51 protein-coding genes and 1 tRNA gene (2 of these 52 cut by a window edge) are annotated in these 56,171 nt (G+C 64.5%); 32 read left to right on the top strand and 20 right to left on the bottom strand.

Features of this window, described 5'->3' with window-relative positions; genetic code table 11:
- The 8 genes from AC1RMG_RS30750 to AC1RMG_RS30715 all read left to right on the top strand — a co-directional run.
- Positions 1–298, top strand: the final stretch of a protein-coding gene (locus AC1RMG_RS30750) for an ABC transporter ATP-binding protein (RefSeq protein WP_183000654.1). It extends 794 nt beyond the left edge of the window; only the last 298 of its 1,092 coding nucleotides appear in the window; its start codon lies beyond the left edge, outside the window; the stop codon is at positions 296–298.
- Positions 299–383: 85 nt separating this feature from the next.
- Positions 384–1,496 (top strand): ABC transporter substrate-binding protein, encoded by a 1,113-nt coding sequence (locus tag AC1RMG_RS30745; RefSeq protein ID WP_493170946.1) that lies wholly within the window; start codon positions 384–386, stop codon positions 1,494–1,496.
- Positions 1,497–1,506: 10 nt separating this feature from the next.
- Complete coding sequence (locus tag AC1RMG_RS30740; protein WP_047283525.1) at positions 1,507–2,343, top strand: ABC transporter permease; 837 nt, start codon at positions 1,507–1,509, stop codon at positions 2,341–2,343.
- Positions 2,344–2,350: 7 nt separating this feature from the next.
- Complete coding sequence (locus AC1RMG_RS30735; RefSeq protein ID WP_019093897.1) at positions 2,351–3,166, top strand: ABC transporter permease; 816 nt, start codon at positions 2,351–2,353, stop codon at positions 3,164–3,166.
- A 404-nt stretch (positions 3,167–3,570) separates the two neighbouring features.
- Positions 3,571–4,047: a formate dehydrogenase subunit gamma gene (locus tag AC1RMG_RS30730; protein ID WP_011058708.1), complete on the top strand. Its 477-nt coding sequence runs from the start codon at positions 3,571–3,573 to the stop codon at positions 4,045–4,047.
- Complete coding sequence (locus AC1RMG_RS30725) at positions 4,047–5,606, top strand: formate dehydrogenase beta subunit (protein ID WP_258718104.1); 1,560 nt, start codon at positions 4,047–4,049, stop codon at positions 5,604–5,606. Before AC1RMG_RS30730 ends, AC1RMG_RS30725 begins: the two co-directional genes overlap by 1 nt.
- Complete coding sequence (fdhF, locus tag AC1RMG_RS30720; RefSeq protein WP_093407183.1) at positions 5,603–8,500, top strand: formate dehydrogenase subunit alpha; 2,898 nt, start codon at positions 5,603–5,605, stop codon at positions 8,498–8,500. The genes AC1RMG_RS30725 and fdhF overlap by 4 nt, the downstream gene beginning before the upstream one ends.
- A complete protein-coding gene (locus AC1RMG_RS30715) occupies positions 8,497–8,718 on the top strand; it encodes a formate dehydrogenase subunit delta (protein ID WP_011058705.1) in 222 nt (73 codons plus the stop codon). The genes fdhF and AC1RMG_RS30715 overlap by 4 nt, the downstream gene beginning before the upstream one ends.
- Before the next feature lie 53 nt (positions 8,719–8,771).
- Here AC1RMG_RS30715 and AC1RMG_RS30710 read toward each other — a convergent pair whose 3' ends face one another.
- Positions 8,772–9,416, bottom strand: coding sequence for a hypothetical protein (locus tag AC1RMG_RS30710; protein WP_011058704.1), 645 nt, complete (start codon positions 9,414–9,416; stop codon positions 8,772–8,774).
- Positions 9,417–9,614: 198 nt separating this feature from the next.
- On the opposite strand from AC1RMG_RS30710, the gene AC1RMG_RS30705 reads away from it, so the two are divergent.
- From AC1RMG_RS30705 to AC1RMG_RS30660, 10 genes are all read left to right on the top strand, one after another.
- On the top strand, positions 9,615–11,000 hold the full coding sequence (locus AC1RMG_RS30705) for a sodium:solute symporter family protein (protein WP_493170944.1): 1,386 nt from the start codon (positions 9,615–9,617) through the stop codon (positions 10,998–11,000).
- 29 nt (positions 11,001–11,029) lie between these two features.
- The gene (gene speB, locus AC1RMG_RS30700; protein WP_019093902.1) at positions 11,030–11,986 is read left to right on the top strand and encodes an agmatinase; all 957 of its coding nucleotides are present in this window, start codon (positions 11,030–11,032) and stop codon (positions 11,984–11,986) included.
- 113 nt (positions 11,987–12,099) lie between these two features.
- Positions 12,100–12,175: transfer RNA gene (locus AC1RMG_RS30695), tRNA-Thr, on the top strand.
- Between the two features lie 265 nt (positions 12,176–12,440).
- Positions 12,441–13,424 carry a helix-turn-helix domain-containing protein gene (locus tag AC1RMG_RS30690; protein ID WP_125062530.1) on the top strand — a complete coding sequence of 328 codons (984 nt, stop codon included), beginning with the start codon at positions 12,441–12,443 and terminating at the stop codon, positions 13,422–13,424.
- Between the two features lie 161 nt (positions 13,425–13,585).
- On the top strand, positions 13,586–14,620 hold the full coding sequence (locus AC1RMG_RS30685) for a DUF1254 domain-containing protein (protein ID WP_125062531.1): 1,035 nt from the start codon (positions 13,586–13,588) through the stop codon (positions 14,618–14,620).
- Between the two features lie 213 nt (positions 14,621–14,833).
- Positions 14,834–15,685 (top strand): MipA/OmpV family protein, encoded by an 852-nt coding sequence (locus tag AC1RMG_RS30680; RefSeq protein WP_493170942.1) that lies wholly within the window; start codon positions 14,834–14,836, stop codon positions 15,683–15,685.
- 35 nt (positions 15,686–15,720) lie between these two features.
- On the top strand, positions 15,721–16,548 hold the full coding sequence (locus AC1RMG_RS30675) for an acid phosphatase (RefSeq protein WP_220223558.1): 828 nt from the start codon (positions 15,721–15,723) through the stop codon (positions 16,546–16,548).
- Positions 16,549–16,561: 13 nt separating this feature from the next.
- Entirely contained in the window at positions 16,562–17,356 is a 795-nt protein-coding gene (locus AC1RMG_RS30670) for a hypothetical protein (protein ID WP_011058697.1), read from the top strand.
- A gap of 79 nt (positions 17,357–17,435) precedes the next feature.
- A complete protein-coding gene (locus AC1RMG_RS30665) occupies positions 17,436–17,822 on the top strand; it encodes a c-type cytochrome (protein ID WP_011058696.1) in 387 nt (128 codons plus the stop codon).
- Between the two features lie 24 nt (positions 17,823–17,846).
- Complete coding sequence (locus AC1RMG_RS30660; RefSeq protein ID WP_053148553.1) at positions 17,847–18,977, top strand: lysozyme inhibitor LprI family protein; 1,131 nt, start codon at positions 17,847–17,849, stop codon at positions 18,975–18,977.
- 72 nt (positions 18,978–19,049) lie between these two features.
- Here the strand turns inward: AC1RMG_RS30660 and AC1RMG_RS30655 are convergent, their stop codons facing one another.
- The 5 genes from AC1RMG_RS30655 to AC1RMG_RS30635 form a co-directional block, all read right to left on the bottom strand.
- The gene (locus AC1RMG_RS30655) at positions 19,050–19,694 is read right to left on the bottom strand and encodes a tetratricopeptide repeat protein (RefSeq protein ID WP_239692976.1); all 645 of its coding nucleotides are present in this window, start codon (positions 19,692–19,694) and stop codon (positions 19,050–19,052) included.
- A 56-nt stretch (positions 19,695–19,750) separates the two neighbouring features.
- Entirely contained in the window at positions 19,751–20,416 is a 666-nt protein-coding gene (locus tag AC1RMG_RS30650; RefSeq protein ID WP_230493583.1) for a hypothetical protein, read from the bottom strand.
- Between the two features lie 206 nt (positions 20,417–20,622).
- On the bottom strand, positions 20,623–21,909 hold the full coding sequence (locus tag AC1RMG_RS30645; RefSeq protein WP_015633793.1) for an OprD family porin: 1,287 nt from the start codon (positions 21,907–21,909) through the stop codon (positions 20,623–20,625).
- Positions 21,910–22,147: 238 nt separating this feature from the next.
- On the bottom strand, positions 22,148–22,537 hold the full coding sequence (locus tag AC1RMG_RS30640) for a nuclear transport factor 2 family protein (RefSeq protein WP_015633792.1): 390 nt from the start codon (positions 22,535–22,537) through the stop codon (positions 22,148–22,150).
- Positions 22,538–22,564: 27 nt separating this feature from the next.
- A complete protein-coding gene (locus tag AC1RMG_RS30635) occupies positions 22,565–23,260 on the bottom strand; it encodes a DsbA family protein (protein WP_493170939.1) in 696 nt (231 codons plus the stop codon).
- A gap of 262 nt (positions 23,261–23,522) precedes the next feature.
- Between AC1RMG_RS30635 and AC1RMG_RS30630 the strand changes: the two genes are divergently transcribed.
- The gene (locus AC1RMG_RS30630; protein WP_493170937.1) at positions 23,523–25,622 is read left to right on the top strand and encodes a TonB-dependent receptor; all 2,100 of its coding nucleotides are present in this window, start codon (positions 23,523–23,525) and stop codon (positions 25,620–25,622) included.
- A gap of 81 nt (positions 25,623–25,703) precedes the next feature.
- On the opposite strand, the gene AC1RMG_RS30625 is transcribed toward AC1RMG_RS30630, so the two are convergent.
- The 4 genes from AC1RMG_RS30625 to AC1RMG_RS30610 form a co-directional block, all read right to left on the bottom strand.
- Entirely contained in the window at positions 25,704–25,904 is a 201-nt protein-coding gene (locus AC1RMG_RS30625) for a hypothetical protein (protein ID WP_011058687.1), read from the bottom strand.
- A gap of 244 nt (positions 25,905–26,148) precedes the next feature.
- The gene (gene aguA / locus AC1RMG_RS30620; protein WP_011058686.1) at positions 26,149–27,255 is read right to left on the bottom strand and encodes an agmatine deiminase; all 1,107 of its coding nucleotides are present in this window, start codon (positions 27,253–27,255) and stop codon (positions 26,149–26,151) included.
- A gap of 5 nt (positions 27,256–27,260) precedes the next feature.
- Positions 27,261–28,139, bottom strand: coding sequence for an N-carbamoylputrescine amidase (gene aguB / locus AC1RMG_RS30615; RefSeq protein ID WP_493170936.1), 879 nt, complete (start codon positions 28,137–28,139; stop codon positions 27,261–27,263).
- A gap of 269 nt (positions 28,140–28,408) precedes the next feature.
- On the bottom strand, positions 28,409–31,327 hold the full coding sequence (locus AC1RMG_RS30610) for an aminotransferase (RefSeq protein WP_169892906.1): 2,919 nt from the start codon (positions 31,325–31,327) through the stop codon (positions 28,409–28,411).
- Between the two features lie 231 nt (positions 31,328–31,558).
- On the opposite strand from AC1RMG_RS30610, the gene rfbB reads away from it, so the two are divergent.
- From rfbB to AC1RMG_RS30575, 7 genes are all read left to right on the top strand, one after another.
- Positions 31,559–32,641, top strand: coding sequence for a dTDP-glucose 4,6-dehydratase (gene rfbB, locus AC1RMG_RS30605; RefSeq protein WP_072452130.1), 1,083 nt, complete (start codon positions 31,559–31,561; stop codon positions 32,639–32,641).
- The gene (rfbA, locus tag AC1RMG_RS30600) at positions 32,638–33,513 is read left to right on the top strand and encodes a glucose-1-phosphate thymidylyltransferase RfbA (RefSeq protein ID WP_072452131.1); all 876 of its coding nucleotides are present in this window, start codon (positions 32,638–32,640) and stop codon (positions 33,511–33,513) included. The genes rfbB and rfbA overlap by 4 nt, the downstream gene beginning before the upstream one ends.
- Complete coding sequence (gene rfbC, locus AC1RMG_RS30595; RefSeq protein ID WP_072443790.1) at positions 33,510–34,055, top strand: dTDP-4-dehydrorhamnose 3,5-epimerase; 546 nt, start codon at positions 33,510–33,512, stop codon at positions 34,053–34,055. Before rfbA ends, rfbC begins: the two co-directional genes overlap by 4 nt.
- Positions 34,052–34,933 (top strand): dTDP-4-dehydrorhamnose reductase, encoded by an 882-nt coding sequence (gene rfbD / locus AC1RMG_RS30590; RefSeq protein ID WP_072443789.1) that lies wholly within the window; start codon positions 34,052–34,054, stop codon positions 34,931–34,933. The genes rfbC and rfbD overlap by 4 nt, the downstream gene beginning before the upstream one ends.
- A gap of 34 nt (positions 34,934–34,967) precedes the next feature.
- Positions 34,968–36,776 (top strand): sensor histidine kinase, encoded by a 1,809-nt coding sequence (locus tag AC1RMG_RS30585; RefSeq protein ID WP_011058679.1) that lies wholly within the window; start codon positions 34,968–34,970, stop codon positions 36,774–36,776.
- A gap of 74 nt (positions 36,777–36,850) precedes the next feature.
- Positions 36,851–38,257: a sigma-54-dependent transcriptional regulator gene (locus tag AC1RMG_RS30580; protein WP_493170933.1), complete on the top strand. Its 1,407-nt coding sequence runs from the start codon at positions 36,851–36,853 to the stop codon at positions 38,255–38,257.
- 37 nt (positions 38,258–38,294) lie between these two features.
- On the top strand, positions 38,295–38,750 hold the full coding sequence (locus AC1RMG_RS30575; RefSeq protein ID WP_011058677.1) for a YiiD C-terminal domain-containing protein: 456 nt from the start codon (positions 38,295–38,297) through the stop codon (positions 38,748–38,750).
- Between the two features lie 141 nt (positions 38,751–38,891).
- On the opposite strand, the gene cysQ is transcribed toward AC1RMG_RS30575, so the two are convergent.
- Both cysQ and nudE read right to left on the bottom strand, forming a co-directional pair.
- A complete protein-coding gene (cysQ, locus tag AC1RMG_RS30570; RefSeq protein WP_011058676.1) occupies positions 38,892–39,719 on the bottom strand; it encodes a 3'(2'),5'-bisphosphate nucleotidase CysQ in 828 nt (275 codons plus the stop codon).
- An 11-nt stretch (positions 39,720–39,730) separates the two neighbouring features.
- Positions 39,731–40,297, bottom strand: a complete 567-nt coding sequence (nudE, locus tag AC1RMG_RS30565) for an ADP compounds hydrolase NudE (protein WP_011058675.1) — start codon at positions 40,295–40,297, stop codon at positions 39,731–39,733.
- Positions 40,298–40,521: 224 nt separating this feature from the next.
- On the opposite strand from nudE, the gene yrfG reads away from it, so the two are divergent.
- Positions 40,522–41,184 (top strand): GMP/IMP nucleotidase, encoded by a 663-nt coding sequence (gene yrfG, locus AC1RMG_RS30560; RefSeq protein WP_011058674.1) that lies wholly within the window; start codon positions 40,522–40,524, stop codon positions 41,182–41,184.
- A 68-nt stretch (positions 41,185–41,252) separates the two neighbouring features.
- On the opposite strand, the gene lysM is transcribed toward yrfG, so the two are convergent.
- On the bottom strand, positions 41,253–41,693 hold the full coding sequence (lysM, locus tag AC1RMG_RS30555) for a peptidoglycan-binding protein LysM (RefSeq protein ID WP_011058673.1): 441 nt from the start codon (positions 41,691–41,693) through the stop codon (positions 41,253–41,255).
- Between the two features lie 136 nt (positions 41,694–41,829).
- Here lysM and AC1RMG_RS30550 point away from each other — a divergent pair, with 136 nt between their 5' ends.
- From AC1RMG_RS30550 to AC1RMG_RS30540, 3 genes are all read left to right on the top strand, one after another.
- The gene (locus AC1RMG_RS30550; RefSeq protein WP_011058672.1) at positions 41,830–42,717 is read left to right on the top strand and encodes a LysR family transcriptional regulator; all 888 of its coding nucleotides are present in this window, start codon (positions 41,830–41,832) and stop codon (positions 42,715–42,717) included.
- Between the two features lie 281 nt (positions 42,718–42,998).
- On the top strand, positions 42,999–45,347 hold the full coding sequence (locus AC1RMG_RS30545; RefSeq protein ID WP_125062541.1) for an FdhF/YdeP family oxidoreductase: 2,349 nt from the start codon (positions 42,999–43,001) through the stop codon (positions 45,345–45,347).
- A gap of 291 nt (positions 45,348–45,638) precedes the next feature.
- Positions 45,639–46,112, top strand: coding sequence for a glycine zipper domain-containing protein (locus AC1RMG_RS30540; protein WP_493170931.1), 474 nt, complete (start codon positions 45,639–45,641; stop codon positions 46,110–46,112).
- Positions 46,113–46,307: 195 nt separating this feature from the next.
- On the opposite strand, the gene AC1RMG_RS30535 is transcribed toward AC1RMG_RS30540, so the two are convergent.
- The 5 genes from AC1RMG_RS30535 to AC1RMG_RS30515 all read right to left on the bottom strand — a co-directional run bounded on the left by AC1RMG_RS30535 (position 46,308) and on the right by AC1RMG_RS30515 (position 52,599).
- Entirely contained in the window at positions 46,308–46,742 is a 435-nt protein-coding gene (locus AC1RMG_RS30535; protein WP_011058669.1) for an acyl-CoA thioesterase, read from the bottom strand.
- Positions 46,743–46,809: 67 nt separating this feature from the next.
- A complete protein-coding gene (locus AC1RMG_RS30530; RefSeq protein WP_493170929.1) occupies positions 46,810–48,036 on the bottom strand; it encodes a 3-hydroxyacyl-CoA dehydrogenase in 1,227 nt (408 codons plus the stop codon).
- A 104-nt stretch (positions 48,037–48,140) separates the two neighbouring features.
- Complete coding sequence (locus tag AC1RMG_RS30525; RefSeq protein WP_493170927.1) at positions 48,141–50,075, bottom strand: RecQ family ATP-dependent DNA helicase; 1,935 nt, start codon at positions 50,073–50,075, stop codon at positions 48,141–48,143.
- 168 nt (positions 50,076–50,243) lie between these two features.
- Positions 50,244–51,374: a polysaccharide deacetylase family protein gene (locus AC1RMG_RS30520; RefSeq protein WP_493170925.1), complete on the bottom strand. Its 1,131-nt coding sequence runs from the start codon at positions 51,372–51,374 to the stop codon at positions 50,244–50,246.
- 67 nt (positions 51,375–51,441) lie between these two features.
- Positions 51,442–52,599 (bottom strand): YfaP family protein, encoded by a 1,158-nt coding sequence (locus tag AC1RMG_RS30515; protein WP_053148509.1) that lies wholly within the window; start codon positions 52,597–52,599, stop codon positions 51,442–51,444.
- A 233-nt stretch (positions 52,600–52,832) separates the two neighbouring features.
- Between AC1RMG_RS30515 and AC1RMG_RS30510 the strand changes: the two genes are divergently transcribed.
- Both AC1RMG_RS30510 and AC1RMG_RS30505 read left to right on the top strand, forming a co-directional pair.
- Entirely contained in the window at positions 52,833–53,186 is a 354-nt protein-coding gene (locus AC1RMG_RS30510) for a DUF1493 family protein (RefSeq protein ID WP_011058664.1), read from the top strand.
- A 40-nt stretch (positions 53,187–53,226) separates the two neighbouring features.
- The gene (locus AC1RMG_RS30505) at positions 53,227–54,081 is read left to right on the top strand and encodes an EamA family transporter (protein WP_181000791.1); all 855 of its coding nucleotides are present in this window, start codon (positions 53,227–53,229) and stop codon (positions 54,079–54,081) included.
- Between the two features lie 115 nt (positions 54,082–54,196).
- Here AC1RMG_RS30505 and AC1RMG_RS30500 read toward each other — a convergent pair whose 3' ends face one another.
- Positions 54,197–55,741 carry a phosphoenolpyruvate carboxykinase gene (locus AC1RMG_RS30500; RefSeq protein WP_011058662.1) on the bottom strand — a complete coding sequence of 515 codons (1,545 nt, stop codon included), beginning with the start codon at positions 55,739–55,741 and terminating at the stop codon, positions 54,197–54,199.
- Positions 55,742–55,920: 179 nt separating this feature from the next.
- On the bottom strand, positions 55,921–56,171 hold the final stretch of the coding sequence (gene hslO, locus AC1RMG_RS30495; protein WP_011058661.1) for an Hsp33 family molecular chaperone HslO. The gene runs 652 nt beyond the window's last position; only the last 251 of its 903 coding nucleotides appear in the window; its start codon lies beyond the right edge, outside the window — the gene reads right to left on this strand; its stop codon occupies positions 55,921–55,923.

The following is a 56,171-nucleotide window of genomic DNA, read 5'->3' as shown; positions in this document are numbered from 1 at the left end:
GCTGCAGGCCACCACAAACGGGGAAATCAGCAACCAGCCGCAGTTGCTGGCGGTACGCCCGGAACACATGACCCTGCACACCGAGCGCCCGCAAGCCGGCGAACACAATGTGCTGCCCGCCTGCCTCGGCGAGCGGGTGTACCAGGGCTCCAGCACCCACCTGGCGCTGAACATCAGCCCGGAACTGGCACCGGTAAACCTCTCGGTGCCCGGCGACCACCCCGGCGCCCGATTGCCCAGCGGCACCCCGGTGTGGCTGAGCTGGCCGGTACGCCACAGCTTCCTGCTGGAAGCCTGAGCCGGCCGCTCCCCCATCGCGCACAGCTCTCCCATAACAATAATCGGCCGGCGCGCCCTGCACCGGCCTCGCGAGGACTTGCCCCATGAGCCAGCACCATCAACGCGACTGCATTGAAATCCTCATCGAAAAAGCCCGCGGCGGGCAGGTCAGCCGCCGCACCTTCCTCCAGGCCATGGGCCTGCTGGCGGCGGTGTCCCTGGCATTGCGCAGCGGTATCAGCTGGGCCGCCGACAAGCCCCTGGTGGTGGTCAACTGGGGCGGCGACGCACTCAATGCCTTTCGCAGCGCCTGGACCGACAGCTTCACCAAGAGCACCGGCATCCCGGTGCGCATCGACGGCGCCGGCCCCACCGAAGGGGCCATCCGTTCGCAGCTGGCCAGCGGCCGGCCGAGCTGGGACGTGGTCGACGTGGACAGCTACAGCGCCATGACCCTGGGCCGCGACAAGGTCCTGCAACCCCTGGACTACAGCGTGGTGCAGCGGGACCTGGTGGCGCCGTCGCTGTCCCACGAGCACGGCATCGCCGGCTACCTGTTCAGCTACGTGATCGCCTGGGACAGCCAGAAGTTCGGCGACAACGGCCCCAAGGACTGGGCGGATTTCTGGAACGTGGAGAAATTCCCCGGCAAGCGCACCCTCTACAAGTGGATGAACGGCATGCTCGAAGCCGCGCTGCTGGCCGATGGCGTGGCCGCCGAGCAGTTGTACCCGCTGGACGTGCCCCGCGCCTTGCGCAAGATCGATGAGCTCAAGCCCCATGTCCTGTCGTTCTGGGGCTCGGGTGCGGAAAGCCAGCAGTTGATGATCGAAGGCGAAGCCTCCATGGGCGCCATCTGGCACACCCGCGCCACCCTGCTCCACGAAGACAGCGGCGGCCGCATCAAGTGGGGCTTCGACCATGCCTTCCTCAACGCCAGCAGCTGGGGCGTGCTCAAGGACAACCCCGCGGGCACCGCGCCGGCCATGCAGTTCATCCAGCACGCCTTGCAGCCGGCCGGGCAACTGAAGCTGTTCGAGGCCCTGGGCAACGGCCCATCCAACGCCGCCACCCAGCAACTGATGAGCGCCGAACAGCGGGAGATCAACTGCGCCTCCGAAGCCAACATGAAGAAGCAGATCTTCCTCGACACCCAGTGGTACGCCGACCACTACTCCAGCACCCTGGAGCAGTACCTGACCCACCTGTCCAAATGAGCCGCCGACCATGAGTGCAACCCGAACCGCACGCCTGGAACGCAGCCTGCTGCTGTTCCCGCTGCCGCTGCTACTGGTGGTGTTCTACCTGTTGCCGTTCTTCGGCGTGGTGAGCTGGAGCTTCACCCTGCCGGAGACGGGCTTGGGGCAGTACCAGCGCATCGCAACCGATCCGGCGATCCACGACATGCTCCTGCGCACCCTGCGCCTGTGCCTGACCGTGAGCCTCTTGGCCCTGGTGATCGGCTACCTGCTGGCCTACTGCTGGGTGTTCAGCCCGCCGTTCTGGCAGCGCATGGTGGAGATCTGCGTGTTCATCCCGTTCTGGATCTCGGTGCTGGTGCGGGCCTTCGGCTGGCTGATCGCCCTGCGCAGCAACGGCGTGGTCAACGACAGCCTGCTGTCCCTGGGCTGGATCGATCACCCCTTGCAACTGACCCGCAACGAACTGGGGGTGGTGATCGGCATGCTGCACTTCATGATCCCCTATGCCCTGTTCCCGCTGCTGTCGAGCATGCGCCAGCTGGATCAACGGGTGCTGCTGGCCTCACGCGGCCTGGGGGCCGGCGCCCTGCGCACCTTCTGGCAGGTGCTGCTGCCGCAGACCCTGCCGGGGCTGCTGGGGGCCTTCATCATGGTCTTCGTGTTCTGCCTGGGCTTCTTCATCACCCCCGTGCTGCTAGGCGGTGGGCAGACGGTGATGATTGCCGAATACGTGTTCCTGCAGATGTTCCAGACCAGCAACTGGGGCCTGGGCGCGGCCCTGAGCCTGGTGCTGCTGACCCTGGTCAGCGCGCTGATCTGGCTGCTGATGCGCATCACCCGTGTCAATCGACTGGTGGGTTGAGGTCACTATGAATACACATCGCACTGCCCTGAGTACCCGGCTGATCGCCGTGGTCGCCATGGCCTTCATGCTGTTCCCGCTGCTGACGGTGATCCCGGTTTCCTTCACCGCCAAACGCTACCTGTCGATGCCCGACGGCCACTGGTCGCTGCGCCACTACGAGGCGCTGCTGAGCAACCCCGACTGGCTGTCGAGCATCGGCCAGAGCCTGGCCATCGCCAGCGCCACCAGCCTGATCGCCACCCTGCTGGCGGTGAGTTTCAGCCTCGGCATCTGGTACCTGCGTTCGCGCCTGGCAACCCTGCTGATCGGCCTGGTGCTGCTGCCCATGGCCATTCCGCCGGTGATCTCGGCGCTGGTGCTGTACTTCATGGAAACCAACCTCGGGCGCATCGCCCCGGGCTGGGGCTACGACACCCTGCCCGGGGTGGTGATCGCCCATGTGGTGATGGTGGTGCCCTACGGCGTGGTGACCATGCTGGTGGCGCTGAGCCAGGTGGACCGGCGCATCGAACTGGCCTCGCGCAACCTGGGGGCGAGCCTGATGCAGACCACCTTCCTGGTGATGTTGCCGAACCTCAAGCTGGGGATCTTCTCCACCGCGCTGCTGAGCTTTGCCCTGTCCTGGGAGGAAGTGGCGGTGACCCTGTTCATCACCAGTGTCGACGTCAACACCCTGCCGCGGCGGATCTGGAGCGGCCTGCGCGATAACGTCGACCCCAGCGTGGCGGCGATCTCGGTGCTGCTGATCGGCCTGACCCTGCTGGTACTCATGGGCCGCCTGGCCTTGCAGTACGCCGCCCAGCGCCGCGCCCGCTCCTAGCGCCTGTGGCGAGGGAGCTTGCTCCCTCGCCACGGGGCCCACCTTACTCCCTGGCTATTCGCTTCCGAGCTGACCGAAGTCATCCCTCACTCCCCGCGTTTTATCCGATAGTGCCCCGCTCGCCCACCCGGTTGCCCAGGCTCTTCTAGACTCAATGGGTGGTCGTAGATGGAACCGAACAAGTCGCTTTCGTGCAGATGAACCAGAAGCAGCGTGTCAAGCTGCCCTTTATGCCCTGAACAGGTGCGGCAACGACCGCGCCGGGTACAACAAGATGCCCATTCAGGGTGCATGGCCAACGGCCTGAAACGCCGCGCTACCGTGACGCGGCAACCAGCGCCGCAGCCGACACTTTCGGACAGCCGACAACCACCAGGTGTGTCCGTGACCGTGAGGAATGCTGTATGCCTGATGAAACACTGCACCTGCCTCTGATCCACCGCCTGTTGGAGCGCCACAAAGACTCCCCGGGCGCGCTGCTGCCGATCCTCCACCAGATCCAGGAAGAGCTCGGCTACATCCCCGATCCCGCCATCCCGGAAATAGCCCACAGCCTCAACCTGAGCCAGGCCGAAGTTCGCGGGGTAATCAGCTTCTACCATGACTTTCGCAGCGCACCGCCGGCGCGGCATATCCTGCGCCTGTGCCGCGCCGAATCCTGCCAGAGCCGCGGCGCCGAGCAACTGGCGGCGCAACTGCGCGAGCGCCTGCAACTGGACGACCACGGCAGCAGCGCCGATGGCAACATCAGCCTGCGGCCGGTGTATTGCCTGGGGGCCTGCGCCTGCTCGCCCGCCCTGGAGCTGGATGGCCAGTTGCATGCACGCCTGAGCGCCGAGCGCCTGGACGCACTGCTCGACAGCTGCCGGGAGGACGCGTGATGCCCAGCCTCTACCTGCCCTGTGATTCCCTGGCCCGCGCCGTGGGCGCCGATGAAGTGGCCAAGGCCATCGCCACCCAGGCCGAACAGCGCCAGCTACCGCTGCAACTGCAACGCACCAGCTCCCGTGGCCTGTACTGGCTGGAGCCGCTACTGGAAGTCGACACCCCGGACGGGCGCCTGGGCTTCGGCCCGGTGGGCGCCGCCGACGTACCGGCGCTGCTGGACGCCCTGCAAGGCGATGCCGCAAGTCATCCCCTGGCCCTGGGCCGGGTCGAAGACCTGCCCTACCTAAAGAACCAGCAACGCCTGCTGTTCGCCCGCGCCGGCATTACCCGGCCGCTGTCCCTGGCCGACTACCGGGCCCACGGCGGCTTCGAGGGCCTGACCCGCTCCATCGCCCTGGGCGGCGAGCAGACCGTGGCCGCGGTGCTCGATTCCGGCCTGCGCGGCCGTGGCGGCGCGGCCTTCCCCGCCGGGATCAAATGGCGCACCGTGCGCGACACGCCGCAGCAGCAGAAGTACGTGGTGTGCAACGCCGACGAAGGCGACTCCGGCACCTTCGCCGACCGCATGCTGATGGAAGGCGACCCGTTCCTGCTGATCGAAGGCATGGCCATTGCCGGCATCGCAGTCGGCGCCAGCTACGGCTACATCTACGTGCGCTCGGAATATCCCCAGGCGGTGGCCACCCTGCGCGAAGCCCTGGACATCGCCCGAGATGCCGGTTATCTCGGGGCCAATGCCGGCGGTAGCGGCCAGGCCTTCGACATGGAGGTGCGGGTCGGTGCCGGGGCCTATATCTGCGGCGAGGAAACCGCCCTGCTGGACTCCCTGGAAGGCAAGCGCGGCATCGTCCGCGCCAAGCCGCCGATCCCGGCGCTGCAAGGCCTGTTCGGCCAGCCGACCCTGGTGCACAACGTGCTGACCCTGGCCTCGGTGCCGCTGATCCTGGCCAAGGGCGCGCCGTTCTATCGTGACTACGGCATGGGCCGGTCCCTGGGCACCATGCCCTTCCAACTGGCGGGCAACGTGCGCCACGGCGGCCTGGTGGAGCGGGCCTTCGGCCTGACCCTGCGCGAGCTGGTGGAAGGCTATGGCGGCGGCACGGCCAGCGGCCGGCCACTGAAGGCGGCGCAAGTGGGGGGCCCCCTGGGCGCCTGGGTACCGCCTTCGCAGTTCGATACGCCGCTGGATTACGAAGCCTTCGCCGCCATGGGCGCGATGCTCGGCCACGGTGGCGTAGTGGTGGCCGACGACAGCCTGGACCTGGCCCGCATGGCGCGCTTCGCCCTGCAGTTCTGCGCCGAGGAATCCTGCGGCAAATGCACCCCGTGCCGCATCGGCTCGACCCGCGGCGTGGAGGTCATCGATCGCCTGCTGGCCGCTCCCGATCAAGGCCGCCGCGATGAGCAGGCGCTGATCCTCAAGGACCTGTGCGACACCCTGCAATACGGCTCGCTGTGCGCCCTGGGCGGGATGACCTCCTACCCGGTGGCCAGCGCCCTGAAGCACTTCCCCGCCGACTTCGGTCTGGCGCCCTCGGAGGCCGAGCAATGATCACTCTTTTCGACCCAGCCACAGACATCGATCTCAATGCCGTGGACTTCGGCACCCCGGCCCGCGACAGCCAGGTGCAGGTCAGCCTGAACATCGACGGGCGCAGCATCAGCGTGCCCCAGGGCACCTCGGTGATGCGCGCCGCGGCCCTGATGGGCACCACCATTCCCAAACTCTGCGCCACCGACAGCCTGGAAGCCTTCGGTTCGTGCCGCATGTGCCTGGTGGAGATCGACGGCATGCGCGGCTACCCGGCCTCCTGCACCACCCCGGTCAGCGAAGGCATGGTGGTGCATACGCAAACGCCGAAACTGGCGACCCTGCGCCGCAACGTGATGGAGCTGTACATCTCCGACCACCCTCTGGACTGCCTGACCTGCTCGGCCAACGGCAACTGCGAACTGCAGACCGTCGCCGGCCAGGTGGGCCTGCGGGAAGTGCGCTACGGCTATGACGGCGCCAACCACCTGCAGGATCAGAAAGACACCTCCAACCCCTACTTCGACTACGACCCGAGCAAGTGCATCGTCTGCAACCGCTGCGTGCGCGCCTGCGAGGAAACCCAGGGCACCTTCGCCCTGACCATCAGCGGCCGCGGCTTCGAATCCCGGGTTGCGGCGGCCGGTGGCGACAACTTCCTGGACTCCGAATGCGTGTCCTGCGGCGCCTGCGTGCAGGCCTGCCCCACCGCCACCCTGATGGAAAAGAGCGTGGTGCAGATGGGCCAGCCGGAGCGGGCGGTGATCACCACCTGCGCCTACTGCGGGGTGGGTTGCTCGTTCCGCGCCGAGATGAAGGGCGACCAGCTGGTGCGCATGGTTCCGGACAAGAACGGCCAGGCCAACCACGGCCACTCCTGCGTCAAGGGCCGCTTCGCCTGGGGCTACGCCACCCACCCGGATCGCATCACCAAGCCGATGATTCGCAAGCACATCAGCGACCCGTGGCAGGAAGTCAGCTGGGACGAAGCAGTGACCTACGCCGCCAGCGAGCTGCGGCGCATCCAGTTCAAATATGGCCGCGATTCCATCGGCGGCATCACCTCCAGCCGGTGCACCAACGAGGAAACCTACCTGGTGCAGAAGCTGGTGCGGGCGGCCTTCGGCAACAACAACGTCGATACCTGCGCCCGGGTCTGCCACTCGCCCACCGGCTACGGCCTCAAGCAGACCCTGGGGGAATCCGCCGGGACCCAGAGCTTCGACTCGGTGATGCAGGCCGACGTAATCCTGGTGATGGGCGCCAACCCCAGCGACGCCCACCCGGTGTTCGGTTCCCAGCTCAAACGGCGCCTGCGTGAAGGGGCCAAGCTGATCGTCATCGACCCGCGGCGCATCGACCTGGTGGACTCGGTGCACGCCCGCGCCGAGCTGCACCTGGCCCTGCGCCCCGGCACCAACGTGGCCATGCTCAATGCCCTGGCGCATGTGATAGTCACTGAGGGGCTGGTCGACCAGGAGTTCGTCAGCGCCCGCTGCGAGCCCGAGGCCTTCGCCCTGTGGAGCGCTTTCGTCAGCCGCGCGGACAACTCGCCGGAAGTGCTCGGCGCCATCTGCGGCGTGCCCGCCGCCGACATTCGCGCCGCCGCCCGCCTCTACGCCACCGGCGGCAACGCGGCGATCTACTACGGCCTGGGGGTCACTGAGCACAGCCAGGGCAGCACCTCGGTCATGGGCATCGCCAACCTGGCCATGGCCACCGGCAACATCGGCCGCGAAGGGGTGGGCGTGAACCCGCTGCGAGGGCAGAACAACGTCCAGGGTTCCTGCGACATGGGCTCCTTCCCCCACGAGCTGCCGGGCTATCGGCACATCTCCAACCAGGCGGTGCGCCAGCAGTTCGAGCAGGCCTGGAACGTCACCCTGCAGGCCGATCCCGGGCTGCGCATTCCCAACATGTTCGAAGCAGCCCTGGGCGGCAGCTTCAAGGGCCTGTACTGCCAGGGCGAGGACATCGCCCAGAGCGACCCCAACACCCAGCACGTGACCGCGGCCCTGTCGGCCATGGAATGCGTAGTGGTGCAGGACATCTTCCTCAACGAAACCGCCAAGTTCGCCCACGTGTTCCTGCCGGGCAGCTCGTTCCTGGAAAAGGACGGCACTTTCACCAACGCCGAACGGCGCATCTCCCGGGTGCGCAAGGTCATGGAACCGCTGGGCGGCAAGGCCGACTGGGAAGGCACCCTGGCCCTGGCCGCGGCCCTGGGCTACCCGATGCACTACAGCCATCCCTCGGAAATCATGGATGAGATCGCCCGCCTGACCCCGACCTTCACCGGCGTCAGCTACGCCAGCCTGGACCGCCACGGCAGCCTGCAATGGCCGTGCAACGACGCCGCGCCGGACGGCACGCCGACCATGCACATCGACGAGTTCGTGCGTGGCAAGGGGCGCTTCATGCTCACCGGCTACGTGCCCACCGACGAGAAGGTCAATGGCCGCTACCCGCTGCTGCTGACCACCGGCCGCATCCTCAGCCAGTACAACGTCGGCGCCCAGACCCGGCGTACCGACAACGTCGCCTGGCACGCCGAGGACCGCCTGGAAATCCACCCCACCGATGCCGAGAGCCGGGGCATCAACGAAGGCGATTGGGTGGGCATCGGCAGCCGCGCCGGGCAGACCGTGCTGCGGGCCCGGGTCACCGAGCGGGTGGCACCGGGGGTGGTCTACACCACCTTCCACTTCCCCGAGTCGGGGGCCAACGTGATCACCACCGACAACTCCGACTGGGCCACCAACTGTCCGGAATACAAGGTCACCGCGGTGGAAGTCAGCCGCGTCTACCACCCTTCCGAATGGCAGAAGCGCTACCAGGCATTCAGCGAAGAGCAGCATCGCCTGCTGGACAAGCGTGGCCGCTCCCGGGGCGGCAAGGCGGAGGTGCGCCGATGAGCACCGCCAACCTGATCAAGATGGCCAACCAGATCGCCTCGTACTTCGCCAATGAGCCGGACCAGGTACAGGCCGTGCTCAGCGTGCGCAACCACATGCAGATGTTCTGGACCCCAGGCATGCGCAAGGAACTGCTGGCCTGGCAGACCGAGCAGCAAGGGGCCGAACTGCATCCACTCGTGCAGCAGGCGGTGCGCGACGCGGGCTGGGAGGCCTAGACCAGCCCTCACCCCCGGCCTGCTACCCCAGGCCGGGGCTACCCTCCAACGGCTCAGCTACCCGGGCACTTGCTGTCCACCGGCGGCTTGGCCTGGACCGCCATCGGCATGACCGCTCCCGGCTTGCCCAGGGGCAACAACTGGTACACCGCAAAGGCACACATGGCTGCGGTTTCGCCGTTCGCCTGGGGGATGTAGTTCAGGCCGACATAGGCCTCGTAGCTCTTGCCCGGCTCGAACAGCACCACCTTCCTCACCTCAGGGCAGGTGCTGTAGGTGCTGCCATAGCCACCCGCCGCCACGCCCCCGCCTTCCAGCAGGAAAGGCCGGCCCGCCGGTACCCGGTACTCGGTGGCGATCTCGTTGTAGGCGCCCTCGCCCCTGCGGATCGCCCCTGCGTAGGCCGGCAGTTTCGGCGCGAACCTGGGCAGCATGTCGATCTGCCGGGGCTGCACCGGGAACTGCGGGTAGTTGATGTTGGCCTGTTGATCGCTGCCGAAACGCCCGGCCTTGGCCAGGCGCTTGCTGTCCCCCAGGCACCCGGCATAGGCGTCCCCGCGCACCTCGCCGTTGGTGATCACCCGCAACTGCGCGGTCGGCACGCTCAGGGGCGGTTCCGAATAGGGCTGTACCGGTTTGACACTGCAAGCGCCGAGCAACGCCAACGCGGCCAGCAGGGTGGGAGTTGCGAGATTCATCACTGAAGTTTCCTTTGACTGAGGCGGCCACCGGGCCCGCACAGGCTATCGGCCGAGTGCCCGCAGCCTTCACTGCCACCCAGGCACTTTCCACAAAACACAAGCCAGCTTGTGCCCGCCGGGATGTACCCGGCAACCCCTGCCACCTACGCTGCGCCGACCTGCCTTCAACAACAAAAACAAAAGGAAGCGACGGTTATGGCACTCGATTATCTGGTAATGGCGATCTACGTCCTGCTGATGGCCGGCCTCGGCTGGTGGGGCATGCGCAAAGTGAAAAACCAGGATGACTTTCTGGTGGCCGGGCGCCGCCTGGGCCCGGCCCTGTACCTGGGCACGCTGTCGGCGGTGATGCTCGGCGGCGCTTCCACCATAGGCTCGGTGCGCCTGGGCTACAGCTACGGCATTTCCGGGCTGTGGCTGGTGTTCATGCTGGGCCTGGGGATCATCGTGCTGAGCCTGGTGTTCTCCCGGCAGATCGCCCAGTTGCGGGTCTTTACCGTGACCCAGATCCTGGAGCAGCGCTATCAGGCGTCCTCGCGGCTGATCGGTGGCTGCGTGATGGTGGCCTACGACCTGATGGTGGCGGTGACCGCCACCATCGCCATCGGCTCGATCACCGAAGTGGTGTTCGAGATCCCGCGGATCACAGCGATCCTCTGCGGCGGCGGCCTGGTGATCTTCTACTCGGTGATCGGCGGCATGTGGTCGCTGACCCTCACCGACATCATCCAGTTCGTGATCATGACCCTGGGGATCTTCGGCGTCCTGCTGCCCATGAGCCTGGGCCAGGCCGGCGGCCTGGAAGCCTTGCAGGCCAACCTGCCGGCGGGCTTCTTCGAGCTGGGCAATATCGGCCTGGACACCATCCTCACCTACTTCCTGCTGTACTTCTTCGGCGCCCTGATCGGCCAGGACATCTGGCAGCGGCTGTTCACCGCCCGCAGTGAAAGCGTGGTGCGCTACGCCGGGCTCGGCGCCGGGATCTACTGCATGTTCTATGGCGCCGCCTGCGCCCTGGTGGGAGCCGCCGCCAAGCTGCTGCTGCCGGACCTGGCGGTGGCGGAAAACGCCTTCGCCGAAGTCACCCGCAGCGTGTTGCCCGCCGGCCTGCGCGGCTTGGTGGTGGCCGCTGCCCTGGCCGCCATCATGTCCACCGCCAGCGCCTGCCTGCTGGCGTCGGCCACGGTGCTCAAGGAAGACATCTACAGCCGCTTCCTTACCCGGGGCGGGGAAAACCACTTGGCCAGCAGCCGCTGGATCACCCTCGGGCTGGGGGCGGCGATGCTGTTGATGGCGTGCCTGGTGAACGACGTGATCGCCGGGCTGAGCATCGCCTACAACCTGCTGGTGGGCGGCCTGCTGGTGCCGATCATGGGCGCGCTGCTGTGGCGCCGCGCCTCGGCCAGGGGCGCCATCGCCTGCATGCTCACCGGCAGCCTGACGGTGATCGCGTTCATGGTCCGCGACGGCATTCTCGCCAACACCCCGATCTACTACGGGCTCGGGGTCAGCCTGCTGACCTTTGTCGGCGTCAGCCTGACAAGCCGGGCGGCACCGGCACTGCGCAGCGCCACCGAATAAATCCTTCACAGCGAACAAGGAACACCGCCATGTCCAAGCCCTTTCCCCAACCCGTGGATGCCGCCCTGGTCCCACGCTTCGCCGGCATTCCAAGCTTCATGCGCCTGCCGCTGTTCGACGACCCGGCCCAGGTGCAGATCGCCCTGGTGGGCGTGCCCTGGGACGGCGGCACCACCAACCGTGCCGGTGCCCGCCACGGCCCGCGGGAGGTGCGCAACCAGTCGAGCCTGATGCGCAAGGTGCACCATGTCAGCCGCATCGCCCCCTATGACCTGGTCCGGGTCGGTGACCTGGGTGATGCACCGGTGAACCCCATCGACCTGCTGGATTCGCTGAAACAGATCGAAGGTTTCTTCAGCCAATTGCACCAGGCCGGCGCCGTGCCCCTGGCGGTGGGTGGCGACCACCTGGTGACCCTGCCGATCTTCCGCGCCCTGGCCCGCCACCGGCCCATCGGCATGGTGCACTTCGATGCCCACTCCGACACCAACGACCGCTACTTCGGCGACAACCTCTACACCCACGGCACGCCCTTTCGCCGCGCCATCGAAGAAGGCCTGCTGGACCCCAAGCGCACGGTGCAGATCGGCATTCGCGGTTCGATCTACAGCGCCGACGACGAGGCTTTCGCCCGGGACTGCGGGATTCGCGTGATCCACATGGAAGAGTTCGCCGACATCGGCGTCGAAGCCACCCTGGCCGAAGCCCGGCGCGTGGTGGGCGACGGCCCGACCTACATCAGCTTCGACGTCGACGTGCTCGACCCGGCCTTCGCCCCCGGCACCGGCACCCCGGAGATCGGCGGCATGACCACCCTCCAGGCCCAGCAGATGATCCGCGGCCTGCGCGGCCTGAACCTGGTCGGCGCCGACGTGGTGGAAGTCTCGCCGCCCTTCGACGTCGGCGGCGCCACCGCCCTGGTGGGCGCGACCCTGATGTTCGAGTTGCTGTGCATCCTCGCCGAATCGATAGCGCAAGGCTCCTGAGGAGGGCCAGCCAATCGTTTGCCAGCGGACACGGCCCTGAGCGCTTCGCAAAAATAGTCAGATTTCAGGGGTTTACAGAAGCCCGCCAATCGCTATAATCGTCGCCCTGACACGCCGGTATAGCTCAGTTGGTAGAGCAACTGACTTGTAATCAGTAGGTCCCGGGTTCGACTCCTGGTGCCGGCACCATACAAAACAAAGCCCTCGCAGCGATGCGAGGGCTTTGTTGTTTCCAGGGTCAAACAATCCTCTCCCGATGCCTTCAGCACCTTGCTGGACCCGGCATCACTGCGCTTCAGCCCCCCTTACCCTTCTTCGCAAGTCCCACAAGCACAACGTCCTTCGTGTTTAATGCACATCGCCAGCACGACTCCGGCAGGTGTTTTGCGCTAGTGTTTCCTGCGGACTCGGACGTTCTTCACGTGCACGGCCTTTGAACCAGGTGCAACCGCTCATGACCCATGCAACGCCCTCCATCAAACTCAGCACGCTTCAGCAAATAGCGCCCTACCTGAGCATGCGCGGGGTGTCGCCGCTGGAGTTCTTCCGGCGTTACGGGATTTCCCCGCAGGTTTTTCAATACCCGGATGCCTGGGTGCCGCGAGCGACCTGTTTTCACATCGCCAATGAAATGGCCGCGGTCGCACAGGACCCCTTCGCGGGTGCAACGGTGGGGCATCTGATCGAAGTACGCTCACTCGGCGCCTGGGGCGGGTTGATCCTGGGTTCGACCAACCTTGCCCAGGCGTGCGCAGTGGCAGCGATCCATACGGACTTACTGCATCAAGGAAGTGACGTAAGAATCGTTACCGAAGGCCGTACGACGAAGCTGATCCAGCAATTCACCGGGCAGCACGGGGCTGATCCGAAACAGGTCATTCTCGGCACTCTGGCGCTGCTGAGGAAAGTGCCGCTCATGTCCGGCGAGCCTTGCGCCATACGGGTACATCTGCAAAACCCGCGGGAGCGAGGAGATGAGGCGCTGGAGGAGTACCTGGGGCCGAATCTGCACATGAACGCGAAGCACAACATGATCGAATTCGACCGTGAGCTGCTCGACACCCCACTGCAACCTGCCCGGGATGACGCCTGGAAAGTCACCGAGGCCTTGAAGTCGACCGCGCAAGCCGCCGGTGTGCTGATCGAAAGGATCGCGGATCAGGATCGATCCAAACTTACCGCTATTTCAAGAAACATCGGCTTGTCTTCCCGAACGCTACAGCGTCGCCTCAAGTACTGCGGCATCGACTTCGAAGACCTGCGTGACGAGACCCGTCGCAGCGAAGCACTGCAATTGATTGCCAGCGGCAAATACACCGCGACCGAGATTGCCTACATGGTGGGCTACAGTGATCAGGCGCACTTTACCCGAGCCTTCAAGCGCTGGACCGGAAGTTCGCCGTCGCGCTACCGCTCGCTCTTGAAAGATGATTGTTAACCTCTTCGCCTGACCCTCCCGCCCCACTATCGGGCGCCTTCAAATAACCCACTTCGCGGTACTTGCCTGGTGTGCTTTTGGCACCAAATGGCAAGTTTCCAGCAGGGTGTTCTTATAAAGTCTGAAAAGGTAATGCCCACTTATAAGAGCTAGAGGTTTACATGCCCGATTCATCCACGGCCTGCATCGTCGCCCTGACGCTGGCCACTTTTGCCAGTGCACACGCTCAGTCATCCGCTGATGCGACGGTGCGGGTAAATGTCGATAACTTTGCTCGCGCCGAGTCCGACCTCTACATGGGCAAGAGTGTGAAGAGTGGAGGCTTGGGGCGGTTTGTTCACAGCCGCGAAGCGGTTGCCATCGACGCTCAGGATGTCATCCGCATGAACCGGGACACGCTTTACTCGTCAGCGGTGTTCGATCTCGATGCCGGCCCGGTGACTGTCACCTTGCCTGAAGCCGGTGAGAGGTTCATGTCGATGCAAGTGGTCAACGAAGATCACTACGTGCCGGCAGTCATTTATGGGCCCGGTCCCCATACGCTGGCGAAAGAGGACATCGGCACACGCTATGTATTTGTCGCTATCCGCCTGTTCTTCGACCCCACGGATCGCAAAGACCTCGAGCAGGTGCATGCGCTGCAGGACGCCATCCAGGTCAGCCAGGCCAGGCACGGGGAGTTCGTGGTTCCGAAGTGGGATCAGGCGAGCCAGAAAAAAGTGCGTGATGCCCTGGCTGTTCTGGGTTCGACCCTTCCCGACTACAACCAGTCCTTTGGCCCGAAAGGCAGGGTCGATCCGGTGCGCCACCTGATCGGAACCGCAACGGGCTGGGGCGGCAACCCGAGCAGGGACGCCATCTACCTCGGAGCAGTATTGCCGTACAACGATGGAAAAACCGTCTACCGGCTCAAGGTCGAACAGGTACCGGTCAAGAGTTTCTGGTCTGTGAGTGTTTACAACGCCGACGGGTACTTTCAGAAAAACCCCTATGACGCCTATTCGCTGAACAACCTCACTGCCAAGAAAAGTGCCGATGGTTCAATTGTCATCCAGTTCGGGGGTTGCGAGGCCAAGGTCGTCAATTGCCTGGTTACGACACCCGGCTGGAACTACACCGTCAGGCTCTATCGACCGAGTAACGAAATACTCAGTGGCCAATGGCGTTTTCCAACGCCCGAGCCCGTCGATTTGTAAATTAGATTATTCGAGCAAGTGCAAGTTTGTCGAAACGACGGACTCCTGCCATCGGTACTTGTAAACGCACTGGGGCGATCCATGAGGCCAGCGCTTGCGCCGGGGGTTTACCGGCCTGCACTCGCCTCGGATACCAGCACCTGCAAGTTGAATATTGGTGATCAACTCAGCAATGGCTCTGCACTACAGAGTTCACCCCCAAGGAAATGAACAATGACACTCAAGGATCATTCACATTCTTTCAGGTCTCCCGTGGTGTTCTCCCTAGGTGCAGCCCTTGCATTGATGCTGGCGCCGCCTGCCCAGGCTGCCCCGGCCGATTCAGGCGGCACGCCAGCGGTGACGGTAGGCGGCGGCTTGGCTGTTGGCCCGTTGTACCAGGGCGCTTCCCACTACGCCGCCTTCCCGTCACTGAAGCTCAAGGCGGTCATGCCGACCCAGGACTGGGGCACCTTTACCGCAGCCTTTCCGGAAGGGCTGCGATGGGATCTGCCGGGGCTGGCGCCTTTCGGCGTGGCCCTGCTGGTGGGTTATGACCCGGGGCGCAAGGAACGCATTCACACCCTGGACGGCCGTGATGACTACCTGCGGGGCATGGGCAACCTGGACAGCACCGCCCTGGTGGGGGCGGAAGCATACTGGGTCCTGCCCGCCGGCCGCTTGTTCGTACGCGGCCTGCAATCGAGCCAGAGGCGCAATTACGGTGGCGAAAGCCTGGGCCGTACGACGTACCTGGAAGCCGGGGTCGCCACCACCTACCCGCTGTCTTCGACCTTGACCCTGGACTCGACGCTGTACGGCACCTGGAGCAACGAGAACGACATGATGGCCCGCTTTGGCGTCACCGCCCAGCAAGCCGCACGCACCCGGTTCGATGAATACCACCCCGGTGGCGGGATGCGCGACGTGACCTTGAAGCTGGGCCTGACCTGGCAATGGCAGCCACAGCTGGCGCTGGAAGGTGGCATCAAGACCTACGCCCTGGTCTCCGACGCCCGTGACAGCCCGCTGACGGGGGAAAAGGTCGGTGCCGGAGCCTATCTGGACGCCTTGTACCGGTTCTGATCAGCCGTGGTCATGGATAGAAAAGAGAACGCACGATGAAAAAAATACCTGAACCCTTCGCGGTGACACTGTCCCTGGCCGGCCTGCTCTGGTCGGCATGGGCGCCGGCCGAGGACGCCGCCACGAAGGTCACCGACCCGCACTTCAAGCTGGCGCCAGGCTACCTTGAACCGGCTGACTTGCCTGTACGCCTGGCATTGCTCGGGGCCCCGCCAAAACCGGGCTCCGCGGCCCTCGCGCGGGATGAAGAAGCACGGCGTGCGGCGCTGGCGCTGCGTGGCTCGAGCCGGGAGAAACTCGCGGCAACCGATGCAGAACTGTCATTCCCCGGCCCGGCGAAAACCTTCTCTTGCGCGCTGGGCACGCAGATCAGCGAAAAGAGCACCCCCCATCTCTATACCTTGATGCAGCGCACCCTGACCGATGCGGGGGGCTCCACCTACGCCGGAAAGAATGCCTACAACCGTACTCGCCCCTTCGTGGTGCATGACGAAGGCACGTGCCGCAAGGACATGGAGCCACTGCTGCGCACGGATGGCTCCTGGCCCTCCGGCCACTCCGCAGCGGGCTGGGCCTGGGGCCTGGTCCTGGCCGAGATCAGCCCGGCCCGCGCCACCGAACTGATGACCCGTGGCCTGGCATACGGCCAGAGCCGGGTCATCTGCGATGCCCACTGGCAGAGCGACGTGGACGCTGGCCGCATCATGGGGGCCGCGACGGTCGCCAGCCTGCATGGCAATCCGGCATTCCTCGCCGATCTGGCGGCCGCGAAGGAGGAGGTCAAGGCGGCGCAGCAGGCCGGCCTGAAGCCTGCCGAGGACTGCGCAGCCGAAGGCGTGGCCCTGGGGCTGACCCAGCACTGATCGGAGAAACAGCATGATCCACCGTGACCATCCGCACTCACCGTTGCTGCACCGGCGTACCCGCCTGGCGCTGCTGCTGGGCGCCTTGACGACCGCCGGAACCAGCCTGCCGCCCGTGGCCATGGCGGCAGACGACGATGGCTGGCGGTTCAACGGCGGCCCGTACGTGTGGGGCGCCGGGATCCGCGGGCACGTAGGCCACCGCAGCACAGGGACCCAGTTCATCAAGTCCGACTTCTCGGACATCGCGCGCAGTGTCGACATGTCGGTGATGCTGATGGGCGAAGCGCGGCGCGGCCCCTACAGCGTGCTCGCCGACCTGATGTACATCGACACCGACACCCGCAACCGGCTGCCAGCCGGAGCGCTGGCGTCCAAGCTTGAGGTGCAGAGCAAGACCGCCTCGGGTTTCCTGGGGGGCGGCTACCAGGTGCTGGGGGATGACGATCATCGCCTGGACATCGCCGGCGGCGTGCGCGTCTGGTACAGCAGCACCAGCATCACCCTGCACGGTGGTCCGGCCGGGGGCCTGTCGGGCTCGGACAAGGCCACCTGGGCCGACGCGATGGCGGGGTTGCGCGGGCACTACGCCGTGAACGAGCGATTCTGGCTCTCCGCCTGGGGCATGGCGGGCGCCGGGCAGTCCCGGGAAGACTGGGACCTGGCCGCACTGGCGGGCTGGGAGTTCCTGCCGGGCTTTTCGGCGGTGGCCGGCTACCGGGCCATGGGGGTCGATTATCGCCATGACGGGTTTGTCTACGACATCGTCCAGAAGGGCCCGCTGCTGGGTATCAGTGGGCGCTTCTGAGCCTTGTATCGCAAGGCTCCCCCCAGGCATGCGCTTCATGCTCCAATAGCCGCCGATTCCAGCTGCACGCAGGCCGCCCATGAAGCCCATCGCCGTATCGATCCTGACCCTGTTGCTCCACTCCCTGCTATTCAGCGCCCCGGCCCTGGCCGGTGATGCCGAAGCCGGCGCCAAGCTGTTCAAGCGCCTGTGCAGCGGCTGCCATAACATCGGGCCTTCGGTGCGCAGTTCCTTCGGGCCGCAGCTCAATGGCATCATCGACCGCCCCGCCGGCAGCGCCGCGGACTACCAGTACTCGACGGCCATGAAGTCCTCGGGCATTGTCTGGAGCCGGGACAAGCTCATCCAGTACCTGGAAGACCCCAAGGCCGTGGTGCCCGGTACCCGGATGATTTTCTGGGGGCTGAGCGATGAGGAAAAAATCGATAATCTGCTGGCCTATCTGCAGACGTTCCAGACCCCCTGACCCGTTTTCGACAAGGATGTGTTGATGAAGCTCCCTTTGCTCTCGCTGGCGGCCATGAGCCTCGCCCTGGGCGCGCTGACGCCCGATCTGCAGGCCGCCGGCTTCGACTGCGCCAAGGCCTCGACCCAAGTGGAAAAGACTGTCTGCGCCACGCCGACGCTGTCCGCCAAGGACGAGGAGATGACCCGCCGCTACCAGGCGCTGAAGCACTTGCAGGTGTTCCGCCTGCTGCAAGGCCATTGGTTGAAGAACACCCGCAATACCTGCCCCGACACCGATTGCCTGGAGTCGGTCTACCGGGCCCAGGTGAAAATGCTCACGTCGCTGCCGATTCCTCCCGAGCCCGCCCCGGACGCACTGCGCCCACTGGCTCCCGGCGAGGCGTACCTGGTCTATGACCCGGACGACTGGCAGAACTTCACCCTGGCCACCTTCAACAGCACCCTGCCCCAGGGCGACCAGCAGATCGTCGATGCCCAGGTGATAGCCGGGGTGCTGCATGTGGTGCTGTTTGTCGGGCGCTATCAGCAGGGCAAGCCGGTGTATGTCGGCACCCTGTATGAATACGCCGATGACCAGCCGGGGCTGCATCCCATCGCCCAGGACATCGCCTTCGCCGGCTGGGCCAATCCCGGGGCCAACGACCAGGGGCCGCGCTACGCCGGGATAGTCGATGGCCAGTTCTACTACCGCGAGCAGCTGGCGGGCCAGTTGCAGCAAAGCATGGTCTACCGCCTGGGTTCGCGCAGCGCGCCCGCCAGCACCCAGCAGGTGTTCCAGGTTGGCTCCAACACCTTCATGCACGCCCGGGCACGGGTGGAGCAGGACCTCAATCGCGACAGCAGCCAGCTGTCCCTGAACTATGACCGCGCCAACGCGGGCAGCCATTCGGAGAACATCACCGAGCAGAAACAGCCCGATGCCGGATGGGCCATCGTCAACCCGACCTGGAGCACCACGCGCCCGGTGCTGTACTTCGATAACCAAGGGCCCCGGGCCTGTATCTGGCGGGTCGATATGCGGGGCAAGGAGTTGTCGAAGATAGTCACCGATCACGACGCAATGTCGGCCCGGCCGGTGGATATCCATGGCCGTGAAGCGGTGGTCTACCTGCAGGGCAACCAACTGAAGTTCGCCATCAATCCGGACGACTGACGAACAGCGTTCGCGGATAAAAAAAGGCTCGCGATCAGGCGAGCCTTTTTTATTGCATCAACCACGCTGCATTCAAGGCAGCTTGATCTTGTACTCGGCCAGCTTGGCCTGGTGCTGCGGCTCGACGTACTTCTGGTTCACCAGCTTGGCGAACTTGGCAAAGTCGGCGCGGGCGTCGTCGGTCTGGCCCAGTTTGTCGTAGGCCAGGCCGCGGTGGTAGAAGGCCCAGGCATAGTCGGGCTGCTTCAACAGGCCGGTGCTGTAGGCTTCCGCGGCCTCGCGGTAGCGACCCAGGTCGTACAGCGTCTGGCCCAGGTGGTAGTAGGTCGGCATGTTGAAACCGCTGCCCTTGCCCGCCTCGCCCAGGTTGTTGTCAAGGTTGGACTGCACCAGCTCCAGGGCCTTTTGCGGGTTGCCCGCTTCGCGATACAGACGGCTCAGGTCCAGCACCGCCCGAGCATCGGGCTTGGGGCCCAGCTCGATGGATTTTTCCTTGGCGGCGATGGCTTCCGGATAACGCTTGAAGCTGGCGTAGGCATCGGATTTGAGCCAGTACACCAGGCTCTGCATGGGCTGGCTCAGCTGGTTCTTCTCAAGGCACAGGTCGGCCTCTTGCAGCACCACGTCGAATTTTTCGGCCTTGGAAGCCTGGCCCACCATGCGGCAATGGGCGTAGTTGATCTGGTCCTGGCTCTGCAGGCTGGCGCAGCCAGTCATAGCAAGGGCACACACAAGCAGGAGCGACCCGCGTACAGACAATGAAGGCATGTTTTTCAATCCAGCAGATGGGCGTTGAGGTCAGGGCGATACACCTGCAGCAACGGCGCGGTGACCGTACCCTGCAAGCTGCAGAAGATCGTGGTGCGTCCGGCAATCGGTGCGTTGGTGGTACCGATGTCGATGCTCAGGATGCGCTCGACATAACCGAACGGCGTAGCCACGCCACCGCCCGCCAGGCCTTCGGTGCGCCACTGGTCGATGGGGTCGCCGACCCGGCGGATCTCCACCCGGCTCATGGCGCTGCGGTCTGCCTTCAGGCGGCTGTTGTCCACCAGCAGCGGCTTGAGCGCCGCGGCCACGTCCTTGGGCTGGCCCTCGGCGACAAAGCCCCAGAACAGCAGGTTGCCCACCGACTTCAGCGACTGAGCTTCGTTGTAGTAGCCCACCAGGCGCACGCCATTGACCAGCAGCGGCTGTTCGAAGGCCTGGTAGCGCCCGCCTTCCTGCAAAGGGTTCATGACCTTGGGCGCGCTTACCGCACCGTACCGGGCCAGGCTCAAGGTGCCGGTCGGCAGTCGGGCGGTATTCAGGTTCTGGAAGAACTGCGCATCGCAGCGGGAGAAGTCGCTCAGCAACTGCTCGGGCGCAGTCGCTTGCTGGCCGTGGGCGATGCTGGCGACGCTCAGCAGGCACAGGCCGGATAGCAGGGTACGGAACATCGAAATCATCCGTGACAAGACAGGGGGGTGGACTGTAACAAGATTGATATGCGCCAACCACTGGCTGAAAAAAGCACCCGGGCGAGAACAGTCACCCGCCATCCCGGGCATTTCTGCAACCCGGATGCCCAGGCACAAAAAAGCCCCGAACCAGTCGGGGCTTTTTCCATTGCGCCACCTGAAGTCAGGCGGTGATCAGGCGTTCATCAGAACACGTTGATCGGGTAGTCGACGAACACACGCAGTTCGTTGCCGCCCACGTTGTACTCGGAAGACTTCTGCGAAACGCGCAGTACCGAGCTGCGTACTTTCACGCTCAGGTCTTTGGCTGGGCCACTCTGTACTACGTACTTGAACTGGTTGAAGATTTCCCGCTCGCTGCCGCCGGTGGAGGTCGAGGTGGTGATGTTGTCGCCACGCACGTAGGCCACGTTATAGGTCAGGCCCGGTACGCCGAAGGCGCCGAAGTCCAGACCGTAGCCCAGCTGCCAGCTGCGCTCGTCTTCGGCGTTGAAGTCGGACCAGTAGGAGTTGGCCAGGTAGATGGTGTTGCCGCCATCGCCCACGCGGTTCTGACCGCGCTGGTAGCCGCCGTAGGCATAGCCCAGGTGGCTGTCGCCGGTGCTGCGCTGGTGCGCCAGGGTGAAGGAGTGCGGGCCCATGGCGTAGGTGGCTGCCAGGCTCCAGATCTTGTTGTCTTCGCCGCCGGCTTTAGCCTTCTCGGCGTAGGACTTGTCCAGCTCGGTACGGTAGCCGTTGAAGTCCAGGGTCAGGGACTGGTCAGTGGCCAGCGGGAACACGTAGTTCAGGTTGATGTACTGCTTCTTCAGCACGTCTTCGACGTCGGAAGCGTACAGCGCGCCCTTGAACTGCTCGGTGAACTGGTAGCTACCGCCCAATACGTTGATCGACTTCAGGCCACCACTGTCACGGCCTTCGGCGCTCTTGCGCGATTCGGCGGTGAAGTGACCTGCGTTCAGCTCCAGGCCCTTGATCTCCTTGGAGGTGATCAGGGTACCGGTGTAGCTTTCCGGCAGCAGGCGCGAGTTGTCGTAGTTCAGCACCGGCAGGGCCGGCATCTGGTCACCGTAGGTCAGCACAGTGTTGGAGAAACGGAACTTGACTGCAGCACCGGCCTTGGCCAGGTCGTCTGCAGCGCTACCGCTGTCACCCTGCTTGAAGAAGTCGATGCCGCCGGCACCGCTGCGACCCTTGCCGCCGTCCAGGCGCAGTGCGTACAGGCCGAAGGCGTCAACGCCCACGCCCACGGTGCCTTGGGTGAAGCCCGAGGAGAAGGTGCCGATGAAACCCTGGCCCCATTCAGCCTTGTCCGGGTTGCCATCTTTGTAGTCACGGTTGATGTAAGCGTTGCGCAACAGCACTTTCAGGCTGCTGTCTTCAACAAAACCCTTGGCGTCGGCCTGGCCGTCGGCCATGGCCTGTGTTGCGCTCAAAATCCCCAGTGCAACCAAGCAGATCCGCTGTTTAAACATTTTATTTTCCTTATTACGGGTTGGTGACGCGCTGTGAGCTCCGCGGCTATGGCGATTGAACGCTCTTCTACCGTTGAAACAAAAAAGCCCGACCGCGGGTGAGCACGGTGGGCCTTTTATTATTCTGAAATATGGCTCCTGGCCACAGGCGTTGGGGCGAATCCTATCTGCGCCTTTAACAACGTGTCAATTTCGTGAATCGTCTTTGAATAGCTGAAAATATTCTAAGAACTGCGGGCTAGAGCATTGCCAGCTGCACACTGTGACTGTCCACGAATTGTTCGAAGTGGGTGACCTTGCCATCTTTAAGTGTCCACAAGTGAGCCACCCGTACATCGATCGGTTTGCCCGAGGCCTTGTAGACGCCCTGGTAATTGCCATAGGCGAACACCTTGTCGCCCTGGGCCACATAGTTCTCGACCTTGAAGGTGAAGTCCTGCCATTCCGAGCCCAGGCGCTTGAAGACGTGCTCCAGCACCGCCTCGAACCCTATGTAGGTGCCGGCATAGGGAAAGCCCGCCGCCTCGGTCCAGCGGGCATCGGGGGCCAGGGCCGCTGCGGTGTTGCGCGCATTTTCCTGGGAGTTGGCACCTTCGTAGGTGCTCTTGATCAACGCTAGGTTATCCATGGGTGACTCCACGCAGGTCAGGTGAGTTCAGGGTGTGCAACCGTCCAGGCCACAGGCCTGGACCACGCCATCGTGAGGGCCGCTATCGGCGCCCAGGGAGGTCTTCAGCCAGTCGGCGAAGGCCTCGGGTTTGCCCAGCCAGGGGCTGATGTCGAGCAGCTGGTAACGACCATCGCGCTCCAGCACCAGGGTCGGGAAGCCTTGCCCGCCGACCTTGGCCAACAGGGCCCGGCTGGCCTTTATATGGTTGTCCAGTTCATGGGCCACCGCCTGGTCGAAGGCCGCCTCGAAGGCGGCCGGGGCAAACCCCTGGGCCTGCGCCAGCTCCAGCAGCACCTGCCGGTCGGCGATCCTGCGTCCTTCCAGATAATGCGCCGTCTGCAACCGGCCCAGAAATTCCAGGCCCCGCCCTTCCATAGCCTGGGCCGCCAGTACGGCGGCAATCGGCGGCGCCGAGTCGAAGGTGGCCGTCTCATCCCGCAGCAGGCCCTCGAAATAGGCCTGGCCAAAAGGCTGCCCGGTGTACTCGGCGATCCGCCGGTCATGGGGCATGACGTAATCGCGCAGTTGCGGCGAGACCGGCTGGCGGTTGCGCCCGGTCATCATGCCGCCGGCATGGGCCACCACCGACACCACCGCCTGGGCGGCCTGCACCAGCGGCTTGGCACCGTAGCACCAGCCGCACAGGGGATCATAAATATAGTGAAGGGTGGCCAAGGACATATCTGGGCTCCAGCAAGGTCTTGAAAATTCGATGTCACGCAGACTAGGCCGCGCGCGCCAAGGGAAAAACCTCGAATTGGCTTTTAGTCTGTTGCTGTAACCGGTCGAATCCGTCTGTTTAGCTTCAGTATGCGAACCGATACCCGAAAGATACATTCAGAAACAAATAGCCAGGGGAACTTATTAGTGAATATTTAACATCTGTTAATGACAAGCATTACCATTCGCACCCTCGAATTTCCCCTTCTCGGATGCGTTTCAGATGCCTGCCCATTTCCGCCTCATGCCCCTGTCCCTGGGTCTTTGCACCCTGCTGGCCAGCGGTTTTGCCTGCGCTGCCAGCACCACCCTGCCGATGACCTCCATCAGTGCCGAGGCCGAAGCCGACCCCGATGACCCTCGCGTCAAGGAAGTCAGCACTGCAACCCGTACCTCGACCCCGGCGCGCTACGTGCCCCAGGCCATCGACACAATCAGGACCGCCAACGTGCTGGACTACGGCGTCAACGACCTGGGCAGCGCCCTGAGTGGCATTCCCAACGTCAGCAGCGGCTCGGACACGCGCTTCGACAGCCTGCGGATCCGCGGCTTCGATGCCAGTAACGACTTCTACCTGGACGGCATCCGCGACGACAGCCAATACGTGCGCGACCTGCACAACATCGAGCGCATCGAAGTGCTCAAGGGCCCGGCGGCAGTGCTCTACGGCCGTGGCAGCCAGGGCGGGATCATCAACCGGGTGAGCAAGCTGCCGGAATTCGGCCGCCGCTCCAGCGTCGAAGTCCAGGGCGGCAGCCAGGACCTGCGCAGCCTGTATGCCGACCTCAGCGCCGACCCGACAGAGAACATCAGCCTGCGCCTGAACCTGGGCAACGAGGACCGGAACAGTTTCCGCAAAGGCGTCAGCGGCAACCGCCAACTGTTCGCCCCGTCCATGAGCTGGCAACTGACCCCGGACCTGAACTGGCTGGTGCAGTACGAATACAGCCGCTACAACCGCACCCCGGACCGCGGCATCCCCGGGGTCAACGGACGCCCGGCGGACGTCAGCCGCGACACCACCTACGGCGATCACCGCGACTACATCGACGACAAGTCCCAGTCCCTGCGCTCCAAGCTGAGCTACGAGCTCAGCGAGAACTGGCAACTGCGCCACACCCTGGGGGTATTCAAGCTCGACAGCGACTTCGACAACACCTACCAGACCGGCTACAACGCCACGACCGGCAAGGTCCAACGCCAACGCTGGCAGCAGGACCTGAAGACCCGCAACGTCTACAACAACACCGAACTGGAGGGCCGTTTCGACACCTTCGGCCTGGAACATCGCCTGCTCACCGGCCTGGAGCTCGGCAGCCAGCGCCGCGACCCGATCCTCTACAACGCCGCCACTTCCGGGCCGGGCAGCCAGGCGGTGCCCGCCGTCGACCTGTACAACCCCAACCCGTACCAGAGCCACACCGGCCGCATGCAGGTCTCCAGCAACAACCACACCGAGGTCGAAAGCCGGGCCCTCTATGTGCAGGACCAACTGCGCCTGAACGATCAATGGCAATTGCTCGCCGGCCTGCGCTACGACAACTTCGATGTGCAGACCAGCAACCGCAAGAACGGGCTCTCCGAAAGCCGCGAGAGCCATAGCGTCAGCCCGCGCCTGGGGGTGGTCTGGACGCCGCTGGAGCACCACTCGTTCTATGCCTCGTGGAGCAAGTCGTTCTCACCGGTGGGCGGCGGCCTGATCGGCATCACCCCGAACGCCGCCGGTAACGGCAACGACCTGAGCCCTGAGCTCACCCGGCAGAAGGAAGTCGGAGTCAAGAGCGACTGGCTGGGCGAACGCTTGAGCACCACCCTGGCGGTGTATGAGCTGGAGCTCTACAACCGTCGCACCTCCGATCCGCAGGACCGCAGCATCACCCTGCTCACCGGGCTGCAACGCTCCCGCGGCATCGAGCTGACGGGCACCGGCAAGATCGTTGGCAACTGGTACCTGCGCGGCGGCATCGGCCTGCAGGACGCCGTGGTGGTCAAGGACAACAACGGCTTCGAAGACAAGCGCGTGAACAACGTCGCCAAGCGCAATGGCAGCCTGTTCATCACCTGGAAACCGGAACGGGGCTGGTATGCCGAGACCGGCCTGACCCTGGTCGGCGACCGCTTCGCCGATAGCAGCAACACCGTGGCGCTGCCCGGTTATGGCCGCTGGGACGCCCTGGCCGGTTACCGGCACAAGGACTGGGACGTACGCGCTGCGCTGAACAATATCGCCGACCACGAGTACTACAGTTCCGCCACCAGCGCCTTCCAGATCCAGCCGGGCGACCCTCGCAGCCTGGTGGTCACCGGCAACTACCGCTTCTGACACCCGGATGCCCGGCATCTGAATGCCAGGCAAAAAAAAGCGCTGCCATCCCGGCAGCGCTTCGCACAATCCCTTGTTTGTCTATCCTTTCACCACATCCCACAACGCCTGCAGTTCCGCCTCGCTGAGCAATCCAGCGGGGTAACGCTCAATGATGATCCGGCGCGGATCAGGTTCCCTGATCTGACGCGTTCCATTGGACTTCAACCACTGGGCCAGCACCTGCAGCGACTCGTTATTCATTGCCAAGGGATGGGACGCCCGCTCGCTGACCATGTTCATTCCAGCGCTCTCCTGGTATCTGAGCGGCCTAACTTATCCAAGCTTTATGACAGAACAACACCGTTCTCCATGTCTCAGAATCACGCCAGGAGAGATACAAGAGCTATGCCAATGTGCCACCTGTGCCGATATACGGCCATGAAAAAGCCCGCGGCCTGTCTAGGCTGCGGGCTGGCTGGCGAAGCTCAGGCCACGGGCCGGGCCGGCACCGGCAAACAACCGGCATCGGCTGTTACAACGGCACTCAAATCCGCTGTGGCGCGGGCTGTTGCTGGGTAAGGCAGTGGATATTGCCGCCCCCCAGTAACAGTTCACGGCCCGGCACCATCACCACTTCGTGCTCGGGAAACAGCTGCTGCAGGATGGCCTTGGCCTGGGCGTCCATCGGGTCGTCAAAGCTGGGCGCGATGATCCCGCCATTGACGATCAGGAAGTTCACGTAGGAACCCGCCAGGCGCACCGAAGGGTTGCGCTCCTGGCTGCCCTCTACCGCGTCGACCCCGGCGCATTCCTCTTCGGTGGCGTACAAGGGGCCGGGAATCGGCATCTTGTGCACCTTGAAGGTGCGGCCCTTGGCGTCACGGGTGTTTTCCAGCACCTGCAGGGCGGCCTGGCAACGCGGGTAGTTCGGGTCCTGGGGGTCGTCGGTCCAGGCCAGCAGCACTTCGCCCGGGCGCACATAGCAGCAGAAGTTATCCACATGGCCGTCGGTTTCGTCGTTGTACAGGCCGTCCGGCAGCCAGACGATCTGCTCCACCGCTAGATGCTCGCGCAGTACCGCCTCGATCTCTTCGCGGGACAGGTGCGGGTTGCGGTTGTGGTTGAGCAGGCATTCCTCGGTGGTGATCAGGGTGCCTTCGCCATCGACGTGGATCGAGCCACCTTCGAGCACGAAGCCCTCGGTGCGGTACTCCTGGCAACGTTCGATTTCCAGCACCTTGCTGGCGACCTGCTCGTCACGGTTCCACGGCGAATACAGGCCGCCTTCGAAGCCGCCCCAGGCGTTGAAGCCCCAGTGCACGCCGCGCACTTCGCCGCTGGCGTTGATGACGAAAGTCGGGCCGGTGTCGCGGACCCAGGCGTCGTCGCTGGACATTTCCACCACACGGATATTGGGCACGTCCAGGCGTGCCCGGGCGTTTTCATACTGGGCCGCGGACACGGCCACGGTCACCGGTTCAAAGCGCGCGATGGCCTTGGCCACCGCGGCATGGGCGGCCTGCGCCGGCTTGCCGCCCAGGCGCCAGTTGTCCGGGCGCTCGGGCCAGATCATCCAGGCCTGGGTCTGGGTCGCCCATTCGGCGGGCATGTAGAAACCGTCGGCGCGCGGCGTGCTGTGCAAAGTGCTCATAGTGTTCAGGACTCCAGGGAACCGTCGAGGGTTTTCAGCGCGCCATAGAGGTTCGGACGACGGTCACGGAAACTGCCCCAGGCGCTGCGGATGTGCTCGAGCTCGTCGAGGTCGAAGCTGTGCACAAGGATACCTTCTTCAATTTGGTTGAGCTCCTGAACCTTCTCGCCGAACTGATTGGCGATGAAGGACGAGCCGTAGAAGGTGATGTCGTAGCCGTCCTGCTCTTCGTTGCCGATGCGGTTGCTGGCGATCAGCGGCATCAGGTTGGCCCCGGCATGGCCCTGCTGCACCCGCTGCCAGTGGTCGCGGGAGGAAATTGTCTGGTCGTGGGGCTCGCTGCCGATGGCGGTGGGGTAGAAGAGAAGCTCCGCGCCTTGCAGGGCCATGCTGCGGGCGCACTCGGGGAACCACTGGTCCCAGCAGATGCCCACGCCGATCTTCGCGTAGCGGGTGTTCCATACCTTGAAGCCGGTATCGCCCGGGTTGAAGTAGTACTTTTCGTGGTAGCCGGGGCCATCCGGGATGTGGCTTTTCCGATAAATCCCGAGGTTGCTGCCATCGGCATCGATGATCGCGATGCTGTTGAAACGCGCCCGCCCGGCCAGCTCGTAGAAGCTGATGGGCAGCACCACTTGCAGCTCCCTGGCGACTTTCTGGAAGTGCGCGATGGCGGCGTTGCTGTCCACCGTGGTGGCCAGTTGCAGGTAATCCGGATTGGGCTTCTGGCAGAAGTAAGGCGCCTCGAACAGTTCCTGGATCAGGATGATCTGCGCCCCCTTGGCCGCGGCTTCGCGTACCAGTTTCTCAGCGGTTTCGAGGTTGGCCTCAAGGTCCCAGGAACAGGCCATCTGGGTAGCGGCGACGGTAACGGTACGGCTCATGGATCAACTCCTGGGCAAGGCGAAGCGGTCGATGACAACGGACACAAGGCACCGGGCACGGCGAGGCCGGGCCTGGATATGGTCACTTTATATCCGATAAATATCGACTTTAAAAGCTGAAAAGACATTAGCCACGATAAATTACCGACAAAAAGCCGATAACAATCGAATTATCAAGAAACGCATTCGCCGGCAAGCCGGCTCCTACCAAGCGTTGCAGGAGCCGGCCTGCCGGCGAATGGAGGTCAACGCAAAGCAGAGCCCTGCGCCTACAGCTCTTCGCTCAACACCTTGGCCAGCATGTCGACGAAGAAATCCACGCTCTGGCGAGTCGTGACCATCGGCGGCTTGATCTTGAGGATGTTCAGGTGATCGCCGGTAGGTTGCATGAAAATCCCCAGCTCGCGCAGGCGTTCGCACAGCAGGGTGGTTTCCTCGGTGGCCGGTTCCAGGGTGGCGTGATCGCGGATCAGTTCCAGCCCCAGGTAGAAACCGGAACCATGCACCGCTCCCACCAGCGGGTGGTTTTCCTTGAGCGCCTCCAGGCGCTGCCGGAAGTGTTCACCGACCACCTGGGCGTTTTCCCAGAGTTTCTCTTCCTGCATCACATCCAGCACCGCAATGCCGATGCGGCAACTGACCGGGCTGCCGCCGGACGAGGAGAAGAAATAGCCTTCGGCCTCCAGCGCTTCGGCGATTTCCCGCCGGGTGATCACCGCACCCAAGGGCTGGCCGTTGCCCATGCCCTTGGCCATGGTGATGATGTCCGGGGTCACGCCCTGCTCCTCGAAGCCCCAGAAGAACTGGCCCATGCGCCCGTAGCCGACCTGGATCTCGTCGGCGATGCACACCCCGCCCCGGGCCCGCACCCGCTCGTAGACCTGCTGCAGGTAGCCCGGTGGCAGCGAAATCCCTCCGGCGTTGCCATACACGGGTTCGCAGATGAAACCGGCCAGCTGGCGTTGCTGCTCATCCAGCTTGTGCAGTTGCTGGTCGACGCTGCGCAGGTAGTGCGGGGTGCTGTCCTGGCCGCGGAACTCGCCGCGATAGGTGTTGGGCGCGGTCACCGGGTGCACCCACTCCGGACGGCTGGTGAGGGCCTGGGGGTTGTCGGCGATGGAGGTGGATACTGCGTCAGCCGCCACCGACCAGCCGTGGTAGGCCTCCAGCACACTGAGCATGTCGCGCCCGCCGCTGTAGGCCCAGGCCAGGCGGATCGCCAGGTCATTGGCCTCGGTGCCGCTGTTGACCAGGAACACCCGGTCCATGGAATCCGGTGCCAGGGCCAGCAGGCGCTCGGAGAACTCGGCGATCGCCGCATAGTGGAAACGCGAGTTGGTGTTGAGCAGCGACCATTGCCGCGCCGCTTCAGCGGCCATGCGCGGGTGACCGTGGCCCAGCACCGCGACGTTGTTGAGCATGTCCAGGTAGGAACGCCCCTGCATGTCGATCAAGTGGTTGCGCCAGCCGCGCTCGATCCGCGGCGGATCGAGGTAATAGTGTTTCTGCGAGCGGGCAAAACTGGCGTCACGACGCTCCAGCAGGGTTTGCGGATCCAGTTCCGGCTCGGCATCGCAGGCCAGCCCCAGCAGCGCCGCCGGAGAGGGGCAAAGGGCTTGCCAGGCCGGGGCTCGGGACGGTGTACAAAACAGCGGCGGATCCAGTTCGGCAGCGCGACACAGCTGCACCTTGAGCCGACCATCCGCCGCCACGGCGCCCAGCACCTGGCCCTTGACCAGCGCCGCTCCCGGCTGCAACGAAGGCTCGACGCCCCACAGGTGCACACTCAGGGTCGGGCCATCGAGGCGCAACAGGCCTTGCTCGCCACGGTGCAAGACCCCGGCGAACGGCGCTTCCACAGCGGTGCCTGGCGGCACTTGCAGTTGTACATGCAAGGGGCAGGTCGAGGGTTCCTCGGCGCTATCGGGACGGGTCTGCGACAGGCGGTACTGTCCATAGCGGCTGGCGGCCAGGCCATGGGCGGCGCCAGCTTCGGCCAACAGGCGATCGTCGATCCCCGGCTGCTCCCAATTGCCCGCCTCGAAGTGCGGGCTGAGCACGCCCAGGTCGATCAGGGCGAATTCGCGCCCCACCAGGCTCGGCAACAGCGGGGCGAACCCCTCACCGCCGATGGCAGGCAGTGCGTGCCCGACAGCGGTGAGAATCGCCGCCTCCATGAACTCGAACGACACCGAGTTGGCGACCTGGAAAATCTCCCACTCGTGGCTCAGGTTGGCACGGCTGTAGGCATTGCCCGGGTCGATGCTGACCTGCTGCTCGCCACTGAGCACCAGCACCGCCGCCCGGGCCACGATCAGAGGCCAGAGCGCCAGCAGCTCCGCCCGTTGCAACGGGTTGACCTGATGGTAGGCCTGGATCGCCGGGAGGATGCGCAGCGGGTCGCCCTCGGCGTGATGCAGCAGCGCCGCGCAGGTCACCGACAAGTCGGTGATGCGCCAGGTGCGGATCAGGTCGCCGAAATCGATCACCCCCTGCACCTGCCAATGCCGTGCTTCATCCCGCTGCCAGACCACGTTGTCATCGGTGATGTCCATATGGATGGCCTGCACCGGCAGTTGCTCCAGCAGCGGATGCAGGCGGCGCTCGGCGCGTTGCGCGGCGCTGGCGATCACCGCTCGTTGCTGCGGGTCGGCAATGACCGGCAGCAGATGCCCGATCAATGCCTGGGCATGCCGGGCGTCCCATTGCAGGGTGCGCTCCAGGCCCGGATGCTCGAAATCCGCCAGGGCCAGGTCCATCTGCCCGCACAGCCGGCCCAGGCCCGCCACCAGCTCGCCGCCCAGGTGCGGCAGCTGGGTCAGGGAGCGGCCTTCTATATAGTCCAGCAGGCGCACGTGCAGCGCTTGCCCGGCGATCTCCAGGGACAGCAGGTCCGCGCCGTTTGTCGCCGGGATGACCCTGGGCACTCGCAGCTCCGGGCGCTGTTGCAGATGCTTGAGGCCGGCGTGCTGCGCCTGCAACTCCAGGGCCGAGTAGTCGCCGCGGCAGATCTTCAGGACAAACCGCCCCTGGGGGCTGTCGACGCGGTAGTTGAGGTCTTGCTGGCTGCCCAGCGAGTGCAGGGTGCCGTGCAGGCCGTAGTGGCTTTCCAGCAACTCCAGCGCTTGCTGCGCTAAGACTTGCGGGCTGGGCAGACTGGCACGGTGGATCAAGGTGGCGAGCAACATACAACGACCCCTGGAATTGTTATAGGGCGCTTATATCGCCACTGCCTAGAGCGATACGCAACCCCTCGGGCCATCGCGAGGGTGCAAAGCCACGTCCGTCGCGGGGGCTGGGGGCGCCAGCTGGGACAAATTCGACTGGTGGTGCCTATTGCGCCTCGGGGGCTGTACCGACAAGCTATGCTGCATTCGCTCAGGTTATTGATCGTTTTCTAAGGATACAGGCCCCCCAACATGCGCATTCTCGTTACCGGCGGAGCCGGTTTTATCGGCTCGGCCCTGGTCCGCCATCTGCTTCAGCACACGGAACACGAAGTGCTGAACCTGGACAAACTGACCTACGCAGGCAACCTGGAATCGCTGCACAGCATCGCCAGCAACAGCCGCTATGAGTTCGTCAAGGCCGATATCGTCGACCAGGCCACCGTCAGCGCCGTGCTGGCGCGCTTCCAGCCCCACGCGATCATGCACCTGGCTGCCGAGTCCCATGTCGACCGCTCCATCGACGGGCCGTCCGACTTCATCCAGACCAATATCGTCGGCACCTACAGCCTGCTGGAAGCGACCCGCGCCTACTGGCACACATTGCCCGAGGCGGAAAAAGCCGCTTTCCGTTTCCACCATATTTCCACCGATGAAGTCTATGGCGACCTGCATGGCGTCGATGACCTGTTCACCGAAACCACGCCCTACGCCCCCAGCTCGCCCTACTCCGCCAGCAAGGCCGCATCCGACCACCTGGTCCGCGCCTGGCAGCGTACCTATGGGCTGCCGGTGCTGATCACCAACTGCTCCAACAACTACGGCCCGTTCCACTTCCCCGAAAAGCTGATTCCGCTGGTGATCCTCAACGCCCTGGCAGGCAAGCCGCTGCCGGTGTACGGCAACGGCCTGCAGGTGCGCGACTGGCTGTATGTCGAGGATCACGCCCGGGCCCTGTTCAAGGTGATGACCGAAGGCGCGGTCGGCGAGACCTACAACATCGGCGGCCACAACGAACAGAAAAACATCGACGTGGTACGCGGCATCTGCAGCCTGCTGGAAGAGCTGGCCCCGCAGAAACCCCAGGGTGTGGCTCACTACGCCGACCTCATCACCTTCGTCCAGGACCGCCCCGGCCACGACCTGCGCTACGCCATCGACGCCGGCAAGATCGAGCGCGAGCTGGGCTGGGTTCCGGAAGAAACCTTCACCAGTGGCCTGCGCAAGACCGTGCAGTGGTACCTGGAAAACCTCGAGTGGTGCCGCCGGGTACAAGACGGCAGCTACCAGGGCGAACGCCTGGGTTCCACCGACATCAAGGATCTGATTGCATGATCAAAGGCATTGTTCTGGCGGGCGGCTCCGGCACCCGTCTGCACCCCATCACCCTCGGTGTGTCCAAGCAGCTGCTGCCAATCTACGACAAGCCGATGATCTACTACCCGATCTCGGTACTGATGCTGGCCGGCATCCAGGACATCCTGATCATCTCCACCCCCCAGGACCTGCCGCAATACCGCAACCTGCTGGGTGACGGCAGCCAGTTCGGCGTGCGTTTTTGCTATGCCGAGCAGCCTTCGCCGGATGGCCTGGCCCAGGCCTTCCTGATTGGCGAGGAGTTCATCGGCAATGACCCGGTGTGCCTGATCCTGGGCGACAACATCTTCCACGGCCAGTACTTCGGCGAACAGCTGCGCGACGCCGCCAAGCGCACCAGCGGCGCCACGGTGTTCGGCTACTGGGTCAAGGACCCGGAGCGTTTCGGGGTCATCGACTTCGACAGCGAGGGCCGTGCCCTGTCCATCGAAGAAAAGCCCAAGAAGCCGAAGTCCAGCTACGCGGTCACCGGCCTGTACTTCTACGACAACGACGTGGTGCAGATCGCCAAAGCGGTCAAGCCTTCGCCCCGGGGCGAACTGGAGATCACCGACGTCAACAACGCCTACCTCAAGCGTGGCGACCTGCACGTGGAGCGTTTTGGCCGGGGCTTTGCCTGGCTCGACACCGGCACCCACGACAGCCTGCTGGAGGCCTCGCAGTACGTGCAGACCATCGAGCATCGCCAGGGCCTCAAAGTCGCCTGCCTGGAAGAGATCGCCTATGAGAACCGCTGGATCAGCCGCGAGCACCTGCTGGAGCGCGCCGCTTATTTCGGCAAGACCGGCTATGGCCAGTACCTGTTCACTCTGGCGGGGGAAGCGCAATGAAGGTCATCCCCACCGACCTGCCCGGCGTACTGATCATCGAGCCCAAGGTCTTTGGCGACGAGCGTGGCTTCTTCTACGAAAGCTTCAATGCCAAGGCCTTTGCCGAGGCCACCGGCATCGACGCGCAATTCGTCCAGGACAACCATTCCCGTTCGCAGAAAGGCGTGCTGCGTGGCCTGCACTATCAGTTGCAGAACACCCAGGGGAAGCTGGTGCGAGTGACCCAGGGCGAGGTGCTCGACATTGCGGTGGATATCCGCCGCAGCTCCCCCCACTTCGGCCAATGGGTAGCGGTACGCCTTTGCGCACAGAATCATCGCCAGCTCTGGGTGCCCGAAGGGTTTGCCCATGGTTTCGTGGTGCTCAGTGATTTCGCCGAGTTCCTCTACAAGACCACGGACTACTACACCCCGTCCGCCGAGCGCTGCATCCGCTGGGACGACCCGACCCTGGCCATCGACTGGGAGCTCGACGAGCCCCCGCAACTGTCCGCCAAGGATCAGGCCGGCGCCCTTCTGACCGAGGCCGATCTGTTCCCATGAACGCTCCTCTGAAAATCCTTATCAGCGGCCAGCACGGCCAGGTCTCCCGGGAGCTGCAGCAGCGCCTCGGCGACCTGGGCGAGCTGGTGGTCCTGGGTCGTGAGCAACTGGACCTGAGCCACCCGGAACAGATCCGCCAGCAAGTGCGCGCCATTCGCCCGGACCTGATCATCAATGCCGCCGCCCACACCGCCGTCGACCAGGCCCAGAGCGAGCCGGACCTGGCTTTTGCGATCAACGCCACGGCCCCCGGGATCTTCGCCCAGGAAGCCTTCGAGCTGGGTGTGCCGCTGATTCACTACTCCACCGACTACGTGTTCGATGGCAGCAAGGAAACGCCCTATGTGGAGGACGACGAGCCCAACCCGCTGAGTGTCTACGGCGAGAGCAAGCTGGCTGGCGAACGGGCGATCCGGCTGGTCCAGGGCCAGCATTTGATCCTGCGCACCAGCTGGGTCTATTCCAGCCATGGCAAGAACTTCCTGCTGACCATGCAGCGCCTGCTGCAGGAAAAACCCGAGCTGCGGGTAGTGGCCGACCAGATCGGCGCGCCCACCTGGGCCGGCACCATCGCCACCAGCACCCGGGCGCTGATCGAGCGTTGGCGAGCCGGGCAGCCCGGCGCCTGGGGCACCTACCACCTCACCGCCCACGGCGAGACTTCCTGGTTCGGCTTTGCCCAGGCCATCGGTGAGCAGTTGCTGGCCATGGACAAACCCTGCGCCGTCCTTGAAGCCATCCCTTCCAGCGCTTACCCGACACCGGCGCCGCGGCCGTTGAACTCGCGCCTGGACTGCAGCCGCCTGGCACGGGAGTGGGGCGTGGTCCAGCCGGACTGGCACACCGCATTGCGCGAGTGTCTTGCCGAGCAGGGCTAGGCATAATGCGCCTGTATCCACAGGCGCCTTTTCCATGACCCCACCCCTTCCCCGTCGCCCTCGCTGGCGCAGCCTGGCCTTGCTGGCACTGTGCCTGGCGCCGTTGCTGTGGCCGCTGGAGCATCTGGCGGAGCGCTACTACCGCAACGAGCTGACCAGCCAGAACCGCCAGACCCTCGACCTGTACGTGGCCAACCTGCTGGGCACCCTGCACCGCTACGAAGTGCTGCCGCAGATCCTCGGCGACCTGCCGGCACTGCGTGCGGTACTCGGCGCCCCGGACGATGGCGTGACCCAGGGCAACGCCAACCGCCTGCTGAAGAACATCAGTGCCCAGACCGGCGCCGAGGTGATGTACCTGATGGACACCAGCGGCAAGACCCTGGCGGCCTCCAACTGGGACAAGCACGACAGCTTCGTCGGTCGCAATTTCGCCTTCCGCCCCTATTTCAGCGAGGCCATGGCCGGGCGCCTGGGGCGCTTCTTCGGCCTGGGCACCACCTCGGCCAAGCGCGGCTACTTCTTTGCTGCCGCGGTGCGCGATGGCGAGCGGATCCTTGGCGTGCTGGTGGTCAAGGTCGACCTGGACCACACCGAAAGCCTGTGGGGCAAGACCCCGGAACAGTTGCTGATGACCGACCACAATGGCGTGGTGATCCTCACCTCGCGCCCGGAATGGCGCTTTCGCGCGACCCGGCCGCTGAGCGACGAGGAACGCCAGGCGATCGTCGCCATCCAGCCCTATCCGACTCGCGACCCAAGGCCGCTGAACCTCAACCCCAATGCCTGGCTGACCCAGACCCAGCAGATCGACGAAACCCGCTGGGCCGTGAGCATCCTCGCACCGCGCACTCTGATCGACCGGCCGGTGCGCACGGTAGTGGCCGTGGGCGCCGCCGCGCTGCTGGTACTAATGCTGTTGCTCGGCCTGATGATGCAGCGCCGCCGCCACTACCTGGAGCGGATCGCCTTCGAAGCCAAGGCGCGGCGCGAGCTGGAGATGCGTGTGGCCGAGCGCACCAGCGACCTGGAAAGCCTCAACCGGCGCCTGAAGCAGGAAGTGCTGGAGCGCGAAACCGCCCAGCAGGAACTGGTGCGGGCCCAGGACAACCTGGTCCAGGCCGGCAAGCTCTCGGCTCTGGGCACCATGTCGGCCAGCATCAGCCACGAGCTCAACCAGCCCCTGGCGGCGATCCGCAGCTATGCCGAGAACGCCGAAGTGCTGCTGGACCACCAGCGCACCGACGACGCCCGAGGCAACCTCAAACTGATCAGCGAACTGACCGGGCGCATGGCCTCGATCATCGCCCACCTGCGGGCCTTCGCCCGGCGCGATCACCACGCCCCGGAAAGCGTGGCCCTGCAACCGGCCCTGGACGACGCCCTGGCGCTACTGGCCAAGCGCCGCCGGGCCATGGAAGTGGAACTGATCCGCGACCTGCCGGCTGCCACCCTGTGGGTCGAAGCCGGGGAAACCCGCCTGCGCCAGGTACTGGGCAACCTGCTGGCCAATGCCCTGGATGCCCTGACCGAAAAAGGCCCACCGCGCAAACTCTGGCTGAGTGCCGAATCCACCGCCACCGGCGTCAACCTGTACATTCGCGACAACGGTCCGGGCTTCTGCATGGAAGCGCTGGGTCGCGCCGGAGAGCCGTTCTACACCACCAAGACCCGTACTCAGGGCCTGGGCCTGGGGCTGGCCATCTGCGACACCCTGATGCGTGCCTTCGGCGGTGAACTGTCATTCGCCAACCACCGCGAAGGCGGGGCCCTGATCACCCTGCGCCTGCGGGCCGGGGCCCCCGGAGTCAGCCTGCAGCCCTCCGAGGACCGCGGGGTATGAAGCAGAGCGGCAACCCGATATCAACCCTGTCCGGCCCGGCGCTCCCGGCCCCGACACGATCTGGAAAGTGAGCGATGAGCCATCCCGAGAGCCTCGATCCTCAGTTGCAAGTGGTGCTGATCGACGACGATCCCCACCTGCGCCAGGCCCTGAGCCAGACCCTGGACCTGGCGGGGCTCAAGGTGCTGTCCCTCGCCGAAGCCCAGGGCCTGGCGCCGCGCCTGGAGCGGGATTGGCCGGGGGTGGTGGTCAGCGACATCCGCATGCCCGGCATGGACGGCCTGGAGCTGCTCAACCAGCTGCATACCCAGGACCCGGAACTGCCGGTGCTGCTGATCACCGGCCACGGCGACGTGCCCCTGGCCGTGCAGGCCATGCGTGCCGGCGCCTATGACTTTCTGGAAAAGCCCTTCGCCAGCGATGCCCTGCTGGACAGCGTGCGCCGCGCCCTGGACTGGCGGCGCCTGGTGCTGGACAACCGCAGCCTGCGCCTGGCCCTCAGCGACCGTCAGGAACTCAGTGCACGGCTGGTAGGCCAGTCAGCGCCGATGCTGCGCCTGCGCCAGCAGATCGGCGCCCTGGCGGCGACCCGGGCCGATGTGCTGATCCTCGGCGAGACCGGCGCCGGCAAGGAAGTGGTGGCCCGTGCCCTGCACGATCTCTCCGGGCGGCGCAACGGGCCGTTCGTGGCGATCAACGCCGGGGCCCTGGCGGAATCGGTGGTGGAAAGCGAGCTGTTCGGCCACGAGCCGGGGGCCTTCACCGGCGCGCAGAAACGCCGCATCGGCAAGTTCGAATTTGCCAACGGCGGCACCCTGTTCCTCGATGAGATCGAAAGCATGAGCCTGGATGTCCAGGTCAAGCTGCTGCGCCTGCTGCAGGAGCGGGTGGTGGAACGCCTGGGGGGCAATCAATTGATCCCGCTGGATATCCGCATCATCGCCGCGACCAAGGAAGATCTGCGCCAGGCCGCGGACCAGGGACGCTTTCGCGCCGACCTCTACTACCGCCTGAACGTCGCGCCGCTGCGCATTCCGCCGCTACGCGAGCGTGGCGAAGACGTGCTGATGCTGTTCCAGCACTTCGCCGACGAAGCCAGCACCCGCCACGGCCTGCCACCCCAGGAACTGCAACCCGGACACCGTGCCTTGCTGCTGCGCCACAGCTGGCCGGGCAACGTGCGCGAGCTGCAGAACGCCGCCGAACGCTTCGCCCTGGGCCTGGAACTGGCCCTGGACAACAACGAGCCGGGTACTCTTGCGGCTGCGGCCCCGAGCCTGATCGAAGGAGGCTTGAGCGAGCAGGTGGAGCACTTCGAAAAGACCCTGATCGCCGCTGAAATGGCCCAGCCCCACAGCTCCATGCGCAGCCTCGCCGAAGCCCTGGGGATTCCGCGCAAGACCCTGCACGACAAGCTGCGCAAGCACGGTTTGAACTTCGCCGACGGCGGCGCCAACCAGCCCGGAGACGAATCAGAATGAAGCGTTCCGTTATTCCCTTGACCCCTGAGGCCCCGGCATGAATCGCGACAGTCGATACCTGGAATCCATCCTCCACCACGACATTCCCCTGACACGGGACATGGGTCTGCAGGTGCTCGACTGGCAGGGGCAAGAGTTGCGCCTGCACTTGCCCCTGGAGGCCAACGTCAACCACAAGAGCACCATGTTCGGCGGCAGCCTGTACTGCGGTGCGGTGCTCGCCGGCTGGGGCTGGCTGCACCTGCGGCTCAAGGAACAGGGCATCGATGACGGGCATATCGTCATCCAGGAAGGCCAGATCAGTTACCCGCTGCCGGTGACCGGCGACGCCGTGGCGATCTGCGCCGCACCGGATGACAAGGTCTGGAACAAATTCCTCGCCATGTATCAGCGCTACGGCCGTGCCCGGCTGACCTTGCACACCCGGGTCGTCAATGCCGGCAGCGCAGAAGACGCCGTGCGTTTTACCGGCCAGTACGTCCTGCACCGCTAACCCGTTTGCGACCCGGCTCAAATCTGTAGGAGCTGGCTTGCCAGCGAAGAGGCCGGAAATGCTTGCACAGGGCCCAAGGGCCCCGTCGCCGGCAAGCCGGCTCCTGCACAAGGGTGGCAGAGGCAAGTCGCCGCGAGGTGATCAGGAGCGGGCCAGTTCCAGCAACTTGGCGCGCCAGGGCGCCTTGGCCGGCAGGGCCAGGAAGAAGCCGTTGAGCAACGACTCCCGAGGTGGATAGCAGAACGGCGCACCGCTGAGATCCAGCACCTCGCCGCCCGCGCCTTCGAGCACGCCCTGGGCCGCCGCGGTGTCCCACTGCGAGGTGGGCGCCAGGCGCGGATAGCAGTCCGCCGCGCCTTCGGCCAGCAGGCAGAACTTCAGCGAACTGCCGATATTGGCCAGTTGCAATTCACCCAGGGCGGCGCTCAAACCACTGAGCAGACGTTCCTGCTCCGGGCTCGAATGCCGGCGGCTGGCCACCACGGTAAACGCCTCGCCGGCCCCCGGTTGCTCACGCACCTGGATCGCCTGCGGTGCCTGCCCGCGATCCACGCGCCAGGCCCCAAGGCCTGCGCCGCCCAGGTAGCAGCGGCCACTGGTGGGCATCGACACCACGCCGAACACCACCCGCCCCTGCTCGATCAGGGCGATATTGACGGTGAATTCTTCACTGCCGGAAATGAATTCCTTGGTGCCGTCCAGCGGGTCCACCAGCCACCAGCGCTGCCAGCTGGCGCGGGTGGCCTGGGGAATGTCCGCATCCTCTTCGGACAGCACCGGGATGCTCGGGTCCAGGGCCGTGAGGCCGGCCACGATCAGGTGATGGGCGGCCAGGTCGGCGGCGGTCACCGGCGACTCGTCGGCCTTGTGATTGACCGCCACATCGGCGCGCCAGAACGGCAGGATCGCTTCACCGGCACGCAGGGCCAGCTCGGCAACCGGCGCCAGCAAGGGGTGGGGAAAATTCATTGACGTCTCGCTCATGCTTGAAAGACCCCGCGCTGGCTCAGCAGGTCGCGGGTCAGGTACAGCGCAGCCAGGGCCCGGCCTTCGCTGAACTGAGGGTTCTGCGCCAGGCTCGCCAGTTCGCGCAGGTTGACCTTGTCGACCCGCATCGGCTCCGGCTCGTCGCCTTCCAGGCGCTCTTCATACAGATCGGTGGCCAGCACTACCTGGATCTTCTGGCTCATGTAGCCCGGGGACAGCGACAGCTCGGTCAGGTGCTCCAGTTGCCGCGCGCCAAACCCGGCCTCTTCCTTGAGCTCGCGCTCGGCCGCTGCCAGCACATCCTCCCCCGGCTCGATCAGGCCCTTGGGCAACGACAGCTCGTAGGCGTCGGTGCCGCCGCAGTATTCCTCCACCAACACTGCATGCTCGGCGTCGAGCATTGCCACGATCATCACCGCGCCATAGCCTGCGCCCTTGCCCACCAGGCGCTCATAGGTACGTTCGACGCCATTGGAAAACCGCAACTGCACCTCTTCGACACAGAACAGACGACTGGTGGCGACGATCTCGCGGGCGAGTACGGTGGGTTTCTGGCGCATAGCGGGCTCCTTGGCGATAGCGGGTTACTATACAGCCTGTTTTAAAGTGACTGGGTTGCAGATTGCCGGTGCACGGCACCACGGCGGAACCTATTGTTTACTGCGTGTGACCGTCCTCTTCGAGGCGGCTCCTTTCTATCCGTTCTAGTGACCGGGCCTCCCTGCCCCACTGGCCTTGTCGACCCCGCCGGTCGGCTGTTTTCTTACCACTGGAGAAGTGTTCGATGGCCCTACTGCCCTGGCACCAGATCGATACCGTCCTGCTGGACATGGACGGCACCTTGCTGGACCTGCACTACGACAACCATTTCTGGATGGAACACCTGCCCCAGCGCTACGCCGAGCTGCACGGGGTCAGCCGGGCCATGGCCGAGCTGGAGCTGGAGCCCCTGTTCGAACGCAACGCCGGCCAGTTGCAGTGGTATTGCCTGGACTTCTGGAGCGCCGAACTGCAACTGCCGGTGCGCGAGTTGAAGCTGGAAACCGCGCACCTGATCGCCCTGCGTCCGGACGCAGACACCTTTCTTGCAGCCATCAAGCAAGCCGGAAAGCGGGTGATCCTGATCACCAACGCCCATCGCGACTCCCTGTCATTGAAGCTGGAACGGATCGAACTGGCGCCATACTTCGAACGCCTGATCAGTTCCCACGACTACGGTTTCCCCAAGGAAAGCCCACAGTTCTGGGACGCCTTGCAGGCCGATATCCGCTTCGACCCGGCCCGCAGCCTGTTCATCGACGACACCCTGCCCATCCTGCGCAGTGCGCGGGACTTTGGTGTGGCGCAGTTGCTGGCGGTGAGCCAGCCGGACAGCCGCAGAGGGCCGAAAGACACCGCGGAGTTCGCGGCGGTGGGGGATTACCGGGCGCTGATCGAAGGCTTGTGAAGCCCTTCGCGGGCAAGCTCGCTCCTACAGAACCCCGTGGGAGCGGACTTGCCGGCGAAGAGAACCGATCATTCGGGAATACGCAGCACCTGGCCCGGGTAGATCTTGTCCGGGTGGGACAGCAGCGGCTTGTTGGCCTCGAAGATCTTGTTGTACTTGTTGGCATCGCCGTACTGCACCTTGGCGATGGCGCTCAGGGTGTCGCCTTTCTTCACGGTGACGAATACCGCAGAAACCACCGCCGGACCGGTCACGGTGATCTGGTCCTCGACACTGCCGACGCCGGAAATGTTGCCCAGGGCCAGCAGGATCTTCTCCTTCTCTTCCTGGCTCGCCACTTCACCGCTGACAATCACCTTGTCACCTTCCACCGTGGCATGAACATTGGGATTGCCCAGGCCAACCTTTTCGATGTGCTCCTTGAGTTGCTCACTGGCATTGGCGTTACCCGGGGTCAACAGGTCGATCAGTTTCTCACCGGCTTCCTTCACAAAGCTGAAAATGCTCATGTCGCACACTCCTTGGTTGATAGATCCAGACGCGAAAGACTAGACCAGCCTGGCCGGATGAGGTTCCCGGGCGACCAGTGACCCAAGGTCACAGGCCCGCGGTAGAATCCCGGCCTTTTGCCGCTCCGGAGCGAAGATGGACCTCAAGCAGCTGAAATTCCTCATCGCCCTCGACGAAACCCGGCATTTCGGCCAAGCCGCCGCGCGCTGCCACATCACCCAGCCGACCCTCTCCATGCGCCTGCGCAGCCTGGAAGAAGAGCTCGACTTGCCGCTGGTCAAGCGCGGCCAGCGTTTCGAAGGCTTCACCGCACCCGGCGAGCGGGTGCTGGCGTGGGCCCGCACCGTGCTCACCGCCCATGACGGGCTATTGGCCGAGGCCGCCGCCTGCCGCGGCAACCTGGTGGGCACCCTGCGCGTAGGGGTGGTGCCGCTGTCGAGTTTCAATCCCCAGCCACTGCTGCAGCGCCTGCATGCCGAGCACCCGAACCTGCGCTTCGAACTCTCGTCCCTGAGCTCGGAACAGATCCTCGAACAGTTGGCCAGCAATCGCCTGGACCTCGGGGTTTCCTACCTGGAGCGCCTGGACAGCGAGAATTTCGACTCCCTGCCCCTGGAACCGACCCACATGGGCCTGCTCTACGACCACCGGCACTTCAGCTTCGGCGAGCAGCCCCTGAGCTGGGAGGCGCTGATCGAACTGCCCCTGGGCCTGCTCACCAGCGGCATGCACTTTCGCCAATCCATCGACCACAACTTCCACATCCGCGGCCTGCAACCGCAGCCGGTGCTGCAGACCGACGCCGTCCATCAGTTGGTGCAGATGGTCCATGGCGGCCTGTGCTGCGCCGTAATGCCTCTGGACAGCGGCCTGGAAACCCTCACCGAGCACCTGCGCCTGCAACCCATCGCCGATGCCCAGACCCTGGCCCGCCTGGGCCTGATCATGCGCCGCAGCGCGCCGCGCTCGGCCCTGGCGCAAGCCTGCTTCGCCCTCTACCAGCAATCCTTCGGCGATTCTTGATCGACGCCATCTATCAATAGATCAGTACTAGCAATTAGACGCGACAGATTGCCGCGCTTAGTCTTGGGAGCCGTTACGCCGCTGGTCACCCCGGCGCGGCGCCAGCCCCGGCGAAACGGGCACCCGCACTCGCTGCCAGCCAGCCCCACAGCATCCCTCGAACGCTAGTACGCGAAGGCATTTGCCCGGCCAGACGCTGGCCGCGCGAGCAGCGTCTCAACCTTGTCCACCTGCCGCCGAGCGTGCGCTGCGGGTCAGCAGCCTGCGATGGAGAGTCGCCCGTGAGTACACATAACCAAGCCGATCAGAAACCCGTAGCCCGCTACAAGCCCTACAAGGGACCCGCCGGCGGCTGGGGCGCCCTGATCAGCGTGGCCCAGGCCTGGCTGACCAGCGACAACGCGCTGAAGAACATCCGCATGATGCTCAAGACCAACCAGAACGGCGGCTTCGACTGCCCGGGCTGCGCCTGGGGCGACTCGCCGGAAAGCGGCATGGTCAAGTTCTGCGAGAACGGCGCCAAGGCGGTCAACTGGGAAGCCACCAAGCGCCGGGTGGACGCAGCGTTCTTCGCCAAGCACAGCGTCACTTCGCTGCTGGAGCAGAGCGACTACTGGCTGGAGTACCAGGGCCGGCTGACCGAGCCGATGAGCTACAACGCCGAGACCGACCGCTACCAGCCCATCAGTTGGGAAAATGCCTTCAGCCTGATCGCCAGGCACCTGCACAACCTGCCCAGCCCGGACATGGCCGAGTTCTACACCTCGGGCCGGGCCAGCAACGAAGCGGCCTACCTGTACCAGCTGTTCGTGCGCGCCTATGGCACCAACAACTTCCCCGACTGCTCGAACATGTGCCACGAGGCCAGCGGCGTGGCCCTGGCGCAGAGCGTCGGGGTCGGCAAAGGCACGGTGACCTTCGACGACTTCGAACACGCGGACGCCATCTTCGTCTGGGGCCAGAACCCCGGCACCAACCACCCACGCATGCTCGAACCGCTGCGTGAAGCAGTGAAGCGCGGCGCCCAGGTGGTGTGCATCAACCCGCTCAAGGAGCGCGGCCTGGAACGCTTCCAGCACCCGCAAAGCCCGATCGAGATGCTCACCAACGGCAACCGCCCGACCAATACCGCCTACTTCCGCCCGGCCCTGGGCGGCGACATGGCGCTGCTGCGGGGCATGGCCAAGTTCCTCCTGCAGTGGGAGCGCGATGCGCAGAAAGCCGGCGCGGCGTCGGTGTTCGACCACGACTTCCTCAACGCCCACACCGCCAACGTGCTCGACTACCTGGGCACCATCGACGACACCCCGTGGGAGCAGATCGTCGAGCAGTCCGGCCTGGCCCTGGTGGAGATCGAGCAAGCGGCGCGCATGTATGCCAAGGGCAAGAACGTCATCATGTGCTGGGCCATGGGCATCACCCAGCACCGCCACTCGGTGCCGACCATCCAGGAAATCGCCAACCTGATGCTGCTGCGCGGCAACATCGGCAAGCCCGGCGCCGGGCTGTGCCCGGTGCGTGGCCACAGCAACGTGCAGGGCGACCGCACCATGGGCATCAACGAACGCCCGCCAGTGGCCTTCCTCGACTCCCTGGAGCGGCGCTTCCAGTTCAAGGTCCCCCGGGACAACGGCCACAACGTGGTCGAGGCGATCCACGCCATGCTCGAAGGCCGCTCCAAGGTATTCATCGGCCTGGGGGGCAACTTCGCCCAGGCTACCCCGGACAGCCCGCGCACCTTCCAGGCCCTGAGCAACTGCGACCTCACCGTGCAGATCAGCACCAAGCTCAACCGCAGCCACCTGGCCCACGGCAAGGACGCACTGATCCTGCCGTGCCTGGGGCGTACCGATATCGACCAGCAGGCGGGCGGCCCGCAAGCGGTGACCGTGGAAGACTCCTTCAGCATGGTCCACGCCTCCAACGGCCAGTTGCAGCCGCTGTCGTCGCAGATGCGCTCCGAGCCGTGGATCCTCGCCGGTATCGCCGCTGCAACCCTGGGCAGCCGGCCAGTGGACTGGAACTGGCTGGCGGCCGACTACGGACGCATCCGCGACCTGATCGCCGACACCATTCCCGGCTTCAAGGACTTCAACGAACGGCTCAAGCATCCTGGCGGTTTCTACCTGGGCAACAGCGCCGGCGCCCGCCAGTGGAACACCCCGTCGGGGCGCGCCAACTTCCGCGCCAACTCGTTGCCCAAGGACCTGATCCACGAGCGCACCCGGGCCACCGGCCAACTGCCGGACCTGATCCTGCAATCGATGCGTTCCCACGACCAGTACAACACCACCATCTATGGGCTGGACGACCGCTACCGCGGGGTCAAGGGCCAGCGCGACGTGTTGTTCGCCAACGAGGCGGACATCATCCGCCTGGGCTTCAAGCCGGGGCAAAAGGCCGATCTCGTCTCGCTCTGGGACGACGGCCGCGAGCGCCGGGTCAAGGGCTTCACCCTGCTGGCCTTCGACATTCCGGCCGGCCAGGCCGCGGCCTACTACCCGGAAGTGAACCCCCTGGTACCGCTGGAAAGCACCGGCGACGGTAGCCACACCCCGACTTCCAAGTTCATCGCCATTCGCCTGGAAGCGGCCAGCGACAGCGGCCTGATCATGGCTCGCTCGGCCTGATTCCTGGCTTGAGGACCTCTTCGCTGGCAAGCCAGCTTCTACGGTTAGCGCGTGAATCGTAGGAGCCGGCGACTGCCGCTGCGCAGCCTTGAACCGCAGGCACAAAAAAGGCCGCTTTTGTATCAAAGCGGCCGTTCCGAAGTAGCTAAAGACCCGCAAAAATCGCTTAAGTTCCGCATTAAAAACAATAAGTTACGAGATTGTGTACAATTCGTGCTATTCGTCGGATTTCGTTTGTAAGCCCCTCGATACAGCCTCAGGATCGCGCCGTCATCCCTTTGAGGCTCCTCTATGAAGTTCTCCTCGATTCTCTTGTTGTCCCTTGGCCTGGTCAGCGGCGTCGCCTCTGCCGGAGGCACCACTGAAGCAGGTGTGGGCGGCGCATTGGGCGGGGTTCTAGGCTCGGTGGTCGGTCAGCAGATCGGCGGCAATACCGGTTCCGCCATCGGTGCGGCCCTGGGCGGCGCCGGCGGTAGCGCAGTGGGCGCGGACAAACGCAGCCGTGGCCAGGCAGCCATTGGCGGCGCCCTGGGCGCAGCCGGCGGCAACGTGGTGGGCCGCAGCATGGGCGGTAGCACCGGCAGCCTGATCGGCGCAGCGGCAGGCGGTGGCGCCGGCGGCGCGCTGGGCAACTACATGGGCAATGAAAGTGCCCGGGAAGATCGCGACTACCGCGGCCGCGACGATCGCCGCTACTACCGCGACGGCCACCGTGGCCGTGGCCATGCCTACGGGCATCGCAAGCACCGCCACTACCGCGACTGATCCCCTGTAGCCGCTGCCGCAGGCTGCGAACGAGGCCGCAGGACTCGCCAGAGCAGGCGCTGCGGTGTGTCAGGCGGCTCGTGGAGACAGGTTAGCGTCTCCTGCGGAGCCGATCGCAGCCTACGGCAGCAGCTACAGATTCCAGATTCCAGATTCCAGATTCCAGATTCCAGATTCCAGATCGATTATCGACGTTCACGCCACCAGCAGCTGTTCCAGCGCCGCCCGCAATGCGGGCGGAATCGGCACCGGCTGGTTCGATGCCCGATCCACGAACACATGGACAAAACGCCCCGCCGCACAGGCATCCGCCTCTCCCGCCTTGAACACCGCCAGTTCGTACTGCACTGAACTGTTGCCCAGCTTGCCGACCCGCAAACCGATCTCGATGCGTTCGGGAAAGGCGATGGACGCAAAGTAATCGCAAGCCGAGCTGACCACGAATCCCACCACCTCGCCGTCATGGATATCCAGCCCGCCCCGTTCGATCAGGTAGGTGTTCACCGCCGTGTCGAAGAAGCTGTAGTAGGTGACATTGTTCACGTGGCCGTAGACATCGTTGTCATGCCAGCGGGTGATGATCGGCTGGAAATGGCGATAGTCGCCGCGTTGCGGCATAGGCTCGGACATCAGGGCTCTCTCCCATCGATTGAAGGCCGGGCGATCGGTTGATCGCCCGGCATTTCACCCCAGGCAGCTAAGCCTGGGCAAACCCTTTTCCGGCCGCGGCCAGTTCCTCGATCAACTGCGCCGGGCGCCAATGCGCCCCGTGTTCGGCTTGCAGGTGCTGCAAACGCTGGCGGACCTGCTCCAGCCCCTGGGCGTCCGCCCAGCTCATCGGCCCACCCTGCTCCTTGGGAAAACCGTAGCCATTGAGATAGACCCGGTCGATGTCGGCGGCCGACTGGGCGATGCCCTCCTGGAGAATCTTCGCACCTTCGTTGACCAGCGCCAGCAGGCAGCGCTCGAGGATCTCCTCGGAGCCGATGTCCCGGCGCCGGTAACCCAGCTCCTCGCTGACCTGCAGCACCAGCGCATCCACCTGCAGGTCATGCTCGGCCTGGCGGCTGCCGGGTTCGTAGTGGTAGTAGCCGTCGCCACTCTTCTGGCCGAAACGACCCGACTCGCACAACCGGTTGTCGATCTGCACCTCGGGCGCATCCTGGCCCACACCGTCCAGTTGCCGGGCGCGCCAGCCCAGGTCGATGCCCACCACGTCATACATGCGGAACGGGCCCATGGCGAAACCGAACCCCTGCAAGGCGCCATCCACCTGATAGGGAAACGCCCCTTCCAGCAGCATCTTGCGCGCCTCGAGCACGTAGGTGTTGAGCATGCGATTGCCGATGAAGCCGAAGCAGTTGCCCGCCACGACACTGACCTTGCCCATGCGCTGCCCCAGGGCCAGGGCAGCGTCGAGCACCGCAGGCGCGGTCTTGGCCGCGCGCACCACCTCCAGCAGTTTCATGATGTGGGCCGGGCTGAAGAAGTGCAGGCCCAGTACCTGTTGCGCCCGCTGGGTGACTGCGGCAATCGCGTCGATATCCAGGGCCGAGGTGTTGCTGGCAAGGATCGCCTCGGGCTTGAGGGTCGCGTCCAGCTGTCGAAAGATCTGCTGCTTGAGTTCGAGGTTTTCGTAGACCGCCTCGATCACCAGGTCCACGTCGGCGAGCTGTGGATAATCCGCCGCCGGCTTGATCCGCGCCACCCGCGCATCGGCCTCGGCCTGATCGATGCGCCCCTGGCGCACGTTGTGGGCATAGGTGTCCGCCACCGCCGCCAGGGCCTGCTGGAGCATCTGCGGGTTGTTGTCCAGCCACAGTACCGGCAGGCCGGCATTGGCCAGGCACATGACAATGCCACGGCCCATGGTGCCGGCACCGATCACGGCGGCGCGCTGAATATCGAAAGCTGTCTGGCTCATGTTGGCTCTCTTGTGGGCGATCCAAAGACAGCCCCCACCATAGTCAGGCCCTCATCATTTTTGAAATTTATTCCTGTGATGAGCAGCATTCAGCAGATGGATTTTCAGCCTGGCAAATGGGCCTCGCACCACGCCCGCACTGCGGCATAAGGGTAATCTTCCAGTGCCGCGAAACCGGGGATGCTCCGAGCCTTGAGCCGGGTGAACAACGGCACGCTGATACCACAGAGAAAACGGGTCAGGCGTTCCGCCCCGGGTACATCGCCGGTGTGCTGCTGGTGCCTGTGGATAAAGTGGCCACACAGCCCGTCGAAACTCTTATCCACAAGCACGGGCAGAACCGGCGGCTCCGGCAGCCGCGCCACCTGGCCATGGCACACCGAACAATGCCCGCAACGCTGGGGTGCCTGCCGGTCGCCGAAATACTCCGCCAGGCGGTAACCCAGGCACTGCTCGGTGGCGAACAGGTCGAGCATGGCGTGGATCCGCGCAATTTCACTGCCCTCGTGGCGGGTGAAATAACCGTGCAGGTCGGCACTCAGTGCCGCCAGGTCAAAGTCCGTCTGCAACAGGCTGTAGACCTCGGTCATCTGCTTGCTTTCCAGCTCTACCCAGCCTTTTTCCTGGAAGTAGTCCAGGGCCTTGACCACCCGGTTGCGCGGCGCCTGGTACTGCTCGTAGAGCGCGTCGAAATTCACCGTGGCCCAGGTCCTGGCGCGGCTTGAAGTGTTGATCACGGCCTCGACGAAGTCCCTCCGCTCGCCTTCGAAACGCGCCAGCAGGGCCTCGGTTTCCAGCAGCAGTTTGAAGCGGTATTCCGCGAAATAGGCATAGCGCGGCGCGATCAGGCCCCGCAGTTCCAGCTGCACCAGCAAGGTCTTGAGTGGCAGCTGGCGAATGTTGCTCTGGTCCGCCAGGGGGCCGAGCAGGAACTCCCATTGCCCGTCCGCCGCCGATGCCTGCAACTCCTCCAGCACACAACGGATGCCACTCAATTCCGGGGTGTCGCCGTAGACGAAGTTTTCCAGCACGTTGAGGCTGTCGCGGTTGGCCAGCACCAGGCAATCCGAAGGTTGGCCGTCGCGCCCGGCACGACCGATTTCCTGGCTGTAGTTCTCGATGGACTTGGGCAGATCGAAGTGCACCACGTTGCGGATGTCGCTCTTGTCGATGCCCATGCCGAAGGCGATGGTGGCGACGATGCAGTGGCTGCGGCCCTCCATGAAACGACGCTGGATCGACTCGCGCTGCTCGTGGGGCAGGCCGGCGTGGTAGGCCTCGGCGGCGATGCCTTGCTGGCTCAGGTGCTCGGCGATCTGCTCGGCGGTTTTCTGCAGGGTCACGTAGACAATGCTCGGCTGCCCGGCCCGGGCGCTCATCCACTGCACCAGCCGCCGACGCTTGTCGGCGCCCCGAACCGGCTCCACCAGCAGGTTGAGGTTGGGCCGGTAGAAACCGGTGGTTACTACGTCCTGCTGGGCGATGGCGAACTTGGCCTGCATGTCGGCGATCACTTTGGGGGTCGCCGTGGCCGTCAGTAGCAGGGCCTGGGGGATGTTGAACTGGCGCTGGTAGTCCGGCAGTTTCAGGTAGTCGGGGCGGAAGTTGTGGCCCCATTCGGAGATGCAGTGCGCCTCGTCCACCACCAGCAGGGAGATGGGCACCTGCTGCAGAAAATTGCGAAAGCGTTCGTTCTTCAGCCGCTCCACCGAGATCATCAGGATCTTCAGCTCCCCGGAACGAGCCCGGGCCATGACCTCATTGGCTTCATCCCGGCCCTGGGCCGAGTCGATGCTGGCAGCGGCAATGCCGTGGCGCTGGAGGAAGGCCAACTGGTCCTGCATCAGCGCCAGCAGCGGCGAGACCACAAGGGTCAGGTGCGGCAGCAGCAGGGCCGGCAACTGGTAGCACAGGGACTTGCCCGAGCCGGTGGGAAAGATCGCTGCCGCCGAGCGCCCGGCGAGCACCGCGCTGACCGCGGCCTCCTGGCCCGGACGAAACTGTGGATAACCGAAGACCTGTTCCAGGGTGCTGTGCATAAGGGTCACTCCTTGGACCGCTGACCTGTCTTGAAGACTAGCGGGACAGGTCGGCGAGGCCAGAAAAGGTCGAAGGAAAAGCGCTACCGGATGATACCGGGCACAAGAAGCTTCATCGGCAAGCCAGCCCCAGCGCAGTAGCCGGCTTGCCGCTAAAGGAGGCCACCGCTAGCGCAAGGTCCGGCAATCCAGCCACTGCACGCCGTTGTGCTGATTGGCCTTGAGCAAGGCCGGCACCGCCTGGGCGGCCTTGGCATGGGTGTCATGGAACAGAATGATGCCCCGGCGCCAGAGCAGCATCAGTGTCTGCACCCGCTGCGCGGCCGCCTCGGCACTGACCTTCTTGCTCCAGTCCTGGGAGTCGATGTTCCACAGCATCACCTGCACCCCCTGGGCCTTGAAGAACCCGGCGCTGTCACTACGACGCTGCCCGTAGGGCGGCCGGAACAGCGGCAGGTACTCATTGGTCAACGTGCGGTTGGCCAAGTTGGCGCTGCGAATCACCGAGCTTTGCCATTCGTTCCAGGAGGAGTGGGACTTGTGCTCCCAGCCATGTACGCCCACACACTGACCGTCGTACAACTCGCGCATTTTCCCTGCCGAAGACTGGCTCAGGCGCGCCTGAAACGAGTCCCCCAGGACAAAGAAAAGGCTATGCAGATCGTAGGCCCGCAGCACCTCGATCAACTGATCCGTAGGCCCGTCTCTCAGGCTCGGCCCATCGTCGAAGGTCAGCAGAAACTGCCGGTCTGCCAGTTCGTCGCCCAGGCGCTCTGCCGGGTCCATGCGCTGGATCTCACTGCTGACGGCGGGAAACAAGGCGGCCAGGCGCAGTTGTTCATTGAGGTACTGCTGATGAAACTGCCCACTGGCCTCACCCCAGGCGCCGTAGGCCGCCTTGCTGGCGCCGGTGAAACTGGCCGCCAGTTGCCGCAGCTCCCCAAGGTTGCGTACCTGCAGACAGAAAGGCTGGCCATCACAGCCCTGGCTGGCCTGCCGGTAGTTGTCCAGCAATTGGTCCCAAAAACGCTGGCGCAGTCGATCCACCGACTTGCGGTCAAGCTGCCGCACTCCAAGCCGCTGCTTGAGGGCCTTGTCATCCAAGGCCTCGGTGGCCAGCAGGGCTTTGCTGAACATCAGAATCTCGGCCCGGGAGGCGGTATCGAAATCTGCGGCGCTGGTCAGCGGATTCGGCCAGCCACTGCGGTCGATGGTGGCGAACACCAGCGGCCCGGCCGCCTGGGCCACCCCTGTGGTCAGACACAGCGCCAGCAACCAGGGGAAAACACGAATTCGCATACCAACCTCCATAAATGCACAACGCGCCACTGCCGGCGCGTTGTGGAGATAACTTCTGCCTGTGTGATCAGCGGTTCTGCAACCGCTCTATCGCCTTGTCGTACACCGGGTTGGCCTTCTGCTCCCGGGCCTTGCGGTAGTGCTCCAGCGCCGTGACCAATTGCCCGGCATCTTCGTAGATGCGCCCCATGTCGTAGTAGGCGCTGGCGCGTATGGTGGGCGCCGATGGGCCACTGGCCAGGGCGATTGCCTGGCGATCGGCGGCCACGGCCTCGTCGGGGCGGCTGTTCTTGCGGTTGGACAGCGCCAGGTTGCTGTAGGCCTGGGCAAAGCCTGGATCCAGCTCGATGGCTTCGCGATAGTAGATACCCGCACTGCCGAAGTCGCCCTTGCGGTAGGAAGCCTCGCCTTTCTGGTTGAGGCTCTTGGCATCCACCGGCCCCTCGTCCCTGGCCAGCACTTCATCGATGGGCTTGCCATTGGCCAGTAGCAGCGGATCGAGGTTGCTCATCCGCGACTCCACTTCCTCGTTGCCTTGCAGCACCCGATCGATGTCCTGCAGTTGGCCATTGGCCGTCAGGCGAAACACTACCCAGAGGTTGCCCTGGCGGTTCTGTGGCACCCGGTAGCTGCGCATCAGCGTCGGGCCCTTATAGACAAAGACTTGCGCCTGGCTGCGGCCCAGGCGCAAGGATTCGGGGTTATTGCCGTTGGTAAAGTCGTGCACCGCATACACGTAGGCATCGCCCGGCACAGGCTGTTCGATGGTGAGGGTCTCCGGCCCGCGGCTGTCGGTGCTATCCACATTCATCCGCGCCCCCGGCCCGGTGCCGGTGGCGTAATACAGCAACCGGTGGGGATAGCTCAAATGCGCATCCAGGTCTTCCCCCGGTGCACTCCAGCTCAGCACCACGCGCAGGCTTTGCGGATCCTTGAGCACCGGGCTCATGGCGTAGCTCAGCCCCTGGCACGGGCACTTGGCCCGCAGGTCGGCATAACCGAGCTTGCGGATCAGCAGTTCACTGCCCGGCGAATCGGCGGCCTCCAGCGTCACTCGCCCCTGGGCATCGGTCCGCCCGGAAGCCTGCCCCAACTGCACTTCGGCATCGGCCAGTACCGCGTCCTTGACCACCGCATCCAGCACCTGGAGCGACAACGACTGAGCCTGCACCGGACTCATCAGCATCCCTAGCCACAACAACGCCGCCAGGCGGAAAAAAGCCATAACAAAATCCCTGTAGATAACGATGGCCGGACCTCTGTCCCGCCCCACCCATCAGCGGCGAACCATACACAGTTTTGCCCGCCAATGCTCGGCCTGGCGCCGTAAATACAGCGCAAAACGACAGTCTTGCCTACCCGGAGCAACGCCCCCCGTCCCGACCTCCGAGCACTTGCAAGCCAAACCCCAACTCGCCTTACACTGCAGCTCCTGGAAACCGCAAGTGAACCCCGACCATGCAACTGGCCCCCGGCTTTCCCGACGACGTCATCATGCGCCAGCTCATGCAACTGCTGCATGAGGAAATAGGCCTGCCCGAGCGCAAGACTCTTCGCCTGAACACCGCGATCAATCTCGACCTGGGTTGCGACGGCGCCGACGCCCGGCATTTACTCAACGCTCTGGAAGAACAGTTCGATATCGATTTTGTCGATTTCGACAGCTATCGCTACTTCCAGCCCGAAGGCTACGATGTGTCCCTCAAGCGTCGCGCCAAGGGTCGGGGAGACAAGCTCCCGCTGACCATCGGCATGCTGTACCGGGCGCTCAAGGAGCAACGCTGGGACACTCAGGAGCTGGAAGGCCTCTAAGGTCCACGGCAGTACATAAGGAAATGCCGTGGACGTACTGATGGGTTTGCTCGCCGCCCTGCTCTGGGGCGGCACCGATTTTCTCGTGGGGCTCAACGTGCGCGCCGTGGGCGTGAAACGTGCGGTGTTCTTCAGCCAGAGCCTGGGGTTCACCCTGATGAGCCTGCTGCTGGTGATCTTTCCCGCCTTCCTGCTCAAGGCCATGGCCGCGCCCCTGGAGGTATGGCTGATGGGCGTGGTCGCCGCGGCCTTCACCGTCTCCGGCGCCCTGGCCCTGGGCAAGGCCTTCGCCCTGGGCAAAGCCTCCATCGTCGCCCCGTTGGTGACCTCCTACGGTGTGGTCACCACCTTGCTGTCCTGGGCCAGCGGCGAGCAGATCAGCCTGCTGCAGCTCATGTGCATCCTGTTGTGCGTGATCGGCGTGATCCTCTCCAGCCTGCACTCGGACTCCAAGCTGCCCCACAGCACCGCCGCCGGCCGCTCGATCTTCTTCGCCCTGCTCTCGGCCTTCCTCTATGGCACCAGCTTCTGGCTGCAGGGCCGCTACACCCTGCCGCAACTGGGGCCGATCAGCATGCTCTGGCTGGGTTACGCGGTGGGCAGCGGCGTGATGCTGCTGATGGTGCTCAAAGTTGCGGACGGGCTGAAGATCCCGCCGCTGAAGAACTGCGGCCTGCTGGCCTCCACCAGCCTGATGAACCTTGGCGCCTTCTTCGCCTTTTCCTGGGGTGCCATGAGCGGCTCGGTGTCGGTGGTGACGGTGATCAGCACCCTGTCCGGCGGCATCGCTGCGGTGCTGGGCTATGTGTTCTTCAAGGAGCGGCTGACGGCGGTGCAGGTGACGGGGGTGGTGCTGGTGTTGCTGGGGGCGTTGGTGTTGCACCTGAAGACGTGAGGGTGTCTGGCTGGCCCAGGGGATGCCGCGCATCCCATCGCAGCCTGCGCCTGCGGCTACAGCGGCGCACAAAAAAGCCGCCCCGAAGGGCGGCTTTTTCATTGCAGGTCGAGGCTTACAGCTTTGGACCGGCTGCCTTGATCGCGTCGCTCACGTCGAACTTCTTGAAGTTCTCGATGAACAGGCCGGCCAGGGCCTTGGCGGCTTCGTCGTAGGCGGCTTTGTCAGCCCAGGTGTTGCGTGGGTTGAGCAGACCGGTCTCGACGCCCGGTACGGCTTTTGGCACGTCCAGGTTGACGATGTCCAGGTGCTCGGTCTCGGCACCGATCAGCGCGCCGCTCTGGATCGCTGCAATCACGCCACGGGTGGTGGGGATGTTGAAGCGTTTGCCCACGCCGTAGCCACCGCCGGTCCAGCCGGTGTTGACCAGGTAGACCTTGGAGCCGAAACCGCGGATGCGCTTGATCAGCAGCTCGGCGTATTCGCCCGCCGGACGCGGGAAGAACGGTGCGCCGAAGCAGGTGGAGAAGGTCGACTTGATGCCCGAGCCCGACCCCATTTCAGTCGAGCCCACCAGAGCGGTGTAGCCGGACAGGAAGTGGTAGGCGGCTTGTTCTTCGCTGAGGATCGACACCGGTGGCAGTACGCCGGTCAGGTCGCAGGTCAGGAAGATCACGGCGTTAGGCTCGCCACCGAGGTTCTTCGGTGCGCGTTTTTCGATCAGCTCGCGCGGGTAGGCGGCGCGGCTGTTCTGGGTCAGGCTGTCGTCTGCGTAGTCGGCTTTCTTGGTGACCGGGTCGATCACCACGTTTTCCAGAACGGCACCGTGCTGGATGGCTTTCCAGATCACCGGCTCGTTCTTTTCCGACAGGTCGATGCACTTGGCATAGCAACCGCCTTCGATGTTGAACACCACGCCCACGCCCCAACCGTGTTCGTCGTCACCGATCAGGTAACGGCTTTCGTCAGCGGACAGGGTGGTCTTGCCGGTGCCCGACAGACCGAAGAACAGGGTCACGTCGCCTTCTTCACCCATGTTGGCGGCGCAGTGCATCGGCAGTACGTCGGCAGCCGGCAGCAGGAAGTTCTGCACGGAGAACAGGGCTTTCTTCATTTCACCGGCGTAGCGCATGCCGGCGATCAGCACTTTCTTGGCCGCGAAGTTGAGGATCACGGTGCCATCGGAGTTGGTGCCGTCGCGCTCTGGCTCGCAGACGAAGTTCGGCGCGTTGAGGATCTGCCACTCATCCTTGCCACCGGCGTTGTACTGCTCGGGGTTGATGAACAGGCAGCGGCCGAACAGGTTGTGCCAGGCGGTCTCGGTGGTCATTTTCACCGGCAGGTAGTGCGCCGGATCGGAACCTACATGCACATGGGAAACAAAACGCTCGCGCTCGCCCAGGTAGGCTTCAACGCGGTCCCACAGGGCGTCGAACTTGGCCGCCGGGAACTTGCGGTTGATCGGGCCCCAGGCGATAGCGTCCTGGGTGCTGGGCTCTTCTACGATGAAACGATCCACTGGCGAACGGCCGGTACGATGACCGGTGCGAACCACCAGAGCGCCGGTATCGGCAAGCTCGCCCTCACCGCGGTTCAGGGCTTCTTTGACCAGATCATCCACACTCAGATCGGTGTACACGGCGTTATTGGCTTGCGTCATGAGGTTCCCCGTCGGCCATTGGCCGAGTGCTCCAAACGTTTTGTAGTAGAAACTCGCGCACTACTACCGCGAAAAAAGTGCGCCGGATTATGCCAGAAAAGCCCCAAAATAGTAGGGCCCTCCCGTCAGCACGGCGTAATTCCGGCGTTTGCCAGGTGATTTACCTGCGCTGAATCGTTTTAGTGACGAGTATCTGACGGCGTGTCCACGCCCGCCCCCGCGAACAATTGCGCGATATCAGCGGCATCGAACAGGTAGCGTTCGTTGCAGAACTGGCAATCGATCTCGATGCTGCCGCCATGTTCGACCACCAGTTGCTGGGCATCTTCCAGACCCAGGCTGACCAGCGCATTGCCCGAGCGTTCCCGCGAGCAACTGCAGCGAAAACGCAGCGGCTGCACGTCGAACAGGCGCACGGCTTCTTCGTGGT

Source organism: Pseudomonas sp. GW822-FHT04H02 (genome assembly GCF_058800645.1).
Note: the sequence above shows the minus strand (reverse complement) of the source record. Positions and strands in the feature narration are given on the sequence as shown.

What these genes read in the sequence shown, in the direction of transcription:
- AC1RMG_RS30745 (WP_493170946.1), top strand. Translation starts at nt 384, where the DNA reads ATGAGCCAGCACCATCAACGCGACTGCATTGAAATCCTCATCGAAAAA.
- AC1RMG_RS30740 (WP_047283525.1), top strand. Translation starts at nt 1,507, where the DNA reads ATGAGTGCAACCCGAACCGCACGCCTGGAACGCAGCCTGCTGCTGTTC.
- AC1RMG_RS30735 (WP_019093897.1), top strand. Translation starts at nt 2,351, where the DNA reads ATGAATACACATCGCACTGCCCTGAGTACCCGGCTGATCGCCGTGGTC.
- AC1RMG_RS30730 (WP_011058708.1), top strand. Translation starts at nt 3,571, where the DNA reads ATGCCTGATGAAACACTGCACCTGCCTCTGATCCACCGCCTGTTGGAG.
- AC1RMG_RS30725 (WP_258718104.1), top strand. Translation starts at nt 4,047, where the DNA reads ATGCCCAGCCTCTACCTGCCCTGTGATTCCCTGGCCCGCGCCGTGGGC.
- fdhF (WP_093407183.1), top strand. Translation starts at nt 5,603, where the DNA reads ATGATCACTCTTTTCGACCCAGCCACAGACATCGATCTCAATGCCGTG.
- AC1RMG_RS30715 (WP_011058705.1), top strand. Translation starts at nt 8,497, where the DNA reads ATGAGCACCGCCAACCTGATCAAGATGGCCAACCAGATCGCCTCGTAC.
- AC1RMG_RS30710 (WP_011058704.1), bottom strand. Translation starts at nt 9,416, where the DNA reads ATGAATCTCGCAACTCCCACCCTGCTGGCCGCGTTGGCGTTGCTCGGC.
- AC1RMG_RS30705 (WP_493170944.1), top strand. Translation starts at nt 9,615, where the DNA reads ATGGCACTCGATTATCTGGTAATGGCGATCTACGTCCTGCTGATGGCC.
- speB (WP_019093902.1), top strand. Translation starts at nt 11,030, where the DNA reads ATGTCCAAGCCCTTTCCCCAACCCGTGGATGCCGCCCTGGTCCCACGC.
- AC1RMG_RS30690 (WP_125062530.1), top strand. Translation starts at nt 12,441, where the DNA reads ATGACCCATGCAACGCCCTCCATCAAACTCAGCACGCTTCAGCAAATA.
- AC1RMG_RS30685 (WP_125062531.1), top strand. Translation starts at nt 13,586, where the DNA reads ATGCCCGATTCATCCACGGCCTGCATCGTCGCCCTGACGCTGGCCACT.
- AC1RMG_RS30680 (WP_493170942.1), top strand. Translation starts at nt 14,834, where the DNA reads ATGACACTCAAGGATCATTCACATTCTTTCAGGTCTCCCGTGGTGTTC.
- AC1RMG_RS30675 (WP_220223558.1), top strand. Translation starts at nt 15,721, where the DNA reads ATGAAAAAAATACCTGAACCCTTCGCGGTGACACTGTCCCTGGCCGGC.
- AC1RMG_RS30670 (WP_011058697.1), top strand. Translation starts at nt 16,562, where the DNA reads ATGATCCACCGTGACCATCCGCACTCACCGTTGCTGCACCGGCGTACC.
- AC1RMG_RS30665 (WP_011058696.1), top strand. Translation starts at nt 17,436, where the DNA reads ATGAAGCCCATCGCCGTATCGATCCTGACCCTGTTGCTCCACTCCCTG.
- AC1RMG_RS30660 (WP_053148553.1), top strand. Translation starts at nt 17,847, where the DNA reads ATGAAGCTCCCTTTGCTCTCGCTGGCGGCCATGAGCCTCGCCCTGGGC.
- AC1RMG_RS30655 (WP_239692976.1), bottom strand. Translation starts at nt 19,694, where the DNA reads ATGACTGGCTGCGCCAGCCTGCAGAGCCAGGACCAGATCAACTACGCC.
- AC1RMG_RS30650 (WP_230493583.1), bottom strand. Translation starts at nt 20,416, where the DNA reads ATGTTCCGTACCCTGCTATCCGGCCTGTGCCTGCTGAGCGTCGCCAGC.
- AC1RMG_RS30645 (WP_015633793.1), bottom strand. Translation starts at nt 21,909, where the DNA reads ATGTTTAAACAGCGGATCTGCTTGGTTGCACTGGGGATTTTGAGCGCA.
- AC1RMG_RS30640 (WP_015633792.1), bottom strand. Translation starts at nt 22,537, where the DNA reads ATGGATAACCTAGCGTTGATCAAGAGCACCTACGAAGGTGCCAACTCC.
- AC1RMG_RS30635 (WP_493170939.1), bottom strand. Translation starts at nt 23,260, where the DNA reads ATGTCCTTGGCCACCCTTCACTATATTTATGATCCCCTGTGCGGCTGG.
- AC1RMG_RS30630 (WP_493170937.1), top strand. Translation starts at nt 23,523, where the DNA reads ATGCCTGCCCATTTCCGCCTCATGCCCCTGTCCCTGGGTCTTTGCACC.
- AC1RMG_RS30625 (WP_011058687.1), bottom strand. Translation starts at nt 25,904, where the DNA reads ATGAACATGGTCAGCGAGCGGGCGTCCCATCCCTTGGCAATGAATAAC.
- aguA (WP_011058686.1), bottom strand. Translation starts at nt 27,255, where the DNA reads ATGAGCACTTTGCACAGCACGCCGCGCGCCGACGGTTTCTACATGCCC.
- aguB (WP_493170936.1), bottom strand. Translation starts at nt 28,139, where the DNA reads ATGAGCCGTACCGTTACCGTCGCCGCTACCCAGATGGCCTGTTCCTGG.
- AC1RMG_RS30610 (WP_169892906.1), bottom strand. Translation starts at nt 31,327, where the DNA reads ATGTTGCTCGCCACCTTGATCCACCGTGCCAGTCTGCCCAGCCCGCAA.
- rfbB (WP_072452130.1), top strand. Translation starts at nt 31,559, where the DNA reads ATGCGCATTCTCGTTACCGGCGGAGCCGGTTTTATCGGCTCGGCCCTG.
- rfbA (WP_072452131.1), top strand. Translation starts at nt 32,638, where the DNA reads ATGATCAAAGGCATTGTTCTGGCGGGCGGCTCCGGCACCCGTCTGCAC.
- rfbC (WP_072443790.1), top strand. Translation starts at nt 33,510, where the DNA reads ATGAAGGTCATCCCCACCGACCTGCCCGGCGTACTGATCATCGAGCCC.
- rfbD (WP_072443789.1), top strand. Translation starts at nt 34,052, where the DNA reads ATGAACGCTCCTCTGAAAATCCTTATCAGCGGCCAGCACGGCCAGGTC.
- AC1RMG_RS30585 (WP_011058679.1), top strand. Translation starts at nt 34,968, where the DNA reads ATGACCCCACCCCTTCCCCGTCGCCCTCGCTGGCGCAGCCTGGCCTTG.
- AC1RMG_RS30580 (WP_493170933.1), top strand. Translation starts at nt 36,851, where the DNA reads ATGAGCCATCCCGAGAGCCTCGATCCTCAGTTGCAAGTGGTGCTGATC.
- AC1RMG_RS30575 (WP_011058677.1), top strand. Translation starts at nt 38,295, where the DNA reads ATGAATCGCGACAGTCGATACCTGGAATCCATCCTCCACCACGACATT.
- cysQ (WP_011058676.1), bottom strand. Translation starts at nt 39,719, where the DNA reads ATGAATTTTCCCCACCCCTTGCTGGCGCCGGTTGCCGAGCTGGCCCTG.
- nudE (WP_011058675.1), bottom strand. Translation starts at nt 40,297, where the DNA reads ATGCGCCAGAAACCCACCGTACTCGCCCGCGAGATCGTCGCCACCAGT.
- yrfG (WP_011058674.1), top strand. Translation starts at nt 40,522, where the DNA reads ATGGCCCTACTGCCCTGGCACCAGATCGATACCGTCCTGCTGGACATG.
- lysM (WP_011058673.1), bottom strand. Translation starts at nt 41,693, where the DNA reads ATGAGCATTTTCAGCTTTGTGAAGGAAGCCGGTGAGAAACTGATCGAC.
- AC1RMG_RS30550 (WP_011058672.1), top strand. Translation starts at nt 41,830, where the DNA reads ATGGACCTCAAGCAGCTGAAATTCCTCATCGCCCTCGACGAAACCCGG.
- AC1RMG_RS30540 (WP_493170931.1), top strand. Translation starts at nt 45,639, where the DNA reads ATGAAGTTCTCCTCGATTCTCTTGTTGTCCCTTGGCCTGGTCAGCGGC.
- AC1RMG_RS30535 (WP_011058669.1), bottom strand. Translation starts at nt 46,742, where the DNA reads ATGTCCGAGCCTATGCCGCAACGCGGCGACTATCGCCATTTCCAGCCG.
- AC1RMG_RS30530 (WP_493170929.1), bottom strand. Translation starts at nt 48,036, where the DNA reads ATGAGCCAGACAGCTTTCGATATTCAGCGCGCCGCCGTGATCGGTGCC.
- AC1RMG_RS30525 (WP_493170927.1), bottom strand. Translation starts at nt 50,075, where the DNA reads ATGCACAGCACCCTGGAACAGGTCTTCGGTTATCCACAGTTTCGTCCG.
- AC1RMG_RS30520 (WP_493170925.1), bottom strand. Translation starts at nt 51,374, where the DNA reads ATGCGAATTCGTGTTTTCCCCTGGTTGCTGGCGCTGTGTCTGACCACA.
- AC1RMG_RS30515 (WP_053148509.1), bottom strand. Translation starts at nt 52,599, where the DNA reads ATGGCTTTTTTCCGCCTGGCGGCGTTGTTGTGGCTAGGGATGCTGATG.
- AC1RMG_RS30510 (WP_011058664.1), top strand. Translation starts at nt 52,833, where the DNA reads ATGCAACTGGCCCCCGGCTTTCCCGACGACGTCATCATGCGCCAGCTC.
- AC1RMG_RS30505 (WP_181000791.1), top strand. Translation starts at nt 53,227, where the DNA reads ATGGGTTTGCTCGCCGCCCTGCTCTGGGGCGGCACCGATTTTCTCGTG.
- AC1RMG_RS30500 (WP_011058662.1), bottom strand. Translation starts at nt 55,741, where the DNA reads ATGACGCAAGCCAATAACGCCGTGTACACCGATCTGAGTGTGGATGAT.